We start from the raw sequence: 56340 nt of genomic DNA on the forward strand, positions 1-56340 counted from the left end.
GCCCCCAAAGCCTTTCCCCGCCCGACGCCGCCCGCCGCCTTTACGCTTCCGTTGCATCTTATCGACCCGCCGGTGGCGCAGACCGTGTCGACCTTTCTACGCACGTGGCGAATATCCGGGCCCGCAATGTGTGCAGCTCTGCGCGATGCCGGTATCGAAACCAGCGATTGGGCGGCGGCGAGCTTCAACGCCGATACGTTCGAATGCTTTTTCGAACATGGCGTCAAGCGGGAAAAGGATCAGCTTCCGAGTTCCATCTTCGTCATCGTTCGCGGCGACGCCGCCGGCGTGATCAGCAATATGCGGGTGAAAATCATCAATCCCGAGACGGAGCAAAACGGCCAGCTCGATCCCGCCATCCTGCGAATCTTCGAAACCATGTTGCGGCAACCGCAATGGCTGGATTTTCACGAGACGTTGAACGCAATCAAGAATCTGAAAGACATCAAGGAAGACGGTTTCGGAGCCAGCATCAACTTCGCCCGTGAGGTGCTCAATCCCGGGCGCTATAATTTCACGCTGTCGCTGGATGCGACCTCCGGGCCCCAGAAAAGAACAAGAAGCTATTTTTCCGACAGAACATGGCTTCCATCGCCCGAACCGACGGTCGAGCCCAACGTGCCACCGGCACAGCTATCCACCCCTGCCGATGCCGAGGCACCCGCAAGAAATGCGGACCATCCGCGTTAGGATCTCCGGAGATTATGCGTCGGTTTGTCACGCCATATAACTTGCATCGTCGTGATGCGTGGCCAGTCTCCTGTAAAGCTCTTTCAAACTTTCCGCGCTCGGCCGTTCGGTGCCGTCTCCGCCCGCCAGGCGCCAGAGACGCTCGACATTGAGGTCCTGCGTGACCTGGGCAAGCTCATCGCTCAGTGAGCGAATAGCTGCCGCCGATCGACGCAACCGCGAGGATGTTCTGATCAGTGCTGCAAACAGGATGAGAATGATGCCGACGACACCCAGGACAAGGGCTGTGAACTGCCGGCCGTCGAGAAGGAATAGGTCGTTTCGGACGGTCGCCATAAAAAAAGCGGCATTTTGAAATGCCATATGAAAACAGCTCATCGGATAGCTAAACCAATATTCCATCGCGGGCGCCCTCCAGAACGGTTTATATCTTGGAGCAAGCTGGAAAGTCTAGCAGATGCCGACAATATCCCCTAGTTCGACAGTATATTTGAGGTTGCATTACTCTACTGAATTGAAACACAGACCCGCGATAGATCGTTGCCGGCGAGCCTGGCCCGTTAAATTCCGCCGCGGACATGAAAAAAGCCAACAGTGAGAGATAGAATGAATAGAAGACGTTTCCTCGCCTCGATTCCGCTTGCTCTGTTGTATGCCAATGCGGGCGACGTCCTCGCACAGGTGCCTCCGGCGAAAGGGTTGCGCGCCGTTGCCGACAGCAAGGCGTTCCGATTCGGATCGGCAATCGACCTGCAGGACATAAACGACCCAATCGCTTCCGGGATCTACACCGACAACGTCAATTCGATAACGCCCCGAAACGAGCTGAAATGGAATGCGACGGAAAAGAGACCGGGTGTATTCAGCTTCAAGAATGCCGACCTTATGGTTGCATTTGCACGCAAAAATAACATGAGGGTTTATGGCCATACGTTGATCTGGTATCGCGTCCCGGAGTGGGTGTCTGAGATCACCGACGCAAAGACGATTCAGGCGACGATGAACCGTCATATAAAACAGGTTGTCACTCGCTATAAGAACTCGATCGACGCTTGGGATGTGGTGAACGAGCCGTTGGAATATGATGCGCCGGATCTGCGAAATTGTGTTTTCCGACGCCTTCTTGGCGACGACTATATCCGTATGAGCTTCGACATGGCACATCAGGCCAATCCCGGCGCGACGCTTGTGCTCAACGAAACGCATCTGGAGAAAAAATCCGACGTGTTCGAACTGAAGCGCGCCCGCATCCTGAAAATCGTCGAGGACCTCGTCGCCCGGAAAACGCCGATCGGCGCGGTCGGGCTGCAGGCGCATTTCCGGCCCGGCCTCGACCGAATCGATCCGGAAGGAATGGGGCGCTTCTGCGCCGCGCTGAAGGACATGGGGGTCGGCGTTTTCATCACCGAACTCGATGCGTCCTGCCACTTCCTCAACCGCGACAAAGGCTTCACGCCGGCGTCATACGGCGGTATTTTCAGTGACGTGATCACCGTGGCGGCCGAGCGTGGCGACTTGAAAGGCGTGACGGTATGGGGCATGTCGGAAAAATACGCCGAGCCCGACGAGAAGGCGGCCGGTCCCGACGCGGCTTGCACCAAGCGCGTTAATCTTTACGACGAAAACAACACGCCGAGAAGTGCAGTTGATGGCATCCGACGGGCAATAGAGGCGATGTGATGCGCAAGACAACGGAGACATCGACAGATTCATGAGAAAAGCCGTTATTTACGTGGAAAAATTTTTGCCTGCCAGCCAGGCATTTGTTCTCAATCAGGCGGTGGCATTTCGTTCCTTCGAAGCTGAAATTCTTGCCGGGTCCCGAATTTCTTCCGCCCATACCAAAAAATCCACTGTTCCGGTTCATGACATCCGTCGGTCTCCCGTTGCGAGGGCTGGTGAACTGCTTCTGAAAATCCCCCAGATCGGCCTCCCCTTTCTCTTTCCCGCGATCGGCAATGCCGATGTTATCCACGCCCATTTCGGCAAGAACGGTTATGTCATCGGGCCCCTGGCGCGCGCCGCCGGCAAGCCGCTGGTCACGACATTCCACGGCTTCGACGCCACCTACGGCGGCGATCCGAAAAAGCCGGGCGGCTTCAACCAAGTGCGCTTCTTCGCCAAGGGACGCCGGGAGATGGCCGGCTGGAACAGCTGGAATATCGCCGTCTCCGATTTCATCCGCGACCGGCTGCTGGCGCTCGGCTTTCGCGCCGACCGGGTCTTCCGCCACCACATTGGCATCGATCTCGACCTCTTCAAAATGGAACCGCGTCCCCGAAAAAAAGGACTGGTGGTTTCCATTGCCCGTTTCGTCGACTATAAGGGCCACCGCTTCATGATCGACGCGCTGTCGCGCGTGGCGGCGACCGGCACCCCGGTCGAATTCGTCATGGTGGGTCAGGGACCGCTGAAAGAGGAAATCGAGGCGCTGGCGCGTCGTTCCTTGCCAAGCGTCACGATCCATGAAAATCTGTCGCAGACGGAGATAAGGGATCTGCTCGCCAGTGCGGAGCTCTATCTTCATGGCAGCGTGACCCTCGACAATGGTCACGCTGAAGCGTTCGGCCTCGCCAATCTAGAGGCGGAAGCCGTCGGAACTCCGGTCGTCGCATTTCGCTCGGGAGGCGTGGGCGAAGCGATCGAAGAGGGGAAAACTGGTTATCTCGTGGAGGAGCGGGATGTCGCAGGAATGGCCGAAGCCGTCGGAAGGCTGCTCAACGACCAGTCCCTGTGGACAGCCTTCAGCGCGCGGGCACCGCTTCTGGTGGCCGAGCGCTTCGACTTACGTCGTCAGACGGGGATGCTCGAGGACTATTACAGTTCCGTGCTAGACGAATTTTCCAGCCGGGGTCGGACTTGATGGTGCAGACAGGAAAGAAGCCGAAGTGGGGACTGAACGTATTTCGTCCGCTGCGGAACAGCATAGTGACGGCCAAGTGGCTCTATTATACGAAATTCTGGGGTATGGACATCGATCCGACGGCGAGCTTTTCCCTAAGCGTCCGGTTCGACAAGACCAATCCGAAAGGCCTTCATATCGGCGCGGAAACCTATGTCGCCTTTGAGGCAGCGATCCTGACGCATGACCTCACGCGCGGGCTCTACCTTCACACGCGAATCGGCAAACGCTGCTTCATCGGCGCCCGCAGCATCATTCTGCCCGGTGTTGAAATCGGCGACGAATGCGTTATCGGCTCCGGCTCGGTGGTGACCAGGAGCGTGCCGCCGCGTTCGCTCGTGGCGGGCAATCCGGCAAAGATCATCCGCAGCGACATCAAGATCATTTCGCGTTACGGCCGCATGGCACGCGAAGACGAAGCGGTCTCGCAGATCGTCACGCATTTGCCGACTGGAGAAGCACGATGAAGATGTTTGCCTATCGCGGGAAACACGAGAATTTTGGCGACGAGCTCAACCATTGGCTCTGGGAGCGGCTGCTGCCCGACTTCTTCGATGATGACGAAGGTCAGCTCTTTCTCGGCATCGGTTCGATCCTCTACGACAATTTCGATCCGAACATGCAGAAGATCGTCTTCGGCTCAGGTTATGGCGGTTACACCAACCCGCCGAAAGTCGACGGCAACTGGACCTTCTATTTCGTGCGTGGAAAGAAGACCGCCGAAGTCCTCGGCATCGATCCGAGCTACGCCATCGGCGATTCGGGCATCCTGACCCGCAGTTGCTGGGATGCAAAAAGCATCGAGAAGCGCTACCCGGTCTCCTTCATGCCGCACTACGAAAGCGCCATGTACGGCAGCTGGGACAAGGTCTGCGATCTCGCCGGTATTCACTATATCGATCCGCGCTGGTCGGTGGAAAAGGTTCTGACCGAAATCAGCGCATCACATAAGGTTGTGTCGGAAGCGATGCATGGCTGCATTATTTCGGATGCGCTGCGCGTTCCGTGGCGGGCGATCCGCCCGATCGCGCCGGGGAACAGAGCCAAGTGGTATGACTGGGCGAGTGCGCTCGATCTGGAGATCGATTTCGACCCGATCGGCCCGTCGAACCTCGTCGAGGTCGGAGCGTCGCTGGTGCGGAAAAATACCACCCTGTTGAAGAACATTACATTCCGTCACCGCCGCATTCGCCAACTGACCGGAAATTACGTCTTCGGATCGACGGTCAAGACGTTGCAGCGGGTGGCGGAGAAGCCGGGCCAGCTCAGCACAGACGAGTCGATCGTAAGAGCACACGATAGAATGCTGGTCGAACTGAACCGGCTGAAGCAAGATTTTTCCAAGAAAACGGCAAGCGCCCTCTAAGATCGCAACCGGTTTCGTGACGAGGCAATAAGGCATGATGCTTTTCGACTCCCTCAATACCCTCTGCGCCCGCAAGGGCCAGAAGCACCTTGAATGTGCATGTGGTCCGCTCAAATGGTCGATATCCTCGATCTCGGGAGCCGTTCGCCCATGAGCAGTGTGACCGACCGACTGATTCAAGGCAGCATGTGGCTGAGCCTGTCCCGCGCCATCGTCAACGGGCTTTCGGCACTCAGCACCTTTGTCCTCGCCTGGTATCTCGTACCGGCGGATTTTGGTCTCGTCGCCATTGCAACGACGATCCAGGTCATCTTGAGTTCGGTCACCGAGCTTTCGCTCAATCAGGCGCTCATCCGCCACGAGTCTCCGAGCGAAACGCACTTCAGCGCGGTTTGGACATTGAGCGTGACGAGAAGCGCCATATTGGCGCTGCTGTTTGCCGCCGCGTCCTATCCGATTGCCGAGTTTTACAACGAACCTCGTTTGACGAGTGTGATGCTTGCTCTGAGTTTCAGCCTGCTGCTGAGCGGTCTCGCCAATCCGCGCCGCGTCATGCTCCAGCGCGATCTGATCTTCTGGCAGGAATTCGTCCTCAACGTCTCGCAAAAGCTCGTCGGCTTCATCGTGACGGTGGCAATTGCTGCGATCTACCAGAGCTATTGGGCGCTCGTGATCGGCACGCTTGCCTATCAGGTGACCAATATCATCGTCTCCTACACCGTTTTGCCGTTCTGGCCGCGCATCACCTTCCGCCATGCCCGGGAGCTGTTTTCGTTCTCGGTGTGGCTGACGGCCGGACAGATCGTCAATACGCTGAACTGGCGGATCGAGTATCTGCTGATCGGCAAGATGCTCGGCGCCACGCAGCTTGGTCACTATACCGTCGGCAACACGCTTTCGACGCTGCCGACGCGCGAGGCGACAGCGCCGTTGAACCAGACGATTTATCCGGGCTTTTCCAAGGTCCGCAACGATCCGGTCCGGCTTATCGCAGCCTATCAGCGCGCGCAGGCGCTTCTGGCTGCGGTGGCGCTTCCGGCAGGTATTGGCATGGCGGTTGTGGCTGATCCGATGATGCGGTTGGCCTTGGGAGAGAAGTGGGCTCCCGCCATCTTCATCGTCCAGGCACTCGCATCGGTCTTCGCCCTGCAGACGCTCGGTTCGCTCGTCCAGCCGCTGGGCATGGCGAAGGGCCATACCAAGATGCTGTTCATCCGCGACACGCAGATGCTGGTGGTTCGCATTCCCATCATCATCGCCGGCCTGATGATGGCCGGGCTTCCGGGCGTCGTGTATGCGCGTGTGTTCACGGGTCTGATTTCCACCGTGGTCAACATGCTTCTCGTCAAGCGGCTGATCAATCTGCCGTTCTTCCAGCAGCTGGCGGCTAATTTCCGCGCGCTTGCGAGCGTCGCCCTGATGGCCGCAGGCGTCTGGGGATTGTCGCATATCCTGAACACCCCCACCGACAAGCCGGCGCTGGCCCTGCACCTCGCCATCCTCGTCGTCACTGGCGGTATTCTCTATATCGGTTCCAGCTTTGTCCTTTGGCTCGCAATGAAGAAGCCAAATGGCCCGGAAACCGAAGTTCAGCGTATCGTCGTCAAGTTTCTGTCAAAAGCCAAACGTATTGCCGTTCCCAAGTCGGCTTAAAGCTAAAACGAACATTAACAAGTGAGGCAGAATGACCAGCCTATCCAGATCTGAGCTGATCGCAAAACTCAATGGCATGATCCATGATTGCCTGAAGGACTATGTCTCGCGCGACGAGCCGCTCGCGATCCTAGACTTCCCCGACATCCGCAATTGCGGCGACTCGGCGATCTGGCTGGGTGAGATGGCCTATCTCAACGATCGTTTCGGCAAGCGCCCGGACTATGTTTCCAGACTATACGACTTCTCAGCGGAAGAGCTGAAACGCCGCGTTCCCACAGGCCCGATCTTCATTCACGGTGGCGGCAACTTCGGCGACATCTGGGTTGCCCATCAGGATTTCCGTGAAGCGATCATGGAACGTTTCCCCGATCGGCAGATCATCCAGTTCCCGCAGTCGATCCACTACAGTTCGGCTGAGCGCATCGAGCAGTCCAAACGCGCAATCGGGCGCCACAAGAATTTCGTGCTGCTCGTGCGCGACGAAGAATCGAAGGAATTTTCCGAGAAACATTTCGACTGCACGGTGCGCCTATGCCCCGATATGGCTTTCGCCATCGGCGCGCTTCCGGAACGGGCGACGCAAATTCCCGTGCTCGCCATGCTGCGGGAGGATGCGGAACGGGTTGGCGGCACCGATCGCAATATCCCTTCCGACATTCCTGTGGAAGACTGGATCACGGAATCAAAACGGAAGGTGAATATCGCCAAGAAGCTTGGAGTAGCTTCGGCCTATCTCGCATTGAAGCCAAGCGAAGTTGCCTTGCGCAGGCTGGACGCGGCCGCGCACAACCGCTTCGAACGCGGCATCAGCCAGATCTCGCGTGCCCGCGCAATCATCACCGACCGCCTGCACGTCCATATCTGCTCGGTGCTGCTCGGCCGTCCGCATGCCGTACTCGACAACAGCTACGGAAAGATCCGCCGTTTCATGAACGCGTTCTCCGGCGGAACGGATCTTTCCTACAAGGCAACTTCGCTCGAAGACGGGATCGAGTGGGCGCGTCACCAGGCAGCCAATCGGCGTATCGATAACAGAGAAGCTGTGAGCTTGCGGGCTTAAGGGGGTTATTCGATGCCACTTGTCACCTTCATTATCCCGGTCCGACATCAGGACAATGCCCGCGACTGGAGCAAGCTGAAGGCGAATCTCAGCCAGACCGTGGCCTCCATTTCCAACCAGACCAATGGAGATTGGCGCGGAATCATCGTGGCCAACGAAGGCGCCGATCTGCCTGATCTGCCGGAGAAATTTTCCGCCGTGCGCGTGACTTTTCCGCCGAACGACCTGCATGAACTCGGAAAGGGCAGCAAGGAGGACTTCCTTGACGCCTTCCGGGCAGACAAGGGCCGGCGCGTCCTGAGCGGCATGTTGACCGCCGCCGATAGTCGTTTTTTCATGATCGTCGACGATGATGATTTCGTCAGCTCCCGGATCGTGCAGCACGCATCCGAAAATCGGGACGCCAATGGGTGGACGATCGACCATGGTTATATCTGGGACGATGGCGGCAACTTCCTGTTCGGCCATGATGATTTCAGCCATCTCTGCGGCACATCACTGATCATTCGGGCCGATCTTTACGAACTCCCCAGCCGCTTCGAGGATGCTTCGCTCGACTGGATCAAATCGATGCTGGGCAGCCATGTCCGCATTGCGAATATACTGTCCCAGCGTGGAGCGCCGCTGACGAAACTTCCCTTTCGCGGGGCGGTCTATCGGGTTGCCCATGGCGGATCGCATAGCCAGGCACCGAGCCTGCTGCGGCAGTATTTCCTGAACCGCGGCGTGCTCACCAAGCCGCGGCGCTGGTTGCGCAATCTTCGCAAGCTGAGGGTACTCGGTGAAAGTCACAGGCGCGAGTTTTTCGGCAAAATACGGTCGAACCCCGCTTAGGCGCCGATCCCGTTCAAACATCGCACAGGCAGTCAAAATATGAGACTTTTCGCTTTCGACTTCACCAAGAGGGTTGGTCACTGATGTCGGATCTATTCGTCAGCGTAATCTTTTCCTCCTACAATGGCGCCAGCCGCCGGCTGCGCCATACTTTGGATTCCTTGGTGCGCCAGGAGCTTCCGCATGATCGATGGGAACTGATTGCTGTCGACAACAACAGCAATGACGACACGTTTGATCTTTTGACCTCGTATAGCGACAAGCTCCCCATCACGATCCTGCAGCAGCGCAAGCCGGGAAAGTCCGGGGCGCTGAATTTCGCTCTGGATCGGGTGAAGGGCGATCTCGTCGTCTTTACCGATGACGATGTTCGCGCCGAACCCAACTGGCTGAAAGCCATCGTCGACTGCGCTGCCGCCCACCCGGGTTATGGCGTCTTCGGCGGCAGAATCGTCCCCGATTGGGAAAGAGAACCAAAAGACCCTTTCATCGAGTGGATCCCTATGGGCTCCACCTTTGCGATCGTCGATGAAACGCAGAGCGGGCCGTGTGACCCGACAAAAGTCTGGGGTCCGAATACGATCATTCGGCGGGAACTGCTGGGATCCAGCGTGCGCTACCGCGAAGATATCGGTCCTCTTCCCGGAAAGTTATTTGCCATGGGTGAAGATGCGGAAATCATCATTCGCCTGGCGGCAAATGGCGCCAAATCCTACCGATGCGCCGAAGCCGTGGTTCATCACTGGATTCCTGCATCGAGCGTCACCGAAGATTGGGTGCAGAAACGCGGCGAGCGTCTTGGCTATGGCATGCCGGCGCTGTTTCCCGACGAGGTGCCTGGAGGAGTGAGGTTAAGCGGCGTTCCGCTTCCGACCTGGATCGAAAGCGCGCAATGGGCATTCCGGGCAGGCACGCTTTATCTCTTGCCGCAATCCAAGAAGCGTTTCTGGGCTATCTGGAAGTATTACTACATGCGGGGGTATCGTGCGGGAATTCGCCGATATGCGCCTCAGACGCTGGCGCGGTGATCGATTGATCCAGGAGGCGGTAATTTGAAGCTCTCGGTGCTCATCAATAATTACAATTATGGTCGCTTTCTCGGCCCATGCATCGATAGCGTGCTGTCGCAGACCTACCCTGACTTCGAAGTGGTGGTGGTCGACGACGGATCGACGGATGATTCCCGCGAGATTCTTGCCTCCTACGGGGATCGGATTCTGGCTGTATTAAAGGAGAACGGCGGTCAGGCCTCGAGCTTCAATGCAGGTTTTGCTGCCGCAAGCGGCGATATCCTTTTTCTCCTCGACGCCGACGATACGTTTTTGCCCGGGAAACTTGCGCGGACCGCCGAGATCTACGATCGCAACGAGATCGACTGGTGTTTCGACCGGGTGACGACCGAGGAAGGCGACCAGCCTTCTGCAGAACTGCAAGTGACGCTCTTCGACAAGCGGGACACGCTTCGCAAGGGCGGCTTTCCCTCGCTTCCGGTGCCGACATCGGGCCTGAGCTTCCGCCGCAGCCTGCTCGCCCAGATATTGCCAATGACCGTCGCGGCAGACGTCGTCCTCAGCGACAATTATATCAAGTTTGCCGCAGCCTATCTCGGCCGCGGCGCCATCGTCGAAACACCGCTGACCTTCCAGCGCATTCATGCGTCGAACCGCTATACGGGCACAAGCCGGGCAAAAACGCTGCGCCCGCGGATCATGATCGCGACAGGCCTGGAACTGGCGCGCCGATATGATGGGCTGCAGGCACTCGGCAAGAGCCTGGTGGCTGGCGGCATTGCCGAGACGACATCGCTGCTGAAGCTCAGGAGCGAAGCGCGCAACACGGTGACCGGCGGTCCGTTCGGCGATGCTGCCGCAACCGAGGTGGCCCTGATGGCGGCGCGCAAGCGTTTGGCAAATATGCTGCGGAAAGGACAGGCATGAACCAGCAGGAAACCTTCCCGCACTCGTCCGTCGGCACCGATCAGGCAGGTGCTGCGCCGTTAAAGATCGCCGTCGGGGTGCTGACCTATCGGCGTCTGGACGGAATTGCCAAGCTGCTTGACGTCATGACGCGCCAGATCAGGCACCCGGCCCGCCCCTATCATCTCACCATGGTGATCGTCGACAATGATGCGGCCGGCAGCGCCAAGGCAACGGTGGAAGGCTTTGGACAGACAGGCGCCTACGACCTGATCTACGTCGTCGAGCAAAACCAGGGCATCCCTTTTGCGCGCAACCGCGCGCTGGATTCGGCACCGCCCGGCACCGACCTCTTCTGCTTTCTCGACGATGACGAATGGCCGGACGACGGCTGGCTGGACGCCATGCTGGAGACCCGCGAGAAAAACCGCGCCGATTGCGTCTACGGCCCCGTCCAGCCGGTCTATCCCGAAAACCCGCCGGAATATTTCATCAAGGCCAGGGTATTCGAACGCAGGAAGAACACCGACGGCCAGCGCATCGGTTATGCGGCCTCGAACAACGTCATGTTCGACTATCCGCTGATCCGCTCATGGAATCTTCGTTTTGAGGAAAAGATGCGCTTCACCGGCGGCACGGATTATCTGTTCTTCAATCAGGCCATCCGCCGCGGCATGCAGATTTTCTGGGCTGACAAGGCCCTTGTCTATGACATCGTTCCCGCGAACCGGATGACCTGGAAATGGGTCTTGCAAAGACAGTACCGACTAGGCAACACCTTCGCCGTCAGCGAAGTTCTGCATGGCAACCTCAAGCGCCGGATCTATCGCGCCGCCTATGGCGCCACGAGGGTCGTGCTCGGACTGGTCATGCTGCCGGCGATCTTGATTTCACCTTACTGGGGCATGCGCGCCCTCACCCATGTTCTGCGCGGCGCCGGCATGGTTAATGGGATCCTCGGACATGCCTATCAGGAATACAAGCCCAATGCCGCCCACTGATATTATTTGCGGAAGCGCTCTTGGAGACGTCCTGGCTGTTACTATGTTTCAGCCAAAAGCATCATGCCTAATAACATCGATGAACTTGATGGCTTCAACCAGCCGGGCGAAGAATGGTACACTCCTGCTGAACCATCGTGACACAACCGCTGTTCGGACAGAACGGTTTTTCTCTCTTACCGCCGGTCAATCATAGGAGATGCCTGTCTATGACTGAGAAAAGATTAAAGGTTCTCGCTGCCTCGTCAGGCGGCGGCCATTGGGAGCAGCTGATGGCCATGCGCGGCGCGTTCGAGGGCTGCGATATCGTCTTTGCAACGACCATTCCCGGATTGCTTGCCAAATATGATATTCGCGACGGGCTGGTCCTTCCCGATTGCAACCGCGACTCGATTACCATGTCGATCCGGTGCTTTTTCAGCGCCTTCGCCATCGTTATCAAGCAGAGGCCCGATGTCGTCATTTCCACAGGTGCCGCGCCCGGGCTTTTTTGCCTGCTTGCCGGCAAATTGACGGGCAAGCGAACGATCTGGATCGACAGCGTCGCCAATGTCGAGAAGCTGTCGTTGTCGGGGAAATTGGCTGGCCGTATCGCGACGCTGTGGCTGACGCAATGGCAACATTTGTCGCGGCCTGATGGCCCCCACTACGCAGGAGCTGTGCTTTGATCCTTGTCACCGTCGGAACGCAGCTGCCGTTCGATCGCCTCGTCAAGGCTGTCGACACTTTCGCAAAGGAACTGTCCAGACCGGTTCTGGCGCAGATCGGCAAGGGCACCTACACGCCACAGAATATGAAATGGATCAAGAATATCGAGCCGGCGGACTTCGACCGGGTCTTTTTCGATGCAAGCGTCATCGTCTCTCATGCGGGAATCGGCACTGTGCTGACCGCGAAACGTTTTGGAAAACCGATCATTCTCGTGCCCCGGCAGGCATCCCTCGGCGAGCATCGCAACGATCACCAGCTTGCCACGGTAGGCCAGCTCGCGGGCCGGCCAGGCATCTATGTCGCGCATAGCGACGATGATCTCAGGAACTATCTTCTCGACGATCTGGACAGCCCCTCTCACGAGGATCCGTCCGAGCTTGGACGGGCTTCGCTGGTCAACTACCTTAAAGGCTATCTCGCGACAGTCTGAACCGGCAACGCGCTAAAGAGCGTCGCATCAAATTTGATTCATGCAACGAGCTTCGCCGCCTTGCGGACGGCGCTATCGGCAAGCAGGGAGCTTTCATTCGTTGCAATTGCCGCCGGCAATATGTTTGACAAGTTCCGGCACGATGATTTCGGCTGCAATGTCAGGCAGGGGATGGGCGCCATCAGGAATTGCCGCGGCCAGATCCCCCGGCGTCAGACGCTGCCAGTTCGGCCGGTGGTCGACAAACTCGAGACCGCGTTTTTCTGCTTCCGCCCGATGGGCCGAGATGTAGCTGCCAACAAACGGACGGATCAGTCCACGCAGTCCCGAAAATGGATTCATCGCCATGACGATGATCCGCGCTTGCGGCAGGCGCTGCCGAAGCTGGTCGAGGATGTCGCCGATATCCTGTCGGCTTTGCGCAAGCGACACGAACCGCTGCAATGCTGCGTCGTTAGCGTAAAGCTCGATCAGAACGACATCCGGCTGTTCGGCAACGACGCGATCAATCTGGGTCAGAGCCCAGAGCGACGTCTCCCCACTCTTTGCAACGCTCTCGATTTTCACCGGCCTCTGCAAGCAGGCTGCAAGCCTTGTCTTGAGAGCGGGCTGCCACCCTCCTCGGGCCGTCAACGATGTTCCGAAAGCTACTATTTTCAACGGCGAGGAATTTTCGGCATAACCGCTTTTCGGGGCCGAGAGCATCACCAGACACGCCAAAAGCAGAAGCCATCCATAGGTCGGTCGTCTCTCGATTGGCAGCATTCGCCAAAGCCGCAAACTTGTCATGGAGGAATCATATCTCAGCGGGACCGGTAGGTCACGCGTCAGAACTCCGGCTGGACGGGCAGCCATGCCCTTCTTCAACCAAGCTGCAGCCGCCTTGAGACAATGTCATGACGATGACCGCTCACGCCGCTTGTGACGCGGCACGGCCGCGCCATCACTCCTCACGAAATACATGCTGCATCTGATCGGTCAGCGGCTTCGTCAGATAGGAAATAACTGTTCTGTCGGCGATCTTGATGAAGACTTCGGCCGGCATGCCAGGATAGAGCTTTATCGACTTCAGCTTGGCGATGCTTGCAGCCTCCGGCTTGACGCGAAGGGGATAATAGCTGATGCCCGTCCGCTCATCCTTGACGACATCGGGCGCAATCGACGTGATCTCGCCGCGTACATCAGGCGTCGTGCGCTGATCAAAGGCGCTGAACCGCACGTCGACGGGCTGGCCGACGTGAAGCTGGTCGATATCGCGCGTAGCGACTCTCGCCTCAACGGTAAGATCTTCATTTTCGGGAACGACGAGCATCAGGGTCTCACCCGGATTGACGACGCCGTTGACCGTGTGAATGGAAAGCTCGTGGACACGCCCGCTGAGCGGCGCGACAATGTCGAGACGGCGGAGTTGATCGAGCGCGGTTCCGCGGCGCTCTTCATTTTCGGCGATCTTCGCCTCGACGTCGGTCAGTTCCTTGGCGATCTCCGAACGGCGATCCTCGTCCAGCTGGAGCGACTGGCGATCGATCTCGATTGCCTTGCCTTCGGCCTCGGCCTTTGCAGCGATTTCCTGGCCGCTATTGCCCTGAAGGTCGGCGCGGGCGCGCTTGAGTGCATTCAAACGCTGCAGCGTGACCAGCCCCTTCTTGTAGAGCGTATCGACGCCTTCGAGCTCTTGTTCGATCAGGCTGAGGGAATCATTGGTGGCGTTGATCTGAACGACCAACCCCTTGATCTGCTCGGCCAGCTGGTCTTTGCGCGACGCCAACTGGCTCTTCATTCCCACAAGCGCCGACCTGCGGCTGTCGAACAATTTCGTCTCGCCGTCGAGCAGATCCCGCGCCGCGGTGCTGGATGTCAGATCGCTGATGTTTTCCTCGACATCGAATGACTCGGCGTCGATCCGTTCGGCCTTCAGACGGGCACGGCGCGCATAAAGCTGAGCGAGTGTGCTTTCGACGATCGAAAGCTGTGCTTTTGTCGTCGTGCCATCGAGCTGTATCAGGATCTGTCCAGCCGTCACATGGTCATTTTCGGAGACCAGCAGTTTCGACACGATACCGCCGGTCAGGTGCTGGATCTTCTTGACGTCGCCGTTGACGACGACCACGCCTTCGCCGATGACGGCGCTCGACAGCTCCGTCGTCGCCGCCCAACCACCGATGCCGCAAACGAGAGCTATCGACAACACGCCGACAAGGGCGACATGGCGATTGAGGGAGCGCTTGGATTCACTGATGACTTTTCTCACAATCTTCCTTCCGGCCTATTCAGCCGCATTCATGCCGTCGACCACGACCTTGAGCTGAGCCACGCGATCGGCAATCGGCGTACGCGCCGCCGGTTCCGGCCGGCTGACCCGTGCCAGAACTTCCTCCTTCGGACCGAATGCGATCATTCGGCCGTCCTGCATCATCAGCACGAAATCGCAGACCGCCAGAACCCCGGACCGATGCGCGATAACGACGACGATGCCGCCGCGTGCGCGCACGCTCATGATCGCGGCGCTCAGCGCCCGCTCGCCTTCCTCATCGAGGTTGGAGTTCGGTTCATCGAGCACGACGAGGAAGGGCTCGCCGTAAAGCGCTCTTGCAAGCGCGATACGCTGTCTCTGGCCGGCCGAAAGTGCCGCACCCCCTTCACCGATTTCGGTTTCGTAACCGTTCGGCAGACGAAGGATGAGATCGTGAACACGCGCCGCCCGCGCCGCGGCGACCACTGCCTCCGGCGACATCTCCTTGGCGAAACGGCAGATATTCTGTGCGACGGTTCCTGAGAACAGTTCCACGTCCTGCGGGAGATAACCGATATGCCGGCCAAGTGCGTCGCCATCCCACTGGTCGAGTGCTGCGCCATCGAGGCGAATGGATCCCCTGACGGTCGGCCAGATGCCCATCATCGCCCGCGCCAGCGACGACTTGCCGGAGGCGCTGTAGCCGATAACCCCGAGGGCGCTTCCTGCTCTCAGCCCGAAGCTGACATCGGAAATAACCAGGCGCTGGCCTGCCGGCGGCCCGCTTGCCAGCCCCTCGACTGTGACCTGCTTGGAAGGCGCTGCGAGCGCCAGCGGTGCCGGGATTTCCGGAATGGTTTTCAGCAGGTTCGCAAGCCGCGCCCAGCTTTGCTGGGCGGAAACGAAACCGCGCCAATTCCCGATCGCCGCCTCCACAGGCGCCAGAGCGCGCGATGTCAGAATAGAGCCCGCGATGATAATGCCTGAAGAGGCCTGCCCTTGAATGACCAGGATCGCGCCGGTCGCAAGTGTTCCCGATTGCAGAGCAATCCGGAAAATCTTCGACAGGGTCGCATATCCGTTGCCGACATCCGACGCCTGCCGGGTGATGAGCCGATATTCTTCGTTCTTGCGGTCCCAGATTTCAGCCATGGTGCCCGCCATGCCCATGGCGTGAATGACCTCGGAGTTGCGGATCGAGGTCTGCGCGAAGGCATTGCGCATATTGGCGGCGTCGGACTGCTGTTTTGACAGCGTCCGCGTTCCCTGGTTGGTCAAGAACGTCAGGATGGCGAGAACCAGCGATCCACCGATCGCAATATATCCGATCGCCGGATGAAACAGAAAGCAGATCACGAGGTAGAAGGGAAGCCACGGCAGATCGAACATCGCCGTCGGGCCCATGCCGGACAGGAAGGTTCTTATCTGGTCGAAGTCGCGCAACGGCTGAAGCCCGTCCCCGCCGATTTTGACCTTCAGCGGCGCCTTGATGAGCGCCCGGAACACCCGTCCGTTCACCATCTCGTCGAGCGCACCGGCAACGCGCACGAGCATCCTGCTCCGGAGAACCTCGAACGCGCCCTGGAACGCATAAAGAGCCAATGCAAGTATCGCGAGGGCAGCCAGCGTCGGTATGCTTTTGCTCGGAATGACGCGGTCATACACCTCAAGCATGAAAAACGAGCTGGTAAGATAGAGAATATTGATAAGCGCGCTTGCTATGCCGATGAAGACAAGTCCCCCCTTGCACTTCCGCAAGGCTTTGGACGGCTCACTGGCATCGGTCGCTGAACTCTGAAACACGAATTAAATCCCTCTCTACCGCATCGCATACAGACAAATAAGCCTGCGTATATCGCAGCTACAGGCCTATCAAGGCCAGACAATGACATAGCTACTTCGAACGTTCGACACTGGTGCCGAAACCCGCTGACAAGTCCAAAGCTTATTACATGAACCCCACTGAAAAATTACCGAAAATCCCCATTTATAGCGAATGATTTCAGAGGCCCTAGCTTAACGCTACGCTAAATATATCGGCCTAAGCAAGGGAAAACCGCAAATCGCCCAATAACGGTTCAAAGAGATGAACATGACGCGCCCATAGACGCGAGATTTACTGGGTGATTAACTATAAATTCAGTCTATAGTTTGTTCTGATTATGACCCGCAGACATATTTTGCCATCTGCCATCTCGCGCTTTCGACAGCCTGGCAGCAAGCATCGGCATTGAAGCCGGGAAACGTCAACCGGGCGAACACGATCGATTGACGCTGTCTCAGCGTTGGCGGGCTTCAGACCAACAAGTGCGATGCTTGGCTGGAATGAAACGCATCGACATTGATGTAGATACCCAGCGCGTCCGTGTCGATGTGCGAAGCACCGTCGGAAATTTTGTACTGGAAGGATTCGCTGACGTTCCCGTGAAGGCCGACGAGTTTTGCCGCGTCCACGGTGTAGGTGTAATCGCCATCACTCTCAATATGGATGACACCGTATTTCCCCGTAACCGTCAGCCCATGTTTATCCACGGCATTGTCGCCAAAGCGACGCAACAGCACACTGCCATTGGCAGCACTGTCGTTTTCAAGAAGGTTTCCATGATATGCGCTGCCGGTGTCGGCCGAAATCTTCAAGTTGTCGTGGACAGCGACAATTTTTGGGGCGGCGACCGACGGCGTGGTCGCGACCGGCGTTTCGGTCGCAGGCACTGGAGTGGTAGTCTGCGGCGCCGGCATTTCCGCAGGGTGTTCGACGACCGGTGCAACAGGCGGCTGCTCATGGCTCGTTGACGTATCGCTATTCGTGCCGCCGGCGCTGTCGAGTTCGGCCTGCGCTTGCTCGAATGTTTTGTTGTCGCCGACAAAGAACGTGTTTTGCGCAGCGATTGTGGCGGGCATCGTCAGCGTCGATACATCGCTGTCGATGATATTGTCATAGAAGGAGCCCGATGCTGGCCGGTCGACCTTAAGCGCCGAGGAGGACAGATCGTCAAAGACATTGTCATGAACATCGATATTCTCGCGAATATAGACGGGATTGCCGGCGGCGCTGACCAGAACCCCATACACCCCGTCATGGACATAATTCCCGCTAATATCGTAGTTCTTCGCATCGCCCTGATCGCCAAGGCCGATGCCGTAGGACCAGCTGTAGCCGCCATATCCCGAGATGTCGTTGTCGTGGATGGCGATGTTGGTGCCAGCCTGTGCGCTCAATCCGAAGCCGCCGCCAACGAGCGTATTGCCCTCGACCAAAGCATCTTGAGCTCGGACCAGTACCAAAACACCTTTGGCGCTGTTGGTTTGCGTTTGCTCCAGATGATTGTCCTTGACGAGAATATTGCTGCTGTCGTTGAGCTGAATGGCGTCTGCGGCACTTCCCTGGCTGTTGGTGACGGTGTTGTTGATCAGGGTGACGCCCTTGACCTTTTCCATCCAGATCCCGTCGGAATGGACACCGGTCAGCGTGCTGTTTTCGATGGTGATGTTCTGGCTGCTTTGGAAGCTGACGGATCCGGGCTTTCCGGCAAGGCCGGTATTGGTCACCTCGACATTCCGTACGACCCAGTTCGACACGTTTCCTGCATATATCGCGTTCGCTCCAGTGTCGGCGATCTTGATATTCTCGATAACGATATTCGAGGCCTTGGAACCATGGATGCCGTCATTGCTGCTGTGAATGACCGGGGCGTCGCCAAGACCGTAGCTGCCAATGGTGATCGGAGCCGCAACGCTGCCGGAGTATTTCAAATCGAATTGCTCATTGAACACGCTTCCGGCAGCGAGCAGGACACTGTCGCCGGGGTTCAGCCTCAGGGATTCGACAGCGGACAATGTCGCGAAAGCTGAGTTCTCCGTGGTTCCGCTGTTATGATCGGATCCTGTCGCTGAGTTCACGTAGTAGACGGTCATGCTTTGATCTCCCCAAGGTAATGGGAATCTTCTAAGCGTGGACCTCTCTCTGGCGGCTAAAATGAAACACTAAAATTCTTTCTATCTGCCGTTATTCTTCATCGTCAGACGCATTTTCTTCGTCGCCGATGTATTTCTATGGCGTTAAAGTTGCAACGCATGACAAGAATGTATTTTTACTAGAAAGCAATTCGATGGAAGCCCATTTTCCGTAACCGACGGATTGCCGTGATCATGTTGCTACAACCAGGCAGGTTGTTCCTCAGCCTACCCCAACTATGAGAATGACAGTGATGACCTTAATAGGATGTGAGAGAGGCTATCGAGAAAACATGACAAAATCACCAAAAGAGATTGCTAGCCCGATGTGATTATTTGACAATTTCATCTGCGGGGAAGTGACGTCCTGTATTCCTATTGATTGCTTCCGAATAAAACTTCTTACCTTGTGAAGAAATATGTTCAATTTTCCAATATGCCGCGTATTCACTTATTATTAATGCGCCGATCAGCCGGCGTTTCGCCCAATTACTCCGATTGTATGTGTGCCATTATTGCACACCGGGCACTCCAATGTTAATCTCAGGTTAATCTCAGCCTTGACTCTCTGTATTAATATATCCTTAATCGCACCCGTCGCTAAGGTTAAAATTGGCCAGCGAAGATCAATTCAAGGAGAGACAACAATGGCTATTCACGCAACCGACGATACTGCCACATTTCTAGAAACCGATGTCATCTCTGGAAATCTGCTCAGCAACGATTCATCCGACAACGGTCACCTATTCCTCCGCGCATTCGACCAGCAGAGCGTTGGCGCCAAGCAGGGCAACAGCCAGGTCACCGAGATCCAGGGCGATTACGGCACCTTCTTCGTCAAACCGGACGGCAGCTACACCTATGTCCTGAGCGATGCTGCCAAGGTCAACTTCACCAATGGTGAATTGCTCCAGGAAAAGGTCTCATACAAGATCTCCGACGGCAGCGGTCATACCGATGTCGGCCTGTTCACCCTGAACATTCAGGGCGTAACCCAGGTCAAGCCGATCGCTGTCGACGACCACTACAGCTTCACCGAAGGCAGCCCCATCGCCGGCAATGCTCTCGACAACGACATTCCCGGCGACAATGGACATCTCTTCCTCCGTCAGTTCGCCGGCACGAACGTCAACGGCAATCCGAGCGCAACGACCGACGTCGCCGGGACCTATGGCACGTTCCATGTCAAGGCGGACGGTTCATTCACCTACGATTTGGCAGCGGATATCGCTCCGGGCGATCACGTCACGGAAACCATCCAATATTACAAGATCTCCGACGGCGAAGGTCATACGGATGCCGGCGTTCTGACGCTCAATATCACGGGCACGGACTTTGTCTCGGGCGCCAGCGTCTAATCGTTCACCAGATAATCAATAGACGACGCCCGCCGCGCAAGCGGCGGGCGCTATTGCCCTTAAAGCCCTGGTTGACGGCGGTTCTGACTCTGCAGCTGTTCTCCTTAGAATGGCCGACGATTACTTGCTGCAGCGCTGCCGGAATCGGGCTGTCGCTCCATCCCCAAGCCCTGCCCAGGTTCGATCGAAGATAGGGCGGAGTTGTGGGCTGATCTCTCTAATAGCGGCGTTGACCCTGCAACGATCGCCAAGTTTCAGCATCGTCACGAGATCGCTATTAAGCGCAGCCTTTGCCGTTGATAGCGTTGCATTCGTAAAATCGTTCCAGAAGTAAAACCGCGTCAGAATCATCGACTCGTCGTGGGGCGCCAGAGCGACGGACCGCTTCATCATTTCCGCAACCGAAAGCGGATCTTCAGCAATCACGGATTGGACGGCGGCGAGACGAAGCCAAAAATTGCTGTTCGTCGGCATGCACGAGAGCGAATGTTGCAGGTAGTGTCGGGCGCTCGATGCCGCGGCAGCCCAAGCGTCGTAATTGACGTTGACGTTCTGCCGATCGAGTTGCGCCAGGACAAGTGTTACACCGGCGGCGACAATGTCGGACCGACAATAATGTCCATCGACAATATCGATGGTCCGCGCCGCATATTTGGCTTCAACATCATCGGTGACAGTCTCGCCGTGCTCGAGCCTTTCAGCGACGATAGAGATACTGGCGGTTTTTATCGAAGCGTACAGCTCTCTACCGGCCAGCACCGCAAAGACTGCGGTGACGACAAGGAAAACAATCCGTGTGACCGAAACGAACGGGCCGCGAGGCATCAGCTTTCAGTGTAGTATCGCGAGTAACGCTTATAATAATACTCACTGGAGCCGAATGTCCTGTAAAGCTTCATCTGCGACGGATCGACCTTGGTCAATATAGCGCCGACGCATTTCGCATAGAGCTCCGGCTCCGACAGCAGCGTCGACTGCACGACCTTGCGCGATGTCTTTCCCCACTCGATAACGAAAACCACTGCATCGAGCTTCGAGTTGATAGCGCGCGCATCGACGACGGGCGCCAAAGGCGGCAGGTCGACGATAATGTAATCGAAGCTTTGACGCGCAATTTCAAGAAGCTGGTCCATGCCGCGTGACGCGAGCAGCTCCGACGAATGCGGGACACGATACCTTGCAACCGTTGGAAGAAATGCAAGCTTTGTCTTGGGATCAAGAAGGATCAGATCCTTGAGCGGACGGCCATCGACGATCGCCTCGAGCAAGCCGGCCTCGGCATGACGACCAATTGCTCGGGTCGCACCGGGATTGCGCATATCGCCGTCGATCAGCAGGCAGCGGGCACCTTGCATTGCCAGAAGCTTGGCAAAATTGATTGATGTCGTCGACTTCCCCTCGCCGGGCAAGCTCGACACCACACCGATGACCTTGCAGCGCTGATCGGCCGCACTGAGGTCGATCGCAATCTTGGCGCTTCGAAGCGTCTCGGCAAACGCCGAGAGCGGGTGCTCCTCGACGTAGGTCGTGGTCTTGCTACCCCTGGCGATGCTTCGCGGGTTGCTCGGATCGACGAGCGTAGGATCATCGATGTTATCGTCAACCAGCGGCATGACGCCAAGCGATTCAACATCGAGCACTTCCTTGACGTCATCACCGGTGCGGAAGAACCGATCGCGGAACTCTCGGAAAGCGCCTATGCCGCTTCCGACCGCACATCCGAGGAACATCGCAAAAGCGACGACAAGGGCTCTCTTCGGAGCACTCGGCTTCGTCGGAGTCTCTGCCATGGTGATGATGCGCGCAGCGGTAATCGGGAAGCTCTGCTGCTGAATGGCTTCCTGGTAGCGCGTCAGGAAACTCTGATAAAGATTCTTGTAGGTGTCGCGCGTGCGCTCGAGTTCGCGAACCTGCACCTGCGTTTCACCGGCCGTCGCGGCAACGCCAGTCGCCTTCGTGACACTGTCACGCAAAGAGTTTTCCCGTGACTGCGCGACCTGCAGCTCGCTTTGATAGCTCTCGGCGATGCGGTTCAACTCATCGAACATGAGTCTCTTATATTCTTCCATCTCCGCACGAAGCCGAACGGCCTGGACGTGATCGGGACCAAGTCGCGCCTCGATTTCGGTCTCGAGCTTGGACGCCTCGAGATATTTCTTGCGCAGGTCGTTGGAAATGGAGCTGTCGAGCACGTCGGTGACGATCGCGTCGGTTTGCTTGGCGTCGATGATCGATTTGACGCGCGCATACTTTGCCTCGGCCTTCGCCGTCTCGGCCTGGGCATTGATCAACTGCGTGTTGATCTCGGAAAGCTGCTGCTCGCTGATCAGGGTACCGGATCCGGCCTCGACAAGCCCATGCTCGCTGCGGAATTTCTGAACCGCAAGGTCGGCATCAAGCGCCTGCTGCCGCAGCTCTTCGATACGCTCCTGAAGCCATTCGCCGGCCCGGCGTGTCGCCTCGTATTTCGAATTGAGTTTGTCGACTAGGTAGACGTCGGCAATGGCCGCGGCGATCTGACGCGCCATATCGGGCGACTGCGAGGTATAACTGACATCGAGAACGTAGGATTTGCCGACACGTTCGACATCGATATTACCGGCTACAGTTTCCGCAGCGTACCGCCGCAGCATTTCCCGATCGGGCGCGACTGCTGCGGCGTCGGCAAACCATGATTTGAAATTCACCATCGACTTCAGCGTCGCGACTGAAAACAGCGAATTCCGCTGGGCGTTGAACACCGGATCGTCGACCAGTTTCAACTTATCGACCACGGCATAGGCGATCGTGTCCGACTTCAACAGCTCGACCTGGCTGAGTACGGTCCCTTCGTCATCGTCCATCTGGCCGAAAGCCGCCAGTTGGTTGATCACCTGGTTATCGCTGCGGTCGATCAGCACGCTTGTATCGGCGGTGTAGACCGGCACCGACGTCAGCACATACACAACGCCGAGAATGGCGAAGGCGAACGCGCAAGCCGCAACCATCCGCCACTGTCGGCGGGCAATCGCGATGAGCTTGTCGAAATCGATGAAATCAGCGTCGTTTCCTGCATCGCGGGAGGGGTCGATACGCGGGGTAAGTTTATCTGGCGATAGCAATTTCGATCTCCAACAAATCAAGCGCTAAGATCTAAGGGCAATTCCAGCTATTGTATGACCGCGACGCTCGGACTCGTCGACTGCGTCGTGTCGGAGGAGGATTGGCCTCCCCCATTTGTGCTGACAATCGTAATAGTGCTCGAAGACGAGTCGTCGCCGGCATTCGAAACTTTCAGCGTACCCGCAGTCGTCGCGGCGCCGTCAAAAGGCGTGCCATCGTCAGCGCCGGGGCCAGTTTGGCCAACCTGCCCGTCATTGCCGATGCCAGATGCGGCAGCGGCGGAGCTTGCACCTGGACCGAGCGCCGCGGTCCCGCCTTCGGCAAGGACCTTTGCAAAGGCGGCGAGTAGCGGGGCAAGATTGGGATCGGCGCTCGCAGCCTCGGCGACCGCCTTTTCGATCGCCAGCTTGGATAGCGGGTCCGTCACCTGACAGCTGTTTGCAGCCCGACCAAGACCCGAGCCGATGGCCGCCATCTGTGCGGCATTGGCTGTCTTGGCCTGCTCGATTACCGGTAATAGAGCCTCGCCGCTACTGCCGACCAGCGCACGAACGAGTGACGATAGAACCAGCGGATCAGACATGTCGAGCAGAATGGCCGGATTAGCCGTAAACGCGTTGACATCGACGGTAGTGAGATTTGCGAGGCGCACGCAAGCGGCCGCCAAGGCGCTTGAATTCATGCCGGCAAACATCGCAACGGCAAGTCCACTATATGCAAGCTTACGATAAACACCAAACCTTGCCATATCGGTGGTTCCTTCATCAAATCCGCTATGGAAAATACCACGCGGCGTTGGTCATCTGCGAGCAACGCCGCCTATATTTCAATCAATTTCCGAGATCCTGGACCGCGTTGCGAGTATCGTTCGCATCGTCGGTCACGCCTGCCACAGTGGACGATACCGAGTTTACGATGTCAAGGAACTTGACCAGTTCAACCGAGTCCGAATTGGAAATATAGATAATATCCTTGTCTTCCATCTTGAATTGCTGAACCGCAAACAAGGTCGCCGGATCGCGCAGATTCGCGCGGACGATCACTGGAACCGTCTCACCCGCAAATCGCGTCGTGTCGACGTTCATCGACTGAACCGTTTTCTTCGGGACCAAGCGATAGAGCAAGACCTGAGCCGGATCGGCGCGGTCGTCGCGCAAACCGCCCGCCTTGGCGATCGCTTCTCCGAGGGTCAGGTCGGATTCTTCGAAATCGAAGCGGCCGCTGACGCCTGCGGCGCCGAGCGTGAGATAGGTGCGGCGCTCATGATCGATCGAGACCGTATCATTCGGCGCGACATAGATATTCTCCGCCGGATTCTTCAACAGCGTATTGTAGGCGACGGTTGCCGTCTTGCCGCGACGCTGCAGCGTAACATTCGTTTCGATATTGTTGGTCGTCAAACCGCCGGCGGCGGAAATGACATCGAGAACACGCTCTCCGGCCGGGCTGATCGTGATGCGCTGAGGATTGTTGACGTCACCGAGCACCGCCACCTGACTGGAGCGGTTGGTCGTCGTCGTGATGACCACCTGAGGCTCGATCGCGCGGCTCGCCAGCCGGTCCTCGACATCCTGCTCCACGGTCTCCTTCAGGCGACCGGCGGCCGGAACGCGACCGGCATAGGGAATCGTAATCGTCCCATTTCTATCGATGGTCTGCTCTGGCAAGGAAATGTAATTGCCGGGTCGACTGCCGGCATCGGACGGAATGAAGAGACCGCCGGACTGAGCTTCGAAGATGGCAACCTGGACGACGTCGCCATAACCAAGCGGAATTTCAGGCGCCCCGCCGCGACCACCGCCAAATCCTTTGAAGGACGTCGGCTGGGCAGAGGTAAAATAGGGCAGAACGTTCTTGCTGAGATCGATCAGGGCGTAGTCGATGCCGACACGACGCTCCTTCGTTGTCACTTTCACTGCCGCATCTCGATCAACATCTTTGTGATCGGGACCGGATCTTGGCAACGATGTGCAGCTTGCCAATATAGTGGTTAGCGCTACAACAATGGCGACGCGTGTACTACCGATACGAGAACAACCCATAGAATAACCTGTGTTGACGCCCCTGAAGCTACTGCCCCGCAATCTGACAAAATACAAGACAAACCCCGATCAATAACACTGAAAGCCGATTAACATTCCCCTAACTGTGGCAGGCTGGCAACGCCGAGCCTCTGAGGAAGCGAATAACGACCCAGTTTAACTTTTCTGGCGCCGTAAGAACCCGAGGGCTAGACCCGCTATAAAATTTCTTGCGTTTCAGAGTCAACAGTTCGCACCTGCACAATCGCTATTTTTCAAAAACCTTCATAAACCATCTGTTTAAATTTTAGCGGCTGAGCGGCCGCTCATATGCCACATCCGCGTCTCCGTTGCTCCGCCCAAGGCTTATGGCGACGACCGCACTGAGGAAGGCGGAATAAAACACGGCAAAACCCGGTATTTGCAGCGAGAAATCGACGGCCGCATGAAGCGCGACCAGTACCGTTGCCGCCAGGCCAAGCAGCACAAAATGCCTGAGACGCCGCCTTTGGGCGAACCCCTGCCGAAACACCTTGGCAAGGACCGCGAAGGCAAGGATTGCCGTGACCGGGAACAAAACCCCGAGGCCCAGGAATCCTTCGAGATAGAAATTATGCGCTCGGTCGAAGATCCCGAAAATTCCGCAGGCCGAGTCGCGGTAGGCAGGAAATACGGTCCGGAAGGTTCCGAGGCCGGTCCCGGTCAACCAATGATCCAAAATAGCACGCCATATGCCCGGCAGAATGCAGAACCGATCATCATCCTCGAGCCGACGCTCTTGCGCGCGCAAAATCGCCTGCCCTGCAAACACCGACAGCAGCACGACGATGAAAACGATCGCCGAGAGGAGTTTCAGCATCGAACGCCATTGCGGCGCCGGTTTCAGATAACGCCGCGAGCCGTTCCAATTCATGGCCAGCCATGGAAAATAAATGAGGGCGGCAATAAAGGTCGCGAATATGCCGGCGCGCGAGCGGCTCAGCATCAGTGCGGTGAAGCATGCGCAAAAGAGCAGCATGTAGATCCACGATTTTAACAGAAGCGTGTTTCGGCCCGGCTCACCGGGCGGGTGGTTTGAACAGGAACGGGCGATGTCTCTGACCAGGGTCAGCATCAGCAGCGTTCCAAGCCCGAGGAAAGTCGCCGCGGTATTGCGGTTGACGAACACCGCGGTCAGGCTGTCGAGGTAGGCCTGTTTCTCCACGACGATCAGGATGTTTGGGAACAGTGTAAACTGGATCAGGCCGAACACAGCGATGATGCCCGCTGAAAGCCCGAGGACGGTCAGCACTTTCCTTGCGCGCCGATCAGTATCGCATAAGAGAAGCCCCGTCAGGAAGGTGACGAAAGGCAGCGCCACCGAGAGGATCGAAGCCAGCGTGTCGGCCGGCGCGACCGAGATTGCCGCGTACTCGACACCTGCCAGGTCACGAGCAGGCCCCCAGGCCGGATTTGCCAGCCAGTTGGAAGGCAGTTCGATGGTCTGGATGAACGTCCAGCCTGTCACCGCGACGAGCACCAACAAAGCGCTGCTGAAGACCCATCTGCTCTGTCTCGGCTCTCCGAACAGCAGTGCAGAAATGGCGCCAAGGGCAAACATGCCGATCGCGGCAAAGGCGAAGGGAAAGGGCGTAACGCTCCCGAACGGAATGAGCGTCAGTATAACGAGGCCGATAAAGGCGAGCAGAAGAGCTTCTCGCAAGACCTGCCGATTGATGAGGTTGGATAACATTCGATTTCCTCACCAGCGGGCAGCAATAACGGAATTGCAACCAACGCGCTTAATATGCACGTACTAACATAAGTTGCATATCAATGGCTTGCGTGTTAAAGTGCAACAGAATTTCACATCGTTTAAAATTGTCGCGAAAGACTTAAGCCAATCGAGACAAGGCCCGGCTATGCTCCGTCAAGCAGCAGGAACGGGACAGACGTTCTGCGGTCAATACTTGGCAGATCACTAAATCGCCATGCCATTGACTGGGACAAAAGGCAAGCCTGATCTCAATCGGTTGCCCTGAACGGGGATTTAACAGATGAAGAAAACATTCGTTACACTTCTGGCACTGGCCTTTACAGCAGGAAATGCCTGCTCGGCATTTGCCGCCGGTCCCGCAGGTTTTGCCCGCGGCCTTAATGGTAATTCTGCGGTCAATTATATCTCTGAAAAGGGCAAGATCATTCCGCCCTTCGCCCAGGTATTGTTCTGCGCCCAGAACCCGGCCGAATGCCGTGACAACAACGGTGTCTCGGTCATCGCGCTCACCGATGAGCAGATGCTGCAGCTGAAAACCGTGAACGGCGCCGTCAATCGTACGATGATCGGCAGGAACGATTCCCGCAGCGAATTGAACGGCGACGTCTGGAAGGTGAACGTCCGCAGCGGCGACTGCGAAGATTTCGCCCTCACCAAGCGCAGCCGGCTGATTGCGATGGGCTGGTCGTCGCGCGCTTTGCGGATTGCGACCGCCTATACGCCCTCCGGCGAAGGGCATGCCGTCCTGGTGGTCAGGACTGATAAGGGCGACCTCGTACTCGACAACAGGCAAAGCAGCATCAAGAATTGGCGGGACACCGATCTGCGCTGGGACAAGATTCAATCGGGAACAGACCCCTATGTCTGGTACCGGCTGTAATAGCGGACGCAGCAAAATAAACCGAACGTACCTCCTCGAAATCGAAGTCGAGCCGCTCTGATGGACGGCTCGACTTGTCATATCGCCCACATAAACCTATGCTTTTTGCTATCGGCAGGGCCACCGACACAAAGCTGCGGCGCCCCAAGTTCGATTTCCGATGTGGGTATCAAGCGATCTTCGATATTGTCTTTTCGCCCAGATTAAGTATGACGGACGCCATGCTGCGACGCAGCATGATGTCCTACTCTAATGATTTGAGGGAATTATGCGCATCACGATGATTGGATCAGGCTATGTCGGCCTCGTTTCAGGCGTTTGCTTTGCGGATTTCGGCCACGACGTCATCTGCGTAGACAAGGATCTGAGTAAGATCGAAGCCCTTCGCGAAGGCCGCATTCCGATCTACGAGCCGGGTCTGGAACAATTGGTCGCCGAAAATACCAGCACCGGCCGGCTGTCGTTTTCGACGGATGTCGGGGAAAGCGTCCGTAGCGCCGATGTCGTCTTCATCGCGGTCGGCACGCCATCCCGGCGCGGCGATGGCCACGCGGATCTTTCCTATGTCTACGCCGCTGCGCGCGAGATTGCCACTTATGTGGAAGGCTTCACCGTTATCGTCACCAAGTCGACGGTGCCGGTCGGCACCGGCGACGAAGTCGAGCGCATCATGCGCGAAACCAATCCTGCGGCGGATGTCGCCGTCGTTTCCAATCCGGAATTCCTGCGCGAAGGTGCGGCGATCGAAGATTTCAAGCGTCCTGACCGTATCGTCGTCGGGCTGAATGACGACCGGGCGCGCGAAACCATGACCGAGGTCTATCGTCCGCTTTACCTCAACCAGGCGCCGCTGGTCTTCACTACCCGCCGCACCTCGGAACTGATCAAATATGCGGCCAATGCCTTCCTCGCGATGAAGATCACCTTCATCAACGAGATCGCCGATCTCTGCGAGCGGGTCGACGCAAACGTCCAGGACGTCTCGCGCGGCATCGGTCTCGACGGCCGTATCGGCGCCAAGTTCCTGCATGCCGGCCCGGGTTACGGCGGCTCGTGCTTCCCCAAGGATACGCTTGCCCTTGCCAAGACGGCGCAGGATTATGACGCGCCGATCCGTCTCATCGAGACGACGATCTCGATCAACGACAATCGCAAGCGGGCGATGGGACGCAAAGTCATTTCTGCCGTCGGCGGAGATATTCGCGGCAAGAAGATCGCGATCCTCGGCCTGACCTTCAAGCCGAACACCGACGACATGCGCGACAGCCCGGCGATTGCCGTCATCCAGACCCTGCAGGACGCCGGCGCCAAGGTGGTCGGCTACGATCCCGAGGGCATGGAGAACGCCCGCAAGGTTATCGAGAACATCGAATATGCGAGCGGTCCCTATGAAGCGGCCGCTGACGCGGATGCGCTTGTTATCGTCACCGAATGGAACCAGTTCCGCGCGCTCGATTTCAATCGTCTGAAGCAGTCGATGCGCGCCCCGGTCCTGGTCGACCTGCGCAATATCTACCGCAGCGACGAGGTCCGCAAATACGGCTTTACCTATACCGGCATCGGCACCAATCTCTATCAGGAATCAAACGCCTGACAGGGTCTGGTGAACCGCTAATCGTCGTGACGCCGCGGAGCAAATGCCGCGGCGTTTTGGTTTTTGGCGCGCTGCACCAAAAGGCCTGAATGCGCTTTAGTTGAGGAGCCCGACCCGCGTTCCTTTTATCGTCAGCACGGTCAGCCGGCCCGTCGCCGAGACCGCGGTGTCGATGCCGATCCGTTGCGGACCGAATGTCGGGGTTCGCGCCGGGGTATGCCCATGGATTACCAGGACGGGAAGCTGCGGCCCGTTATCCAGGAAGGGTTGGCGAATCCACATCAGGTCGCTGTCCTTCTGTTTCTTAAGGTCGATGCCCGGTTTGACACCAGCATGGACAAAGACCACCCTACCCATCCGCAGCATGATTGGCAGGGATTCCAGGAATTGGATATGCCGCTCGGGGATCATGTTGCGAATGACCCGGGCAATCATTTCGCTTCCGGCCGCCGACTGCAGCAAGTGCTCGATATCGATACCGTATGAGTGCAGTGTCTCGGTCCCTGCAAAACCGAGCCATTCAAGAATGTGCGCCGGTTTGCGATAGAGCTTTACCAGTTCCGCGTCGTGATTGCCGCAAAGCGCGAAACGCTGAAACCCCGGCGGCGGGCTCTTACTCAGGAACTCCAGCACCGCACTCGAATCAGGACCGCGGTCGACATAATCGCCGAGCATGACGATAAGTTTCGGCCCCGGAATGCGCGCTGCGTCCTCCTCGATGCGGCGATGCGCCTCGACGAGCTCCTTATAACATCCGTGAATATCGCTCATCGCATAGACCGCAGCGAACTCGCCCTCGGCAAACGTCAGCCGAGCGCGTCCTTTGCGGTTGCCGGCCAGTATCCGTATCTGTTGTCGCCACGGCCCGAGATAGTTAAACATGTAACCCATATATGAGGTCCGACAGCCCTCGAGGGTGTCGGAAAAGCTCCAGTTCCTGCCCATCCTTGCATGGGTATCAGGCTCAGTGTTCAAAAATATTGGCCCGATCACGGCCTCAGCGAAATTGTAAACCCCGCGTGAAGAGGCTATCGGGCCGTCGCTCGTGAACCGACAGCACTTTTCCCGCGTCGTCGATCGCTGCCGGAACGGTCTCCTCCCCACCGAACACTGAGCCTCGCGTCGAATCACCCAATCCTCACTTGATCCCTTCCGGCTTTCATGCGGAGCGGCTTTCGCAGGCACATCGTGCTGCCCCTGACGCAACGTCCCCGCGACAGCGAAATTATGATTGCGAGAAACGCAATTTGTATTCGGCCGTTTTAGAAGGACATCACGGTCAATATCGCGCTGTATTTTGGTAGATGAGGGTTAATTGAGCGTTAAGCCGTATTATTCGTTCCAGCAGCGGCTGTGTCGGCCGCTAGTTCTCCAAACCACAGAACTTCCGGCGATCGGATTTCCACAGGCGACACCTCCGAAAAAGCTGCATAAATCAACTATAGCGAGAGCCTGTAGAAAAAAATGAACGCTTAAGCTTATCACGCTTGACGCTACTGCACCGGCGCATGATGATGGCGCATTGCGAGCGTGAATGACATTCTTTACCGGGATTCTCAGATCCAAAACTGCGGGGTGCAAAGTGGAAACTGCGGTTGATTCGAAACTTATCGAGGCGATCAGCTACGACGAAGACAGCCGGCATCTACGGGTCTATCTGACAAACGGTCAGAGGCGGGAATATGAAGGCGTCCCCAAGGGCGTTGTCGTCGGCTTGACGATGGCGGAATCCCCGGGAAATTTTTATATGACGGCAATCAGGGGCAAATATCCTCCCCGCCCCTAATGTGATCTTCATTTCAGCTAAAATGCGAGACCGGCATCACCGGCCCCGCAAATCAGCGTCACCGACCGCGGCACATTCCATCAGTAGCCGCTGAAGAAATCGCGAACTGCATTGATCTCGAGCGGCGCAATCTCATGGCCGCCGGGATGCCAGACCGTTCTGACATCAGCGCCGCGATCCTTCAGATGCTCCGACAGCGCCTCGGTCATCGGGGCGGGAGCAATCGGATCGCGCTGCCCGGCCGTGACCAGCACCTTTCTCCCCGCAAGAGTTGCCTGAGCTTCGGGCTGAAATGGAATGAGCGGGTGCATCAGAACTGCGGCGTCGAATATGCCTTTTTCGATCAGCACATTGGCGAGAATGTTTGCGCCATTCGAAAAACCCAGACCGAGAATTTGGGAAGCCTGGTGCTTCTCAGCCAATGCCTTGACATAGGCGGCCATCTTCTCCGTCGCCCGTGAGAGGTCGGCCATGTCGTAGACCCCCTCCCCGGTGCGCCGGAAGAACCGCGCCGCACCATGTTCGGAAACGTCGCCGCGTGGCGAGAGAACCGTCGCTTCGGGCAGCAGGCGCCGGCCGAAATCGAAGAACTGGTTCTCGTCGCCACCGGTGCCATGCAGCACCAGCAGGATGGGTCTATAAGGTGCACCGGCATGCAGCCGGTGCACATATCCAGTTTCGGTCATAGCGCCTCTCCTTACGCTTCGAGCGGCTGCAGGTGCTGCTCGAGCAACGCGCGAAGATGGGCGTGCTGCTGGGGCAGCTTCAGGGCTTCGCCGAGATGGGCCGTATCCTCGTCGCGGTTGAACCCCGGCTCATTGGTCGCGACCTCGAACAGCACGCCGCCCGGCGTGCGGAAATAGATCGCCCAGAAATAATCGCGGTCGATCACCGGGGTCACCTGATAGCCGGTGTCCATCAGCGCCTTACGCACTTCGAGCTGCTTCTCGCGGTTTTCGACGGCGAAGGCGACGTGGTGAACGGAGCCAGCACCGGGAAGCGCGCGGGCAATGTTCGGCATAGTCTCGAGATCGATGAGATGCGCGCCGTTGCCGTCAGGCTTGATCAGCCGCTTGACCCCATCCCGTTCCTCGGCGACCTCGTAGCCCATGAACCTCAGGAGTTCGGCGGTGGCGCCTTCATCCCTGAGCCGCATCGCCACGGAATGGAAGCCGCGGATGGCGTGGTCTTCGCTGATGCCGCCATGGGTCCAGGCCATACGCGCATCGTCCTTGACCTCGACCAGCGCAAAGCCGTCACCGTCAGGACCCGAAAAGTTCAGGCGCTTCTCGCCGAAACTTTCCTCGGCCTTCAGCCCGCCAATATTCAACGCGCTGAAACGATCGCTCCAGAAGCCGAGCGAGCCTTGCGGAACGGAGAACACCGTCGTGCCGACCTCCCCGGTGCCGGGACGGCCCTGCGCCATCTGCGGGAACGGGAAATAGGTCATGACAGTGCCGGGCGCACCGGTCTCGTCGCCATAATAGAGGTGATAGACATCAGGCGCGTCGAAATTGACAGTCTTCTTGACGCGGCGCAGTCCAAGCGCATTGGTGAAGAACTGATTGTTGGTTCGGGCGTCCTCCGCCATCGACGTGACGTGGTGCAGACCCTTGATTTGATCGAGCATGTGAGACCCCTTTTCTTGTCTGCAATTTGCAGGCTTTCGATGGGGCTAAGATGCGCGCTGAAACTCCGGGGGAACAGACCCCCAGACCAAAACGCATTGTCTTCTTTTAGTGAACGAACACCGGCTTGCGTTCACACCTCGACATCTTCGGGATCGGCCGGCAACTGCCAATCGATCGGGGACCGCCCGCGCGACTGCAGGAAATCATTCGCCTTCGAAAAATGCCCGCAGCCGAAAAATCCGTTATGGGCCGAAAGCGGCGAAGGATGCGGCGCCCTGAGCACGAGATGCCGCGTCGTATCGACAAAAGCCGCCTTGCGCTGGGCATAGGAGCCCCAGAGCATGAAAACGACGGCTTCGCACTCGTCGTTGACTTTGCGGATGACGGCGTCGGTGAAGCGCTCCCACCCCTTGCCCTGATGGGCGGCCGCCTGCCCTTCCTCGACAGTCAGCACGCTGTTCAGCAGCAGCACGCCCTGCCTTGCCCAATGTTCGAGAAAACCGTGACGCGCCGGCGCTATGCCAAGATCCGTCTGCATCTCCTTATAGATATTGATGAGCGAGGGCGGGATGCGCACGCCCGGCCGCACGCTGAAACACAGCCCATGGGCCTGCCCCAGCCCGTGATAGGGATCCTGCCCGAGAATGACGACCTTGACGCTGAAGATCGGCGTCAGGTCGAGGGCGCGGAAATATTCACTGCCCCGGGGGAAAATGCGCTTACCGCCCTGCTTCTGCGCGACAAGAAAGGATTTGAGCTGCTGCATATAGGGGCTTGAGAACTCCCCAGCCAAGGCGGCTTTCCAGCTCTCTTCGAGACTGACTGATGTATCGCTCATCCAGCAAACCCTTCGCATATGCCGAAACAACGGACACACGGTTCTAACAAAATCGATCTACGCTGCAATGCCTGTCGGCTCGGCAATGGGTCCAGGCAGATAGAATCGGCGAAAGAAGGTTGCGATGGCTGTCCGAGGCACGGCCGTCCGTGTTTAACTATATGACGGCTTTGGTATTTACGCCGGCTGGCAGCCTGAGTAGAACCTTATGATAAACCGGAGACATGTCTTCAAATGAAATTCGGCACGAGCGGCCTTCGCGGACTTTCAGTGGATCTCAAGGGACGCGCCTCTGCGCTTTATGCGACGGCGTTCGGCAGATATCTGCTGCAGACCGGCAGGGCGCAACTCGGCGACGCCATTCTGATCGGCCGCGATTTTCGCGATTCGAGCCCCGATATTTCGGGAAATTGTGCCGGCGCACTCACCGCACTCGGCTTCCGGGTATTGGACTGCGGCAATGTCCCGACACCCGCCCTTGCCCTCTATGGCCTCGAGAGCAACGCTGCATGCCTGATGGTGACGGGCTCGCATATTCCGGCAGACCGCAACGGCATCAAGTTCTATCGCCCGGACGGCGAGATCGACAAATCGGACGAGGCTCATATCACCGCATCGGCGGCCGAGATCGAGCGAACAGGTGAGACCGTTGCAGAGGCCCCGGCTGAAACCGAAGATCATGAGGCGATCTGCCGTCAGCTGTTTTTCCAACGCAACGCCGACCTGCTGCCGCAAGGCGCACTGTCCGGCTTGAAGATCGGCGTCTACCAACACAGCACCGTCGCCCGTGATATGCTGGTTGACGTTCTCGCCCATTATGGCGCCGAGATCATTGCTCTTGGACGTTCGGAGAGTTTCATTCCCGTCGACACCGAAGCCGTTTCCGACGAGACGATCACGCTAATGAAACGCTGGGCGTCCGAGCACAAATTCGATGCGATCGTCTCGACCGATGGCGACGGCGACCGTCCGCTGGTGGCAGACGAAACCGGCATGCCGCTGCGCGGCGATCTTCTCGGCCTTGTCGCAGCCAATTTTCTCGGCGCCGGCACGGTCGTGACGCCCGTGACCTCCAATTCCGGCATCGAGGCCGCTGGCTCTTTCGCTGTCAAGCGCACCCGCGTCGGTTCGCCTTTCGTCATCGCAGGCATGGAAGAGGCCGTAGCCGCCAGCAAAGATCATGTCATGGGCTTCGAAGCCAATGGCGGGCTGCTGACCGCAACCCCTTTCGATATCAACGGCAGATCCGTGCGCGCCTTGCCGACGCGCGACTGTTTTCTCCCGATGCTTGCAATCCTGTCGCTCGCCGCCCTTCGCAGGCAGCCGCTTTCGGCCGTTGCCGCCTCCTACCATCTGCCCTTTGCCGCCGCCGATCGCCTAGAGAATTTTCCGTTGGAGACGAGTGCTGCGCTGATGGAGCATCTGCGCGCCTCCGGTGAAAACCTTGCCGCTTTCCTGCAGCCGATCGGCGAGGTGGCGGCGAAATCCGACATAGACGGACTTCGCGTGACGCTGAAAGACGGTAGAATCATACATTTTCGCCCCTCCGGCAATGCGCCCGAAATGCGCTGCTACGTCGAAGCCGGCAGCGAAACCGCAGCCCTGGATCTGCTGAAGGCTGGGCTCACCCGAATAATGCACTGGGCAAACGCCCGCTGAACATGCCACGAACAAGCTTTTTTCAAGGAACCCGCCTATGACGCAGAAAATCGTTCCCGTGATCATGGCCGGCGGCAAAGGCACGCGGCTCTGGCCGCTTTCCCGTGCCACCGCCCCGAAACAGTTCATCCAGTTCGTCGGCAATAAGACGTTGTTTCAGGAGACGCTCGAACGCGTTTCCAACCCGGAGCTCTATGAAGCCCCGATCATCGTCACCAATGAGGAATTTCGCTTCCTGGTCGCCGAGCAGGCCCGTACGCTGGGCATTCCGCTCGCCGCGGTGCTGCTTGAGCCGGTCGCCCGCAACACCGCCGCCGCGGTGGCCGCCGCCGCTACCCTTGCCGCCGAGCTTTTCGGCAAGAACACCATCATCCAGATGCTCGCCTCGGATCACGAGATCCTCGCCGACAAGAGCTATTTCGATTGCATCCGCATCGCCCGGAATGCTGCAGCCGACGGCAAGCTCGTTACCTTCGGCATCAGCCCCACCGAGCCGGCAACCGGCTACGGCTATATCGAAATCGGCGATGCGCTTGAAAATGGCGCCCACAAGGTCAGCCGTTTTGTGGAAAAACCGGCATTGGAAAGGGCCGAGCAGATGCTTGCCGACGGCGGCTTCTATTGGAACTCCGGCATCTTCATGTTCCCGGTGGAGGAACTCATCGCCGAGCTGCAGGAATATGCGCCCGATGTGCTGAAAGCAGCGAGCAAAGCCGTTTCCAAGGCAAGCCGCGACCTCGACTTTACCCGTCTCGACGCCGACCATTTCGCCAAGAGCCCCGATATCTCAATCGACTACGCGATTATGGAAAAGACCTCCAAGGCCGCTGTCGTCCCCTCGCCGTTCAAATGGTCGGACATGGGAAGCTGGGATGCCGTTTGGAAATCTGGCGTGCGTGATGACAACGGCAATGTCGCTGCCGCAAACACCACCGTCGTCAACACGCGCAACTCGTTGGTCATGACCCACGGCGTGCATCTTGCAGTACAGGGCATGGAGGATGTGGCCGTCATCGCCAGCGAGGACGCCGTCTATGTCGGACCGCTCAAAGACAGCCAGAATGTCGGGCAATTGGTCAAGATGCTGGCCTCCTCTTCCGCCACGGCGAAATTCACCGAAACCCATCCGACATCCTATCGTCCCTGGGGCGGCTATACCTCGATCTTCAACGGCGATCGCTTCCAGGTGAAGCGTATCTTCGTGACGCCGGGCAAGAAGCTCTCGCTGCAAAAACACCACCATCGCTCCGAACACTGGGTCGTCGTCAAGGGAACCGCCGAGGTGACGGTCGGAGAAACCGTGCGGATGCTGCGCGAAAACGAGAGCGTCTATATTCCGCTCGGCGAAGTCCATCGTCTGGCCAACCCCGGCAAGATCCTCCTCGAACTGATCGAGGTGCAGACGGGCTCCTATCTCGGCGAGGACGACATCATCCGCATCGTCGATGAATTCGGAAGAACGTGACGTCGCCGCCGGACTGGCGGCCCCAAACAATGCCGCCTTTTCCGGCGCGACCGCCATCGCTGTTGAATTCTCTATCGGACTTCTCGTAGAATGGACGCACCGAGAGACATGACCGGAGATATCCCCTGATGCGCATCCTGCCCGCCCTCGCCGGATTTCTTTTAATCATGGCCCCGGCAATGGCGTTTGCCGAAGCCGGAAAGATGCGAACCGCAAGCGAAGCTGAAATCCGCGAGCACCTGCCGGGCACGTCGGAGCTGAAAGAAAGCAGCAACGGTTACGAATATCGCCAGGGCAACAGCAATGGCTACAAGATAACCAATGGCCAAGTGTGCGTCCGGTTTGCCAATAAGTCGACCGACTGCGTCAGTGTGAAGACCGACGGCGAGAAATTTCAGATGATCGACAAGAAAGGCGGCAGGACGAAGTTTTGACTTTGACCGGCAGCTTATTTTGCCGGTGAAGTTTCACCGTCCCTGTCGAGAACGAATTCTGCGATCAGACCGGAATGGTTCGAGCCAAGATTGTCATCGAGATGTTTCAGCGATGTCAGATGAAGCGGCGCGCGCGCAAATATGTGATCGATGGCGATCCCCAATGAGCCGGCAGCAATCGGCCATGTCGCCGGTTCGGGCACGATTGTCTTCAGTCCCTGTTTGCGCAGGAAAGCCTGGATGCTCGGGGCAATCGACGAAGAGTTGAAATCGCCTGACAGCACCACAGGGCCGTCGATCGAGCCGAGCGTTTTCGCGAGATCTTCCAATTCAGCCATCTGGAAATCGTCGAAATATGGTTTGCTCAGATGCGCCGATACCAGATTGACGGTTTCGCCGCCGAAGTCGACGCTCGATATAACCAGCCTGTTTTTCCGCAGACTGCCCATGCTAACGACCTGCTGGTTGAGGAATGGGCGTTTGGACAGCACCAGCGTATCGCACGTATCCTTCCCGGTGTCGCAACCGATATGATAGGGATAGGCCTTGAACAATTGCTGCAGATGGAAGGCCAGCGGCTTTGCTTCAAGCAAATTGACGACATCGGCATTCGACGCGATCACCATGTCGGTAATGGCAGTCGAGTTTTTCCAGTTGTCGATCGCGATGTTGAACGACATCAGACGAAAAAGCGGCGGCCTGTCCGTGCCTCTACCGCCCTCCGAAAACTCGCCCAGCATGATGACGCCGTGAGCGATGAGAAGAAGCGAGACGAACAGAAGGACGAAGCCGTAAATCTGTCGCCTGACAGCCAGAATCACAAGGCTGGCGGCAACAAAGAGGACACCGAGGTGAAGCTGAAAGCTGTAGAGAAAGGACAGCAGCCAGAAGTTCGTGACATAGCGCAAGGATACGATCGCGATTGCAACGGTCAGAAACGCGCAGAGAATCCAATAAATTATCTCTCTCATCGATCCTGACCTGCTTGCAGACGACCCGCCGGCCATAACATGCAGGCCGGGATGTTGCAACGCAGCATAACGGCCGATGGCCGCGGCCGGGCTTTGGACGATACCGGCGGCCCTGCGTCATCCTGCAGGGCAGCGGGCAAAATGCCGTCAACCGCAGCAAAGGCCGCTGCCGCCTTCTCTTTCAAAGATCTATCGACTCGGCGTCTTCTTATCTTGTAAGTGGGGTCACGCGATACGGAATCGGCTTTTGCCGTCGGCAGCGAGCCGAGAGAAGGTGGGAATGCGCTACTTCATTACCGGGACGGCCGGCTTCATCGGTTTTCATCTGGCCAGGCGCCTGCTGCAGGAAGGCCACGAGGTCACCGGCTTCGACGGCCTCACTCCCTATTACAACGTCAAGCTCAAGGAGATGCGCCATGCAGCACTCTCCCAGTTCCCGGCCTTCAAACCGGTCATCGCTATGCTCGAAGATCGCGAAGCGCTTGAGGCAGCGGTTGTCGCGGCCAAGCCGGACATCCTGATCCACCTCGCCGCCCAGGCCGGCGTGCGATACAGCCTGGAAAATCCCGAGGCCTATCTTCGATCGAACGTCGAAGGCTCGTGGAACATCATGGAAATCGCCCGGCGCGTCGAAATCCGTCACCTGATGCTGGCCTCGACGTCATCGATCTACGGCGCCAATGCGACCGTTCCCTTTCACGAGACCGATCGCGCCGACGAGCCGCTGACCATCTATGCGGCGACGAAGAAATCGATGGAACTGATGGCGCACAGTTATGCCCATCTGCATAAAATCCCGACGACGGCCTTTCGCTTCTTCACCGTTTACGGGCCGTGGGGCCGTCCCGACATGGCGTTGTTCAAATTCACCAAGAACATGCTTGAGGGACAGCCGATCGAGATCTACGGCGAAGGCAATATGAGCCGTGACTTCACCTATATCGACGATCTCGTTGAGGGGATCGTCAGGCTGTCGGCAATCGCCCCTGGTGAGGATAACCGTCTGGACAACGTGGCTGTCGAAACGCTTTCGCGCCAGGCGCCCTTTCGGGTCGTCAATATTGGCGGCGGCCAGCCGGTCAGCCTGATGGATTTCGTCGAAACGGTGGAGAAGGCACTCGGCCGTCCGGCCATCCGCAAGATGCTGGCGATGCAGAAAGGCGACGTGCCGCGCACCTTCGCGGCCCCCGATCTGCTAGTTGCGCTGACGGGTTACAAGCCGGATACGACTTTGGATGTCGGCGTCAAGGCCTTCGTCGACTGGTATCTCGACGTCCGCGGCCAACTCGACGCCTAATTGGGTTACCTCAACGCCGACCCGAATTGTTCCCATAACCGGGAATATCAGGGGAGAAACGTCACCGCCGCAACCGCGTCGACCGCCTTCGAAAACACATAGTCGACGACAACGGTCAGCTTCTGCGAGCAGGTCTTGAGCTGATAACCCTCGCCTCCGATTTCAGCAGGGCTGCGCAGGACGAAAGGAACGCCCGGGCGCACGAAACCGGCGCGTGTCGTCAACGGAATTTCCGGCGAATGGCCAATGGCGGAGGTGTACATCAGGTCGCGGCCGAGGCTGGCGGGGCCGATGGCGAGCGCCGGCCCGGCAGCAGTGATGCTCAGAGTCAAAGCGATGGTGGCAACAATTTTGTGCATGTCGAAGTCCCCGTTTGCGGATCGGCGGGCTTCGCTTTGCCCGTCTCCAAACGATCGACGCGTCTGTCCACGCTTCGGTCGCTTTCATGAGACCACTCTACACATCAGTATTTGCAGGGCTTTTAAGCGGATCAGTCAAATTTTATGAAATTCGGCTTTCTGTCCCGATAGGGCACACGTGAAACGCCCCGAGGTCGCCAAGGCAAGATCGGCGGAATAACGAGGGACGCTGACCGCAATCTAGAGAACGCGATCCAGCTTCTTGTTGATATGCAGATTGGGCATCAATCCCGCACTTTGCGCGGCATGATAGGATTCGCGCGCCGCATCGAACGAGATCGACCACATGATGGCGCTCAGGAGCAGCGCAATAATATAAATTTGAATACGCATCTCATCGGCGATACGGAAAGAGCAAGGCAGTTTTGTGTCAAAAAATGACCGCGAAAATAGAAAAAATCGGCGGGCTTTTTCCCCGCGCGTTTGGCATCAGACATATTAGTATCGCGCGAATTTTGGCTACTGTTAGCAGCCAACCCCGAGGCTCGAGAGCCCTCGGAGGTCCCTCCGCCAGGGGCCTCTTTGCTTTTTTACCGACATTTACCGCAGGCGGCTGACATCCCCGATATATCGAGCTTGGCGAAGAATATATCAATCGATTGACTTATTTCGCGATCGGCGTTATAAAACTGTCATGAGTCAGGAACACGACACCCAAAACCCGCCAGCATCCGCCCGCGCCGAGGCCGCGCGCCAGAAGATGTTGGCCGCCGCTCTCGACGTCTTCGGCCGCTACGGTTTTGACGGCGCCTCGACACGGCAGCTGACCGAAGCCGCCGGCGTCAATCTGCAGGCGATCCCCTATTATTTCGGCAGCAAGGAAGGCCTCTATATCGCCACCGCCGAATATCTGATGGCCCGCATCGATACCCATGTCGGCGACATGAGAGCGCGCATCGGCACGCGCCTCATGGCGCTCGACGCCGCCGGCGAAAGGCTTGGCGAAACGCAAGCCCGTCTGTTCCTCACAGAAATTCTCCAGACGATGGTGACGCTTTTCGTCGGCAAGGAATCGGAATCCTGGGCGCGCTTCCTGATCCGCGAACAGATGGAGCCGACCGAAGCCTTCGCACGGATCTATCAGGGCATCATGCGGCCGATGATCGAGATGGGCCGGCGGCTGATCGGCGCCATCCTGGGTGAAGATCCCGCCTCGGAACACGTGCGCCTGCGCACCTTCAACCTTATCGGCAGCATCCTTGTGTTTCGCGTCACCCACGCGGCCGTGCTTGCCCAGATGGAATGGGACGCCGTTGGTCCGAAACAGGTGGAAACCTTGCGCGGCCTCGCCGCCGAACTGGTCGATATGCTCGGTCCATCGACGAAGGGAGGCGTAGCATGAAACGCCTCGTCTTCGTCGCCCTCCTTCTCCTCGTTGCGGCAGGCGCCGCCGCCTGGTGGTACGGCCTGCCTGAAAAGTTCGGCTGGCTGCCCGAGACCCGCCGCGAATTCGTCCTTTACGGCAATGTCGATATCCGCCAGGTCTCGCTCGGCTTCCGCGTCAGCGGCCGCCTCGCCGAACTCGGCGTCGACGAAGGCGATGTTGTCAAGAGCGGTACGGTGCTGGCGAAGCTCGATGCCGCACCCTATGAATTCGCCGTCCGTTCGGGCGAGGCCAACGCCGCGGCCCTTCGGGCGACGCTCGACAAGCTGAAGGCGGGTCCCCGCCCAACCGAGATCGCCCAGGCGCGCGCCGCCTATGACGAAAGCCTCGCCGATCTCGAAAATGCCAACCTCGCCTATGACCGAGCCCGCCAGCTTCGTCCGCAGGGCACGATTTCCGAAGCGACGCTCGACCAGGCGACCGCTGCAAAGGCAATGGCCGCCGCCCGCTCCGAGTCCGCCAACGAGGCGCTGAAACTGCTGCAGGAAGGTTCGCGCGTCGAGGATATCGCCGCCGCCGATGCACAGCTGAAGGCTGCGGAGGCAACGCTGGCCTCGGCCCGCACATCGCTTGCCGATACCGAACTGCGCGCACCGAACGACGGCGTCATCCTCTCGCGTGTGCGGGAGAATGGAGCCATCGTCTCGCCGGCCGATACCGTCTTCGTGCTCTCCCTGACCGAGCCCGTCTGGGTGCGCAGCTATGTCGCCGAGCCCGATCTCGGCCGCATCCACCCCGGCATGAAGGTTTCCGTCGCTTCCGATACGGCGCCTGACAGGCCGTATGACGGCACGATCGGCTTCATCTCGCCGGTCGCCGAATTCACCCCGAAATCGGTGGAGACACCGGAACTCAGGACTGATCTCGTCTATCGCCTGAGGATCGTCATCGACAAACCAGGCCCGGATCTGCGCCAGGGCATGCCGGTCACAGTGCGTCTTCCGACACGTGCGGCAGACGGACGATGACCGCCGCCGAAACCGCCCCCCAGACAGAGCGGGACGACAGGCCGCTCGTCCGGATCGACGGCGTCACCAAACGCTTCGGCGAAGCGCCCGCAGCCCTCGACGCCGTCTCCGGCATCATCGGTGGCGGTGCGATCACCGGCCTCGTCGGCCCTGACGGCGCCGGCAAGACGACGCTGATCCGTCTGATGACCGGGCTGATGCTGCCCGATGCGGGGACAGTGGAGGTTCTCGGCTTCGACACCAGGAAGAACGCCGCCGGCATCCAGGCGGCAATCGGCTACATGCCGCAGCGCTTCGGCCTCTATGAGGATCTCTCGGTGCAGGAAAATCTCGATCTCTATGCCGATCTGCGCGGCCTGCCGAAAAGCGAGCGCGCCGGCGCCTTCGACGAACTGCTGACCTTCACCGACCTCAAGCGCTTCACCGGCAGGCTCGCCGGCAAACTCTCCGGCGGCATGAAGCAGAAGCTCGGCCTTGCCTGTGCGCTTTTGAAGAAGCCACGCCTGCTGCTGCTCGACGAGCCCGGCGTCGGCGTTGACCCGATCTCGCGCCGCGACCTCTGGAAGATGGTCGAGAACCTGACGAAGGAAGGCATCGGCGTGCTGTGGTCGACCGCCTATCTCGACGAGGCGGAAGCCTGCGACCATGTCCTGCTGCTGAACCAGGGAAAGCTGCTCTTCTCGGGAAAACCCGCGGAGATGACCGAGCGCGTCAACGACCGGGTCTTCAGGGTGTCTGATGTCGCCGGGCGCCGCCGGCAGGTGCTTGCCGAGCTCCTGCAGGCCGATGGCGTCATCGACGGCGTGATCCAGGGCGAAGCGATCCGCCTGGTGGCCGCCAAGGACAAAAAGCCCGATATCGGCAAGGCGGGCGATGGCGCATCGCTTAGCCCCGCCCCGCCTCGTTTCGAGGATGCCTTCGTCGACATGCTTGGCGGCGGCCCCGGCGGCCGCTCCAGCCTTGCCGAGGCGCAGGAGCCGCTCACGGCTGAGGGCGACCGGCCGGTGATCGAGGCCAAGAGCTTGACGAAACGCTTCGGCGATTTCACCGCCGCCGAGGATATCAGCTTCGATATCCGCCGCGGTGAGATCTTCGGCTTGCTCGGCCCGAACGGCGCCGGCAAATCCACCACCTTCAAGATGCTCTGCGGCCTGTTGAAGCCGACCGGCGGCGAAGGCCGCGTCGCCGGCTTCGACCTTCGCCGCGATGCCGGAAAAGCCCGCAACCAGCTCGGCTACATGGCGCAGAAATTCTCGCTTTACGGCGATCTCACCGTCATGCAGAATCTCGAATTCTTCGCTGGTGTCTATGGCCTGCGTGGGCAGCGCAAGCGCGAACGAATCGCGCTGATGGCCGGCATTTTCGATTTCGGCCGCCACGCCCGCGAGCCCGCCAAGGACCTGCCGCTTGGCCTGAAGCAGCGCCTGGCGCTTGCCTGCGCCGTCATGCACGAACCGCGCGCTCTCTTCCTCGATGAACCGACATCGGGCGTCGATCCGATCACCCGCCGCGAATTCTGGACGCATATCAACGCACTGGTCGAAAAGGGCGTCACCGTGCTCGTCACCACGCATTTCATGGACGAGGCGGAATATTGCGACCGAATCTCGCTGATCTATCGCGGCCGCTCGATCGCGCTCGGCTCGCCGGATGAATTGAAGGCGCGCGTGGCAACGAGAGAGCAACCGGACCCGACGATGGAGGATGCCTTCATCGCCCTGGTGCAACAATCGGAAGCGGAGGATGCCGCATGAGCGCCTCTTCCGGTCGGCGTCGGCGTCTTTTTGCCCTCGTGCGCAAGGAGAGTTTCCAGGCGATCCGCGATCCGAGCAGCATCCTCATTGCCTTCGTGTTGCCGCTGATCCTGCTCTTTCTCTTCGGCTACGGCGTCTCGCTCGACACGACCCGCACCCGCATCGGCCTCGTGACCGAGGAACTGACGCCGCTGACACAGGACCTGTCGGCGAGCTTCCAGGCCTCGCGCTATTTCGATGTTGCAATGGGCCGCGACCGGCGACTGTTCGAGGAAGATCTCGTACTCGGCAAGGTGCGCGGCATCGTCGTCATCCCGGCCGATTTCACCACGCGTTACACTGCAGCCAACCGTCCCGCCATCCAGGTGATCGTTGATGGTTCCGACCCGAACACCGCCAATTTCGTCCAGAACTACGCCCAGGGCGCCGTCGCCAACTGGGAAGAGCAGCGGCAGGCCGACGTCGCCTCCCGTAGTCCCGCCATCGCGGTCGAGCAGCGCTTCTGGTTCAATCCGGAGCTCAAGAGCCGCAATTTTCTCGTGCCCGGCTCGATCGCCATCGTCATGACGCTCGTCGGCACGCTGCTGACCTCGCTCGTCGTCGCCCGCGAATGGGAACGCGGCACCATGGAGGCGATGATGGCGACGCCGGTGACAGCGGTCGAACTGCTCACCGGCAAGATCCTGCCCTATTTCCTGCTCGGCCTCACCTCGATGACGCTCTGCGTGCTACTCGCGGTCTTTCTCTTCGGCGTGCCGTTCCGCGGCTCCGTCGCCGCCCTTTACGCGCTTTCGGCCGCCTTCCTGATCCCGGCGCTGGGGCAAGGCCTGTTGATCTCGACCGCAACGAAGAACCAGTTCCTCGCCTCGCAGCTGGCGCTGATCTCAGCCTTCCTGCCGGCCTTCCTGCTCTCGGGCTTCCTGTTCGAGATCAATTCCATGCCGAGGATTATCCAGTGGATCACCTTCATCGTGCCGGCGCGTTACCTGATCCCCAGCCTACAGACAGTGTTTCTCGCCGGCGATATCTGGCCGATGTTCGCAAAGGCAATCGCCGTCATGCTGGCGATCGGAGCCGTCATGTTCGTGCTTGCGGCCCGCAGCACCCGGAAGAGGATCGGCTGAGATGGGATGGACAAGGCTCTACGCCCTCATCATCAAGGAGCTGCTCGCCGTGCTGCGCGACCCCAAGGGCCGCGCCATCCTGATCGGCCCACCGATCGTCCAGCTTCTGGTCTTCTCCTATGCCGCCACACTCGAAGTGCGCAATGTCGACGTGATGATCCTCAACCGCGACAGCGGTCACTGGGGCCAGGAGCTGATCGAGCGTATCGACGGCTCGCCGACCTTCCGCCGGATCGCGATGGCGGGAAGCCAGGCGGATATCAGGATGGCGATCGATAACCAGACGGCCATCGCGGCAATCGAGATCGGCCCGGACTTTTCGCGCAATATCGAGGCGGGAACGCCTGTTGATCTGCAGGTGGTGCTCGACGGTCGCCGTTCCAATGCCTCACAGATCGTCGCCGGCTACCTCTCGCAGATCGGCGGCGCCCTTGCCGCCGAAACACCGGCAGGCAGACGCGCCGGCGCCGGCATTGTCTCGTCGGTGCCGCGCAACTGGTTCAACCCGAACCTCACCTACCAATGGTTCATGGTGCCGAACCTGATCGCCAGCATCGCGCTCTTGATTGGCCTGATCGTCACGGCCTTGTCGATCGCCCGCGAGCGCGAGCTCGGCACATTCGACCAGTTGATGGTCTCGCCGCTGCGCCTGCACGAAATCCTGATCGGCAAGCTGATCCCGCCGATGATGATCGGCCTCTTCCACATCACCGTCTATATCCTGGCCGCCGTCTTCCTGTTCGAGGTGCCGCTCCGCGGTTCGCTATTCCTGCTTTACGGCAGCGCGGTTTTCTATCTCGGCTCGGTCGCCGGCCTCGGCCTCTTCATTTCGGCGCTGTCGATGACGCAGCAGCAGGCGATCCTCGGCGCCTTCCTGTTCATGGTCCCGGCCATGCTGCTCTCGGGTTTCGCGACGCCGATCGAGAACATGCCGGCATGGCTGCAGCCGGTGACGCTGATCAACCCGCTGCGTTATTTCCTGGTGATCGTCAAAGGCGTTTTCCTCAAGGATATCCCCCTGAGCGAGGTTGTGAACCAGACGATCCCGCTGGCGCTGATCGCCGGCGTCACACTCAGCGCTGCCGCCTGGCTCTTCCGCCGGCGCCTGGAATAATCCAATACCGCCACATGCTTCGGTCGCCTCACAGAATGTGAACCGGCCTGCCAAAGCGTGATTCTCCTGCCGGAACCTCGGATTGGCGTGGTCGTTACCCAAACGCAACCCCAGCAAAGGAGAAGCAAAATGTACAAGATCCTACTTGTCTCCAGCGCCCTTGCGCTGTCGTCTTTTGCCACCAATGCGTTCGCTGATGGCGCCGTGACCGGTGCAGCCGGCGGCGCCATCACCGGCGCGATCGTCGGTGGCCCCGTGGGTGCTGCCATTGGCGGCGTGGCCGGCGGTGTCGCCGGTGCCGTTGTCGATCCGCCGCCGCGCGAGGTCGTCACCTATGTCCAGCAGCAGCCTGCCCCGACCGCCTCGGTGGTGGTCCAGGAGCCCATCGTCGTCGGCAAGCCGCTTCCGGCTGATGTCGTCGTGACGCCGGTGCCCGACAATCCGAAATATGCCTACACCGTCATCAATGATCGCCATGTGATCGTCGAGCCGCGCACCCACCGTGTGGTTCAGGTGATAGAATAATCAAGCAACCGAAGCCGCCTGCTGCGGCTCGGCAACTTCCGGCCCCGCCTCGGCGGGGCCCTTTTTCGTGAGATTGCGGAAACGCATTAATGCTTGTCGCCGGTTCATGCCCTGTAAGCGACGAGCACGGCGCCGCCGGCGATCATGATAACGCCGAGCCAGTTGGGAAGCGTCAGGCGTTCACCCAGGAAGAGCACCGCGAAGACGGCCACGAAGACGACGGATAGCTTGTCGATCGGGGCGACCCGCGCAGCATCCCCGAGCTTCAGAGCCCGGAAATAGCAAATCCAGGATGCGCCGGTGGCAAGGCCGGAGAGCACCAGGAAGAGCCAGCTCCTGCTCGACACCGAAGACGGTTCCTGCCAGTTGCCAGTGATGGAGACCATCATTCCCGCCGCCAGCAGGATAACGATGGTGCGAATGAAGGTCGCGAAGTCGGAATTGACGTTCTCGACGCCGACCTTGGCGAAAATCGCCGTGAGCGCTGCAAACCCCGCGGAAAGAAGCGCCCAAAGCGGCCAGCTTGTCAGAAGGCTTTTCATCCCGCTTGTCCTTGCCCCGTTGCACCTCATCCTAAGGCAAATCAGACCTTCAGCTCGCGCCGCTCGCGCTCGGTCACCATGGCGAGATCCAGCACCTTCTGCAGGTTGGCGGCGTGGCGGAAGTTCGGGTCCGGCTGGACACCGGTTGCCACGGCCTCGGCAAAACGCTCGTAGTTGGTCGCCACCGGTTCAACCTCGATCTGCGTCCAGGTGGCGGTTTCGACACCCTCCCCAAGGCAGCCATGCAGTTCCGAACCGCTGGGGCGGTGGATGACCTCAAGGCTGCCTTTTTCGCCGTAGATGCGCAACTTCAGCTCGTTCAGATGACCTGTCGCCCAGCGGCTGGCGTGGATGACGCCGAGTGCACCATTGGCGAAATCGACCGACATGGTGAAGCTGTCATTGGCATCCAGCATATATTCGCCGATCTGTCCGCCCGGCGCCTTATTGAAGGTCTTCAATCGTGCAAAGACGTGGTCGATGTCGGTCGCTGCGCCATAGGCGGCGAAATCGAGGATATGGATGCCGACATCGCCAAGCACGCCGTTCGAGCCGTGGCCGGTGGAAAGCCGCCACAGCCAGGTCGATTCCGTGCGCCAATCGCCCCAGGCACGCGACACGAGCCAGCTCTGCAGATAGGAGGCTTCCACATGCCTGATCGTGCCGAGCTCGCCTGATAGCACCATCTCGCGGGCGCGCTGCAACGGCGCGACATTGCGATAGGTCAGGTTCACCATGTTGATGACGCCGGCCTTTTCCGCCGCCTCCGTCATCTCCAGCGCCTTCGCATAGTTCTCCGCCAGCGGCTTTTCGCAGAATACATGTTTGCCGGCAGCAATCAGCGCCATGGTCGTCGGGTGGTGGATCCGGTCGGGCGTGACATTCGTCGCCGCATCGAATTCACCCCAGGCGATCGCCTCGTCCAGTGAAAGAAACCGTTTTTCGATATTGAACTTGTCGGCGAAGGCGGAAAGCCGTTCGGGATCGGTGTCGACGGCGCCGACCACCGTCACGCCGTCGATGAGAGAGAAGCGGGCAAGCTGGTTTTTCGCCATCACTCCGGTGCCAAGAACGAGTAGTCGCATGGATGCTCCTCAGCGGTAACCGGCTTCGCCGGCCTGATGCAGTTTCGGGCCGCGTTCGACGATCGGCTCCAGGGCCCTTTCTACCGGCACATTTGGGGCGTCGGTAATTCCAGTCAACGACCCTTGCGGGTTGTACGCCCATTTGACGCCGTTGATCAGCACCTTCTGGATGGTGGCGTCGTGATAGGTCGGATAGGTCTCGTGGCCGGGCCGGAAGTAGAAGATGTTGCCGGCGCCGCGCCGCCAGGTCAGGCCGGAGCGGAACACTTCGCCGCCCTGGAACCAGGAAATGAACACCGTTTCGAGCGGCTCCGGCACCGAGAACTGCTCGCCATACATCTCCTCGTTCTCGAGCTCGAAATGCTCGCCGATGCCGGCGGCGATCGGATGGCGCGGATTGATCGTCCACAGCCGCTCACGCTCGCCCGCCTCGCGCCATTTCAGCGCGCAGGGCGTGCCCATCAGCCGTTTGAAGATTTTCGAGAAATGGCCCGAATGCAGCACAAGCAGGCCCATGCCTTCCCAGACGCGCTTGGCGACGCGCTCGACGACGACATCGGAGACAGCGCCGTGATCCTTATGGCCCCACCAGGTCAGCACGTCGGTTTCGGCAAGCCGGGCTTCACTCAACCCGTGTTCCGGCTCCTGCAGCGTCGCCGTCGTCGCCGAAATGCCGGGATCGGTGTTCAGCGCATTGGCGATCGTCGTGTGCATGCCCTCGGGATAGATCCCCCGGACGATTGCATTGGTAGTCTCGTGGATATTCTCTCCCCAGACGACGGTGCGAATGGCCATGATGTGCTCCTGCAGAAACTGGAAGTATCGATAGGCGGGAAGGCGGGATTCAAAGCGCTTTGGAAAACAGCGCTGGCTGCGCCTCGTCTCCTCCACGTCTCAGCAACACATAGACCTTTGTCAGGAATTTGACAAAGGGGAAAATTTATCGGTGGGATTCTGGTAATGCTGCACGCAATATCACAGCAATATCAATGGGAAACGGATTTGGAAAAGAGATTGACGACGACCACCCCTGAAATGATCAGTCCAAGCCCGACGATCGCCGGCAGATCAAGACGCTGCTTGAAGAATACCAGACCGACCGAGGAAATCAGCACGATTCCCAAAGCGCTCCAAATCGCATAGGCGATGCCGACGGGGATGCTTTTCAGCGTCAGCGACAGGCAATAGAAGGCGGCCGCATAACAGGCGACGACGAGCGCCGTCGGCCCGATTCGGGTAAACTGCTGCGACAGCTGCAGCGCGGTCGTGCCGATGACCTCGAGCACGATGGCAGCAAACAACAGCCCGTAGACGGCGGTTTGGCTCATGGCGAAATTCCTTCGGATTATTTCCCGGTCAGTTCGATAAGGCGATCGATGAGATCCCGTCTCAGAACGCCGTCGATATCATGGCTTTCCAGCGTATCCGCAAACCACAGCCCATCGGCGGCGAAACGCACGAGCTGTGCGTCGAGGGAAGAATCGGTGCCCACATATTCCTCCGCCCGCGCCTGCACCCATCGGCGCCAGCGAAGGCGTAGCCGGGGTTCGGCAAGAAGCGCGATCGTCACCTGCGTCCAACTCCTGGAATCCTCGGGACGATCCCTGAGACCGGATACGGCCCTCACATAGGCGCGGGTGAAGCGGCCCTGCGGCAGCGGATCGCCGCGCATCAGTTCCTCTATATCGGCGTCGAACTTTTCAAGCAGGCTCTCGAACAGGGCATCAAGCAGCGCATTCTTCGTCGGGAAGTGATGCAGCAGCCCGCCCTTGCTGACGCTGGAGGCGGCGGACACCGCATCGAGCGTGACGGCGGCCATGCCTTCGCTGGCAGCAAGGCGCGCCGCGACATCCAGCAACTGCTGGCGCACAAGGACGGGTTGCTTCTTGCGATGGTGAGCGTTCGACATGCGATTAAAAGATACCGTCCGGACGGTTTTGTCAAGGAGAATCGGTCGAAACCCCTGTGCTATAGGCATTATGTGCAAAATGCCGCGGCAGCTTGATGACAGTTGCGATCATTTTACCCCCGGTGCATGAAAGAGATTGTGTGGGGAATGACATTTGGGATGGTTTCGTGACGGAGAAGGTCACCACCCTATATGAAGCGATCGGCGGCGATCCCGTGGTGCGGGCGCTGACGCACCGTTTCTACGAACTGATGGACAAGCTGCCGGAGGCAGGCAACGTCCGCGCCGTGCACCCGCCGAGCCTTCACGGCAGCGAAGAGAAATTCTACGAATATATGAGCGGCTATCTCGGCGGCCCGCCGCTCTATACCGACAAGCGCGGCCATCCACGCCTGCGCAGTCGCCATTTCGTCGCCGAGATCGGCCCCGTCGAGCGCGACGAGTGGCTGCTTTGCTTCCGCCGCGCTCTCGACGAGACGATATCAAGCCAGGCGCTGCGCGACCTCATCTGGGCGCCGGTGGAGCGGCTCGCCTATCACATGCAGAACAAGGAATGACCATGAGCCTGAATGCGCGCCTGGAGCCAGTGCTCTATCTTTTTGCCGGCCTGTTCGGCGTCGCCGGCGTGGCTCTTGCTGCACTTGCCGCCCATGGCGGCGGCGAAGCCAACCTGGCGGCATCCGCATCCGCCATGTGCCTCGCGCATGCTCCTGCGCTGCTGGCATTGGCTCTTGGCACCGCCAAGCTCAAAACCGCCTGGCTGGCCGGTTTGCTCATGATTGTCGGAACGCTGCTCTTTGCCGGCGACCTCATGACCCTGCGTTTCACCGGCGCCGGCCTCTTCTCCTATGCCGCCCCGACCGGTGGCTGGGCGATGATGCTGGGGTGGCTGGCCGTTGCCGCCGGCGCCGTCTTGCGCGAACGGCGTTGAGGAAGTTGGGAAGCTTGACTTCCCGGTTCTGAGGATGGGCCACATCAGAGTAGCCATCCGCAAATTTGGCGGCTGTCGGGAAGCCCTACCTCTCCTCCCTGATTCCTGTGCTTGTCACAGGAATCCAGTGCGCCCAAGTCTTTGGGCGCGGGAGACCCAATTCAGGTCCTATATCATTCACGGCGCGGACGCGTCGTGGCTGGATTCCTGTGACAAGCACAGGAATGAGGGAGGGTGAGGAATGCCTCGCCTTCCCCCTGCAAAATCGCTCGAACCCCGTTATATGCCCTCGACGACGTTGAAACCTTCGAAAACAGGCGGGCCCTTGTACATGGCCTTGCGGTCGCCGGCATTGCGGTGCGCCGCGCGAAAATTCTCGGACTTCGTCCAGTTCTGGAAATCCGCTTCGCTCGTCCAGACCGTGTGCGAGGAATAGAGCGTATAGCCCTCCTCTTCGCTGGCCTTGCCGCGCAGCAGGCGGAATTCGACGAAACCGGGTACCTTGGCCAGGCTGGAATCGCGATTGCGCCAGACTGTCTCGAAATCACCTTCGTTCCCGGCTGTGACCTTGAAGCGGTTCATTGCGATATACATGCGATCTCCTTACGCCTTCCTCTTGCCGGCCCTTGCCGCATACGAGGGAAAGGCGACAACATTATCGCCGTGTGCCGCCGCCGGGCCAAGCGGCCTCGTCGCCGCTTCTCCGGGCATGCGCGCTTCCCAGGTCGGGAACAGCGCCACATTCTGGTAGATCTCCTGGCGTTCGGCATGCTGCCGGAAAAGTTCGTGGAGCTCGGGCACGAGGCCCTCGCCCGTCTGCGCGGCAAGCTTGTGCAGGCCGATCATGGTGAAGCCGTCGGGACGCTGATCGCTCATCGGGAATTGTCTCGCTCGTTCATCGTCTGCAGCGCACGCTCAAGGCTGGACTTGCTGCCGTTGCGCAGCGGGATAAAGGCCTTGCCGAACTTTTTGCAGCCGGTCTTCACGCGCAGGCAGGCATCGTGGCTGATACAGTCGATCGGGCAGAAGACGCAGTCGACCGAAGGCAGCACGGTATCGATTCGGGACACCGCTTCGCGCAGGCCGCCGTCATGATGAAGGAGTTCGGCGCCAAAATTGCTGGCGATCTGGCGAAGATGCGCCACCTGGCAATCACGCCCGCCGACATAGAGGAAACTGCGGCCATCCAGTTTGGAACGCCCGGCGGACGCCTGAGCAACGCCCTCGCCCGCGACGTCGCGGACCTCCCGGTTCGATCCCTTCTTGCCCTTGCGAGCCATATACCCCCCAGTTCACTCGTTGATCGTCACACGATTCCTGCGTGTGCGGGTGGACCTTATTAAACTTGATTTTTGGAGTAAAGTATAAAGTTGATTATTTTTATCATATTTATCGCGAGGTGACCTGAACCTCCTGGATAAAGCTCCAACTGGCCTTACCCCACTCAGGCGGCAACGGCGGAAACGGCGCGGCGCGGCGCACACCATCGAGAGCAGCCTTGTCCAAATCTGGAATACCCGAGCTGCCGGCGACGGAGACTGACGACAACCTGCCGGTTCCATCGATCGTCAATCTGAGACGCACCGAAATCGCCTCGCCCATCCTCTTGTATTCGTCAGGCACTCGAACTGCGCGGCGAATACGCTTCTGCACTTTGCCAGGATAATTGGCTACAGCGGCGCTTCCAACGCCATCACCTCTGCCTGATGTCGTTGACATGCCATTAAATTCAGGCGCGTCCTGACCAGTCGTTACGCCTCTATCCGAATCCCGCCGGTCCGTGCCGTTTTTTCCACCTGTAGGCTCCACCTTTTTCCGAGACGGCTTTTTTTCATCCGGCTTCGGCTTTTCGACCTTCTTGGGTTTCGGCTCCGGCTTTTCTTCGGGTTCGGGAGAAACTTCGGCAGTCTTGACGGGCTTCACTTCCTCTGGTCGAACTTCAGTTGGCGGCACCGCAACCGCCGTCTGTTCTGGTGCCGCAGTCGGCAAGATATCGGGCACCGGCTGTTCCGGCACCACCGTTGCCATGGGCTGAGCGACGAAAGTGTCGGCGGGATTCTGAGAAACAAGAATCTCCGGCTCCGCAGCCACAGCTGACTCAGGCGAAACACGCGTTACTTCTTGAGCAGGCTGAATCGCTTCTGCAGACTCGATCTTAACTGGTTGTGCCTGCTCGGGCTGCATCTCTGTCGGCTGAAGTTCGTCAGTCTCAGTCGTCGATTGAACCGTCTCCGGCTTGACTTCCTCCGCGGCAATTTCATCTGGCTTCAATTCCAGCTCTGGATCACCTGCCGAAGTCTGATCGACATCGGAGTCGCCATACACGATGACGCTGACGGCCTCCCCGGCGTCTTCAATCACTTCGGTCGGTGGCTGCGGCATGACCAAGGCAAGAGCGACCACCAAACTTACATGGAAGATCAGGGAGCAGATGCAGGTCAGCGTCAGCCGCCGTCGCACCGGCTTCTTCTCGTCATCCTGCTTTTCCACCGCCGCATCCATCGGCGGCGCGGAGAGCGGAGCGACCGGTGCGGTTTCCGGATGGTCGGGAAAGGAGGATATCTGCGCAAAACGCGTGTAGTGGATCACCGTTTCGCCGGCTGGCTGCAGCTGCGCATTGCGCAGTTCGGAAAGCTCATGGCCAGGATGCATGCCGGGCATATTGTCGTTCAGGCTACTATCGGCGTCCGCCTCCCCGATGAGCACCTGTCTCGATCTGGACTTCGCTGAAATCGCCATTGTGTACGCCTTAGACAGCCTGAAACATGTCCGCCGGAGATCATCCCCGGCGTTATCTTAGCCCTCGAAGGGAACCGAAATCTGCGAGCGGGTGACGAGACCCTTCATGCATTCGCCCGCAGCCGGCCCGTCGCAGACTGGCGTGTCGTTGATCAGGATGCGGGTCACGCTCTCGCATTTGACATTCGGCATATCGAACTGGCGCACGCGCTTCTTGCCCTGCGGCAGATCGCGGAAATCGAGCACGGTGATGCGGTCGACGGCATTCTTGTCGTTGAAGAAGGCTAGCTCGAAGGAGACCTTGTTGATGGCGGCGGGCAACTGATTCAGCGCCACGAAGGTCATCATGCAGCCCTTTTGCGAGGGCGCGAGCGCATTGAGTTCGACATCGAGGGAAGATGCCGGTGCCGCCTCCTGCGCCTGACATACGCTTGAAATCGCCATCGCCATGCCGGCTGCAACAGCCGCAAACCTACCTGTCATAAAACCTTCTCCGTCATCGGCCCGAGCCGCCCGCAGGCAGCTCCTATCAGCAATTTCGAAAACTTGACCGTAATAGTATCCTATTGCGTCTTTAAAAAACTATGAGTAAGAAAGTCAAGATAAATGTCATCGCAACCGGGCCTCAGATCCCCGGCCTCACGGAATTGCCAACCGAAATGATGGTTGAAAAGCCAGATAACTTTAAGCACGTGCCGCTGCCGAGCGAGCCCGCGGCGCAGCACCGGATCCTCGAAAGCGCAGATCTTTTCCGCGGCACGAACGAGATCATGATCAGACACGAGGGCGTGACCTATCGCCTGAAGATCACCCGTCAGGGCAAGCTCATTCTCAATAAGTAAGGCCAATAGTAGGTAAGACATGACCGAACAGACAAGACCGGCGCCAGCCGAAATCCGGGCGTTTCGCGCCAAAAATCCGAAGATGCGCGAGCGCGATATCGCCGCCCAGCTGAAGATTTCCGAGGCGGCCCTCGTCGCCGCCGAAACCGGCATCAGCGTCACCCGCATCGATGGCAGTGCGCTGAAATTTCTCGAACGCGTCGCGAGCCTCGGCGAAGTGATGGCGCTGTCGCGCAACGAAAGTGCCGTGCACGAAAAGATCGGCGTCTTCGAAAACATCAAAAGCGGCATACAGGCCGCAATCGTTCTCGGCGAGAATATCGACCTGCGCATCTTCCCGAGCCGCTGGGAACATGGCTTCGCCGTATCGAAGAAGGATGGCGATCAGCTGCGCCTTAGCCTGCAATATTTCGACAAGGCGGGCAACGCCGTGCACAAGGTGCACCTGCGCCCCAATTCGAATGTCGAGGCCTATCACGCGCTGGTCGCCGCGTTGAAGCTGGAAGACCAGTCGCAGGACTTCGTCGAGGCCGAGACCTCAGAGACCGTCGATGAAACCGCCGACGTCAGCCGCGACGAGCTGCGCGACAACTGGAGCAGGCTCACTGACACGCACGAGTTCTTCGGCATGTTGAAGCGCCTGAAGATCGGCCGCCAGGCGGCCGTGCGCAGCGTCGGCGACGACTATGCCTGGAAGCTCGATAACAGCGCGACCGCGGAGATGATGCATGCCTCGGTGAAATCCGGCCTGCCGATCATGTGCTTCGTCGCCAATGACGGCATCGTCCAGATCCATTCCGGCCCGATCTTCAACGTTCAGGCCATGGGCCCATGGATCAATATCATGGACCCGACCTTCCATCTGCATCTGCGCCAGGATCACATCGCCGAGACTTGGGCGGTGCGCAAGCCGACCAAGGACGGCCACGTCACCTCGCTTGAGGCTTACAATATGCAAGGCGAGATGATCATCCAGTTCTTCGGCAAACGGAAGGAAGGATCCGACGAACGCGCCGAGTGGCGCGAGATCATGGAAAACCTGCCGCGGGCAGCAAGTGTCGCCGCATAAAGGATTGCAACGATGACGATGCGTAACAATCTGCGCCGGATCCGCCCTTGGCAATTGGCCCTGACGGCGGCCGTCATGGCACTGCCGCTGATCCCGTCGGCACCGGCGCTCAAAGGCCTCGCCTTCGTCCGCCCCGCCCACGCCGAGGAAAAGAAGCTCGACACCTCGCGCCTGGTTTCCGTCGGCGGCGATATCACCGAGATCGTCTATGCGCTCGGCGAGGAAAGCCGGTTGATCGCCCGCGACACGACGAGCACCTATCCGGAGGCGGCGCTGAAGCTGCCCAACGTCGGTTACATGCGGGCGCTCTCGCCTGAAGGCATCCTTGCCATGAACCCGACGGCGATCATCGCCGTCGAGGGGTCAGGCCCGAAGGAGGCGCTGGCCGTC

Annotated in this window: 59 protein-coding genes (1 of these 59 only partly in view); 32 read left to right on the forward strand and 27 right to left on the reverse strand. The window is 58.8% G+C overall.

Features of this window, described 5'->3' with window-relative positions; all coding sequences use genetic code 11:
* A partial coding sequence (locus tag K6N12_RS23795; RefSeq protein ID WP_222148983.1) for a DUF6030 family protein occupies positions 1-690 on the forward strand: 690 nt, incomplete at its 5' end.
* A 27-nt stretch (positions 691-717) separates the two neighbouring features.
* On the opposite strand, the gene K6N12_RS23800 is transcribed toward K6N12_RS23795, so the two are convergent.
* Positions 718-1026: a hypothetical protein gene (locus K6N12_RS23800; protein WP_239620119.1), complete on the reverse strand. Its 309-nt coding sequence runs from the start codon at positions 1024-1026 to the stop codon at positions 718-720.
* Positions 1027-1296: 270 nt separating this feature from the next.
* Here K6N12_RS23800 and K6N12_RS23805 point away from each other — a divergent pair, with 270 nt between their 5' ends.
* The 12 genes from K6N12_RS23805 (at position 1297) to K6N12_RS23860 (ending at position 12566) form a co-directional block, all read left to right on the forward strand.
* Positions 1297-2370: an endo-1,4-beta-xylanase gene (locus K6N12_RS23805; RefSeq protein WP_097626410.1), complete on the forward strand. Its 1074-nt coding sequence runs from the start codon at positions 1297-1299 to the stop codon at positions 2368-2370.
* Between the two features lie 31 nt (positions 2371-2401).
* Entirely contained in the window at positions 2402-3553 is a 1152-nt protein-coding gene (locus K6N12_RS23810; RefSeq protein ID WP_003590733.1) for a glycosyltransferase, read from the forward strand.
* A complete protein-coding gene (locus K6N12_RS23815; protein WP_003590730.1) occupies positions 3553-4059 on the forward strand; it encodes an acyltransferase in 507 nt (168 codons plus the stop codon). The genes K6N12_RS23810 and K6N12_RS23815 overlap by 1 nt, the downstream gene beginning before the upstream one ends.
* Positions 4056-4958 (forward strand): exopolysaccharide glucosyl ketal-pyruvate-transferase, encoded by a 903-nt coding sequence (pssM, locus tag K6N12_RS23820; protein ID WP_097626408.1) that lies wholly within the window; start codon positions 4056-4058, stop codon positions 4956-4958. The genes K6N12_RS23815 and pssM overlap by 4 nt, the downstream gene beginning before the upstream one ends.
* A gap of 150 nt (positions 4959-5108) precedes the next feature.
* Positions 5109-6611 carry a lipopolysaccharide biosynthesis protein gene (locus K6N12_RS23825; RefSeq protein ID WP_003590726.1) on the forward strand — a complete coding sequence of 501 codons (1503 nt, stop codon included), beginning with the start codon at positions 5109-5111 and terminating at the stop codon, positions 6609-6611.
* 31 nt (positions 6612-6642) lie between these two features.
* Positions 6643-7674 (forward strand): polysaccharide pyruvyl transferase family protein, encoded by a 1032-nt coding sequence (locus K6N12_RS23830; protein WP_097626406.1) that lies wholly within the window; start codon positions 6643-6645, stop codon positions 7672-7674.
* A gap of 12 nt (positions 7675-7686) precedes the next feature.
* Positions 7687-8508 carry a galactosyl transferase gene (locus tag K6N12_RS23835; RefSeq protein WP_097626404.1) on the forward strand — a complete coding sequence of 274 codons (822 nt, stop codon included), beginning with the start codon at positions 7687-7689 and terminating at the stop codon, positions 8506-8508.
* 83 nt (positions 8509-8591) lie between these two features.
* On the forward strand, positions 8592-9536 hold the full coding sequence (locus tag K6N12_RS23840) for a glycosyltransferase family 2 protein (RefSeq protein WP_097626402.1): 945 nt from the start codon (positions 8592-8594) through the stop codon (positions 9534-9536).
* 24 nt (positions 9537-9560) lie between these two features.
* Complete coding sequence (locus K6N12_RS23845; protein ID WP_097626400.1) at positions 9561-10445, forward strand: glycosyltransferase family 2 protein; 885 nt, start codon at positions 9561-9563, stop codon at positions 10443-10445.
* Positions 10442-11425 carry a glycosyltransferase family 2 protein gene (locus K6N12_RS23850; RefSeq protein WP_097626398.1) on the forward strand — a complete coding sequence of 328 codons (984 nt, stop codon included), beginning with the start codon at positions 10442-10444 and terminating at the stop codon, positions 11423-11425. The genes K6N12_RS23845 and K6N12_RS23850 overlap by 4 nt, the downstream gene beginning before the upstream one ends.
* A 209-nt stretch (positions 11426-11634) precedes the next feature.
* Positions 11635-12093 (forward strand): glycosyltransferase family protein, encoded by a 459-nt coding sequence (locus tag K6N12_RS23855; RefSeq protein ID WP_097626396.1) that lies wholly within the window; start codon positions 11635-11637, stop codon positions 12091-12093.
* A complete protein-coding gene (locus K6N12_RS23860; protein WP_097626394.1) occupies positions 12090-12566 on the forward strand; it encodes a glycosyltransferase in 477 nt (158 codons plus the stop codon). Before K6N12_RS23855 ends, K6N12_RS23860 begins: the two co-directional genes overlap by 4 nt.
* 93 nt (positions 12567-12659) lie before the next feature.
* Here K6N12_RS23860 and K6N12_RS23865 read toward each other — a convergent pair whose 3' ends face one another.
* From K6N12_RS23865 to K6N12_RS23880, 4 genes are all read right to left on the reverse strand, one after another.
* On the reverse strand, positions 12660-13355 hold the full coding sequence (locus K6N12_RS23865; protein ID WP_097626392.1) for an SGNH/GDSL hydrolase family protein: 696 nt from the start codon (positions 13353-13355) through the stop codon (positions 12660-12662).
* A gap of 154 nt (positions 13356-13509) precedes the next feature.
* Positions 13510-14817 carry an HlyD family type I secretion periplasmic adaptor subunit gene (locus K6N12_RS23870; RefSeq protein ID WP_097626390.1) on the reverse strand — a complete coding sequence of 436 codons (1308 nt, stop codon included), beginning with the start codon at positions 14815-14817 and terminating at the stop codon, positions 13510-13512.
* A gap of 15 nt (positions 14818-14832) precedes the next feature.
* A complete protein-coding gene (locus tag K6N12_RS23875; protein WP_097626388.1) occupies positions 14833-16602 on the reverse strand; it encodes a type I secretion system permease/ATPase in 1770 nt (589 codons plus the stop codon).
* Positions 16603-17094: 492 nt separating this feature from the next.
* The gene (locus tag K6N12_RS23880) at positions 17095-18714 is read right to left on the reverse strand and encodes a right-handed parallel beta-helix repeat-containing protein (protein WP_131711328.1); all 1620 of its coding nucleotides are present in this window, start codon (positions 18712-18714) and stop codon (positions 17095-17097) included.
* A gap of 686 nt (positions 18715-19400) precedes the next feature.
* On the opposite strand from K6N12_RS23880, the gene rapA2 reads away from it, so the two are divergent.
* Positions 19401-20111 (forward strand): calcium-binding lectin RapA2, encoded by a 711-nt coding sequence (gene rapA2, locus K6N12_RS23885; RefSeq protein WP_097626384.1) that lies wholly within the window; start codon positions 19401-19403, stop codon positions 20109-20111.
* 120 nt (positions 20112-20231) lie between these two features.
* Here the strand turns inward: rapA2 and K6N12_RS23890 are convergent, their stop codons facing one another.
* From K6N12_RS23890 to K6N12_RS23910, 5 genes are all read right to left on the reverse strand, one after another.
* Positions 20232-20936 (reverse strand): hypothetical protein, encoded by a 705-nt coding sequence (locus K6N12_RS23890; protein ID WP_097626382.1) that lies wholly within the window; start codon positions 20934-20936, stop codon positions 20232-20234.
* Positions 20936-23212, reverse strand: coding sequence for a polysaccharide biosynthesis tyrosine autokinase (locus K6N12_RS23895; protein ID WP_097626380.1), 2277 nt, complete (start codon positions 23210-23212; stop codon positions 20936-20938). Before K6N12_RS23895 ends, K6N12_RS23890 begins: the two co-directional genes overlap by 1 nt.
* Before the next feature lie 47 nt (positions 23213-23259).
* A complete protein-coding gene (locus tag K6N12_RS23900; protein WP_097626378.1) occupies positions 23260-23961 on the reverse strand; it encodes a sugar transporter in 702 nt (233 codons plus the stop codon).
* Positions 23962-24043: 82 nt separating this feature from the next.
* A complete protein-coding gene (locus K6N12_RS23905; protein ID WP_097626376.1) occupies positions 24044-25255 on the reverse strand; it encodes a polysaccharide biosynthesis/export family protein in 1212 nt (403 codons plus the stop codon).
* A gap of 286 nt (positions 25256-25541) precedes the next feature.
* Entirely contained in the window at positions 25542-26966 is a 1425-nt protein-coding gene (locus K6N12_RS23910) for an O-antigen ligase family protein (RefSeq protein ID WP_097626374.1), read from the reverse strand.
* Between the two features lie 304 nt (positions 26967-27270).
* Here K6N12_RS23910 and K6N12_RS23915 point away from each other — a divergent pair, with 304 nt between their 5' ends.
* Both K6N12_RS23915 and K6N12_RS23920 read left to right on the forward strand, forming a co-directional pair.
* The gene (locus K6N12_RS23915; RefSeq protein WP_097626372.1) at positions 27271-27870 is read left to right on the forward strand and encodes a transglutaminase-like cysteine peptidase; all 600 of its coding nucleotides are present in this window, start codon (positions 27271-27273) and stop codon (positions 27868-27870) included.
* 268 nt (positions 27871-28138) lie between these two features.
* Positions 28139-29464 (forward strand): UDP-glucose dehydrogenase family protein, encoded by a 1326-nt coding sequence (locus tag K6N12_RS23920; RefSeq protein ID WP_003590689.1) that lies wholly within the window; start codon positions 28139-28141, stop codon positions 29462-29464.
* A 96-nt stretch (positions 29465-29560) separates the two neighbouring features.
* Here K6N12_RS23920 and K6N12_RS23925 read toward each other — a convergent pair whose 3' ends face one another.
* Complete coding sequence (locus tag K6N12_RS23925; RefSeq protein ID WP_097626370.1) at positions 29561-30355, reverse strand: metallophosphoesterase; 795 nt, start codon at positions 30353-30355, stop codon at positions 29561-29563.
* Between the two features lie 643 nt (positions 30356-30998).
* Between K6N12_RS23925 and K6N12_RS23930 the strand changes: the two genes are divergently transcribed.
* The gene (locus tag K6N12_RS23930; RefSeq protein WP_003590684.1) at positions 30999-31250 is read left to right on the forward strand and encodes a KTSC domain-containing protein; all 252 of its coding nucleotides are present in this window, start codon (positions 30999-31001) and stop codon (positions 31248-31250) included.
* Between the two features lie 80 nt (positions 31251-31330).
* On the opposite strand, the gene K6N12_RS23935 is transcribed toward K6N12_RS23930, so the two are convergent.
* From K6N12_RS23935 to ung, 3 genes are all read right to left on the reverse strand, one after another.
* Positions 31331-31936, reverse strand: coding sequence for an alpha/beta hydrolase (locus tag K6N12_RS23935; RefSeq protein WP_097626368.1), 606 nt, complete (start codon positions 31934-31936; stop codon positions 31331-31333).
* 11 nt (positions 31937-31947) lie between these two features.
* Positions 31948-32880 (reverse strand): VOC family protein, encoded by a 933-nt coding sequence (locus K6N12_RS23940; protein WP_097626366.1) that lies wholly within the window; start codon positions 32878-32880, stop codon positions 31948-31950.
* A gap of 131 nt (positions 32881-33011) precedes the next feature.
* Positions 33012-33719, reverse strand: a complete 708-nt coding sequence (ung, locus tag K6N12_RS23945; protein ID WP_097626364.1) for a uracil-DNA glycosylase — start codon at positions 33717-33719, stop codon at positions 33012-33014.
* Positions 33720-33953: 234 nt separating this feature from the next.
* On the opposite strand from ung, the gene K6N12_RS23950 reads away from it, so the two are divergent.
* The 3 genes from K6N12_RS23950 to K6N12_RS23960 all read left to right on the forward strand — a co-directional run bounded on the left by K6N12_RS23950 (position 33954) and on the right by K6N12_RS23960 (position 37277).
* Positions 33954-35378, forward strand: coding sequence for a phosphomannomutase (locus tag K6N12_RS23950; RefSeq protein WP_097626362.1), 1425 nt, complete (start codon positions 33954-33956; stop codon positions 35376-35378).
* A 37-nt stretch (positions 35379-35415) separates the two neighbouring features.
* Entirely contained in the window at positions 35416-36843 is a 1428-nt protein-coding gene (locus K6N12_RS23955; protein ID WP_097626360.1) for a mannose-1-phosphate guanylyltransferase/mannose-6-phosphate isomerase, read from the forward strand.
* 128 nt (positions 36844-36971) lie between these two features.
* Positions 36972-37277 carry a hypothetical protein gene (locus K6N12_RS23960; RefSeq protein ID WP_003590675.1) on the forward strand — a complete coding sequence of 102 codons (306 nt, stop codon included), beginning with the start codon at positions 36972-36974 and terminating at the stop codon, positions 37275-37277.
* A gap of 14 nt (positions 37278-37291) precedes the next feature.
* Here K6N12_RS23960 and K6N12_RS23965 read toward each other — a convergent pair whose 3' ends face one another.
* Complete coding sequence (locus tag K6N12_RS23965; RefSeq protein WP_097626358.1) at positions 37292-38248, reverse strand: endonuclease/exonuclease/phosphatase family protein; 957 nt, start codon at positions 38246-38248, stop codon at positions 37292-37294.
* 280 nt (positions 38249-38528) lie between these two features.
* Here K6N12_RS23965 and K6N12_RS23970 point away from each other — a divergent pair, with 280 nt between their 5' ends.
* Positions 38529-39545, forward strand: coding sequence for an NAD-dependent epimerase/dehydratase family protein (locus K6N12_RS23970; RefSeq protein ID WP_097626356.1), 1017 nt, complete (start codon positions 38529-38531; stop codon positions 39543-39545).
* Positions 39546-39592: 47 nt separating this feature from the next.
* Here K6N12_RS23970 and K6N12_RS23975 read toward each other — a convergent pair whose 3' ends face one another.
* A complete protein-coding gene (locus K6N12_RS23975; RefSeq protein ID WP_097626354.1) occupies positions 39593-39904 on the reverse strand; it encodes a hypothetical protein in 312 nt (103 codons plus the stop codon).
* Between the two features lie 240 nt (positions 39905-40144).
* Positions 40145-40297: a hypothetical protein gene (locus tag K6N12_RS23980; RefSeq protein ID WP_003581757.1), complete on the reverse strand. Its 153-nt coding sequence runs from the start codon at positions 40295-40297 to the stop codon at positions 40145-40147.
* 301 nt (positions 40298-40598) lie between these two features.
* Here K6N12_RS23980 and K6N12_RS23985 point away from each other — a divergent pair, with 301 nt between their 5' ends.
* The 6 genes from K6N12_RS23985 to K6N12_RS24010 all read left to right on the forward strand — a co-directional run bounded on the left by K6N12_RS23985 (position 40599) and on the right by K6N12_RS24010 (position 46833).
* Positions 40599-41306 (forward strand): CerR family C-terminal domain-containing protein, encoded by a 708-nt coding sequence (locus K6N12_RS23985; RefSeq protein ID WP_097626352.1) that lies wholly within the window; start codon positions 40599-40601, stop codon positions 41304-41306.
* The gene (gene hlyD, locus K6N12_RS23990) at positions 41303-42316 is read left to right on the forward strand and encodes a secretion protein HlyD (RefSeq protein WP_097626350.1); all 1014 of its coding nucleotides are present in this window, start codon (positions 41303-41305) and stop codon (positions 42314-42316) included. Before K6N12_RS23985 ends, hlyD begins: the two co-directional genes overlap by 4 nt.
* Entirely contained in the window at positions 42313-44070 is a 1758-nt protein-coding gene (locus K6N12_RS23995) for an ATP-binding cassette domain-containing protein (protein WP_097626348.1), read from the forward strand. Before hlyD ends, K6N12_RS23995 begins: the two co-directional genes overlap by 4 nt.
* A complete protein-coding gene (locus K6N12_RS24000) occupies positions 44067-45194 on the forward strand; it encodes an ABC transporter permease (RefSeq protein ID WP_097626346.1) in 1128 nt (375 codons plus the stop codon). The genes K6N12_RS23995 and K6N12_RS24000 overlap by 4 nt, the downstream gene beginning before the upstream one ends.
* Before the next feature lies 1 nt (position 45195).
* Positions 45196-46308: an ABC transporter permease gene (locus K6N12_RS24005; protein WP_097626344.1), complete on the forward strand. Its 1113-nt coding sequence runs from the start codon at positions 45196-45198 to the stop codon at positions 46306-46308.
* Between the two features lie 129 nt (positions 46309-46437).
* On the forward strand, positions 46438-46833 hold the full coding sequence (locus tag K6N12_RS24010; protein ID WP_097626342.1) for a DUF1236 domain-containing protein: 396 nt from the start codon (positions 46438-46440) through the stop codon (positions 46831-46833).
* 104 nt (positions 46834-46937) lie between these two features.
* Here K6N12_RS24010 and K6N12_RS24015 read toward each other — a convergent pair whose 3' ends face one another.
* From K6N12_RS24015 to K6N12_RS24035, 5 genes are all read right to left on the reverse strand, one after another.
* On the reverse strand, positions 46938-47375 hold the full coding sequence (locus K6N12_RS24015; RefSeq protein ID WP_097626340.1) for an EamA family transporter: 438 nt from the start codon (positions 47373-47375) through the stop codon (positions 46938-46940).
* A gap of 41 nt (positions 47376-47416) precedes the next feature.
* A complete protein-coding gene (locus K6N12_RS24020) occupies positions 47417-48460 on the reverse strand; it encodes a Gfo/Idh/MocA family protein (protein ID WP_097626338.1) in 1044 nt (347 codons plus the stop codon).
* 9 nt (positions 48461-48469) lie between these two features.
* Entirely contained in the window at positions 48470-49255 is a 786-nt protein-coding gene (locus tag K6N12_RS24025; protein ID WP_131711329.1) for a ThuA domain-containing protein, read from the reverse strand.
* Between the two features lie 191 nt (positions 49256-49446).
* Complete coding sequence (locus K6N12_RS24030; protein WP_097629078.1) at positions 49447-49788, reverse strand: DMT family transporter; 342 nt, start codon at positions 49786-49788, stop codon at positions 49447-49449.
* Positions 49789-49805: 17 nt separating this feature from the next.
* The gene (locus K6N12_RS24035; protein WP_097629079.1) at positions 49806-50369 is read right to left on the reverse strand and encodes a TetR/AcrR family transcriptional regulator; all 564 of its coding nucleotides are present in this window, start codon (positions 50367-50369) and stop codon (positions 49806-49808) included.
* 167 nt (positions 50370-50536) lie between these two features.
* Between K6N12_RS24035 and K6N12_RS24040 the strand changes: the two genes are divergently transcribed.
* Complete coding sequence (locus tag K6N12_RS24040; protein ID WP_097629190.1) at positions 50537-50926, forward strand: group II truncated hemoglobin; 390 nt, start codon at positions 50537-50539, stop codon at positions 50924-50926.
* 2 nt (positions 50927-50928) lie between these two features.
* Positions 50929-51300, forward strand: coding sequence for a DUF423 domain-containing protein (locus K6N12_RS24045; protein ID WP_097629191.1), 372 nt, complete (start codon positions 50929-50931; stop codon positions 51298-51300).
* 279 nt (positions 51301-51579) lie between these two features.
* Here the strand turns inward: K6N12_RS24045 and hmuQ are convergent, their stop codons facing one another.
* From hmuQ to K6N12_RS24070, 5 genes are all read right to left on the reverse strand, one after another.
* Complete coding sequence (hmuQ, locus tag K6N12_RS24050; RefSeq protein ID WP_097629080.1) at positions 51580-51894, reverse strand: heme-degrading protein HmuQ; 315 nt, start codon at positions 51892-51894, stop codon at positions 51580-51582.
* Between the two features lie 9 nt (positions 51895-51903).
* Positions 51904-52176 (reverse strand): hypothetical protein, encoded by a 273-nt coding sequence (locus K6N12_RS24055; protein WP_097629081.1) that lies wholly within the window; start codon positions 52174-52176, stop codon positions 51904-51906.
* Entirely contained in the window at positions 52173-52580 is a 408-nt protein-coding gene (locus K6N12_RS24060) for a DUF2325 domain-containing protein (RefSeq protein ID WP_003590644.1), read from the reverse strand. Before K6N12_RS24060 ends, K6N12_RS24055 begins: the two co-directional genes overlap by 4 nt.
* A gap of 109 nt (positions 52581-52689) precedes the next feature.
* A complete protein-coding gene (tolA, locus tag K6N12_RS24065; RefSeq protein ID WP_222148984.1) occupies positions 52690-54039 on the reverse strand; it encodes a cell envelope integrity protein TolA in 1350 nt (449 codons plus the stop codon).
* 57 nt (positions 54040-54096) lie between these two features.
* On the reverse strand, positions 54097-54522 hold the full coding sequence (locus K6N12_RS24070) for a hypothetical protein (RefSeq protein WP_097629083.1): 426 nt from the start codon (positions 54520-54522) through the stop codon (positions 54097-54099).
* 176 nt (positions 54523-54698) lie between these two features.
* On the opposite strand from K6N12_RS24070, the gene hemP reads away from it, so the two are divergent.
* The 3 genes in view from hemP to K6N12_RS24085 are tightly spaced (at most 19 nt apart) and all read left to right on the forward strand, a layout consistent with a single transcriptional unit that may run on beyond the window.
* Positions 54699-54881, forward strand: coding sequence for a hemin uptake protein HemP (gene hemP / locus K6N12_RS24075; protein WP_097629192.1), 183 nt, complete (start codon positions 54699-54701; stop codon positions 54879-54881).
* Positions 54882-54900: 19 nt separating this feature from the next.
* Positions 54901-55950 (forward strand): hemin-degrading factor, encoded by a 1050-nt coding sequence (locus tag K6N12_RS24080; RefSeq protein ID WP_097629084.1) that lies wholly within the window; start codon positions 54901-54903, stop codon positions 55948-55950.
* 12 nt (positions 55951-55962) lie between these two features.
* Positions 55963-56340: the 5' portion of a heme/hemin ABC transporter substrate-binding protein gene (locus K6N12_RS24085; protein ID WP_097629085.1), read on the forward strand. Its footprint extends 552 nt past the window's final position; only the first 378 of its 930 coding nucleotides appear in the window; it begins with the start codon at positions 55963-55965; its stop codon lies beyond the right edge, outside the window.

This window comes from Rhizobium redzepovicii (assembly GCF_019793435.1).
Lineage (GTDB): Bacteria > Pseudomonadota > Alphaproteobacteria > Rhizobiales > Rhizobiaceae > Rhizobium > Rhizobium redzepovicii.

Coding starts and splice junctions, on each gene's coding strand:
- K6N12_RS23800 (WP_239620119.1), bottom strand. CDS start 1,026: ATGGCGACCGTCCGAAACGACCTATTCCTTCTCGACGGCCGGCAGTTC.
- K6N12_RS23805 (WP_097626410.1), top strand. CDS start 1,297: ATGAATAGAAGACGTTTCCTCGCCTCGATTCCGCTTGCTCTGTTGTAT.
- K6N12_RS23810 (WP_003590733.1), top strand. CDS start 2,402: ATGAGAAAAGCCGTTATTTACGTGGAAAAATTTTTGCCTGCCAGCCAG.
- K6N12_RS23815 (WP_003590730.1), top strand. CDS start 3,553: ATGGTGCAGACAGGAAAGAAGCCGAAGTGGGGACTGAACGTATTTCGT.
- pssM (WP_097626408.1), top strand. CDS start 4,056: ATGAAGATGTTTGCCTATCGCGGGAAACACGAGAATTTTGGCGACGAG.
- K6N12_RS23825 (WP_003590726.1), top strand. CDS start 5,109: ATGAGCAGTGTGACCGACCGACTGATTCAAGGCAGCATGTGGCTGAGC.
- K6N12_RS23830 (WP_097626406.1), top strand. CDS start 6,643: ATGACCAGCCTATCCAGATCTGAGCTGATCGCAAAACTCAATGGCATG.
- K6N12_RS23835 (WP_097626404.1), top strand. CDS start 7,687: ATGCCACTTGTCACCTTCATTATCCCGGTCCGACATCAGGACAATGCC.
- K6N12_RS23840 (WP_097626402.1), top strand. CDS start 8,592: ATGTCGGATCTATTCGTCAGCGTAATCTTTTCCTCCTACAATGGCGCC.
- K6N12_RS23850 (WP_097626398.1), top strand. CDS start 10,442: ATGAACCAGCAGGAAACCTTCCCGCACTCGTCCGTCGGCACCGATCAG.
- K6N12_RS23855 (WP_097626396.1), top strand. CDS start 11,635: ATGACTGAGAAAAGATTAAAGGTTCTCGCTGCCTCGTCAGGCGGCGGC.
- K6N12_RS23865 (WP_097626392.1), bottom strand. CDS start 13,355: ATGACAAGTTTGCGGCTTTGGCGAATGCTGCCAATCGAGAGACGACCG.
- K6N12_RS23880 (WP_131711328.1), bottom strand. CDS start 18,714: ATGACCGTCTACTACGTGAACTCAGCGACAGGATCCGATCATAACAGC.
- rapA2 (WP_097626384.1), top strand. CDS start 19,401: ATGGCTATTCACGCAACCGACGATACTGCCACATTTCTAGAAACCGAT.
- K6N12_RS23890 (WP_097626382.1), bottom strand. CDS start 20,936: ATGCCTCGCGGCCCGTTCGTTTCGGTCACACGGATTGTTTTCCTTGTC.
- K6N12_RS23900 (WP_097626378.1), bottom strand. CDS start 23,961: ATGGCAAGGTTTGGTGTTTATCGTAAGCTTGCATATAGTGGACTTGCC.
- K6N12_RS23905 (WP_097626376.1), bottom strand. CDS start 25,255: ATGGGTTGTTCTCGTATCGGTAGTACACGCGTCGCCATTGTTGTAGCG.
- K6N12_RS23910 (WP_097626374.1), bottom strand. CDS start 26,966: ATGTTATCCAACCTCATCAATCGGCAGGTCTTGCGAGAAGCTCTTCTG.
- K6N12_RS23915 (WP_097626372.1), top strand. CDS start 27,271: ATGAAGAAAACATTCGTTACACTTCTGGCACTGGCCTTTACAGCAGGA.
- K6N12_RS23920 (WP_003590689.1), top strand. CDS start 28,139: ATGCGCATCACGATGATTGGATCAGGCTATGTCGGCCTCGTTTCAGGC.
- K6N12_RS23925 (WP_097626370.1), bottom strand. CDS start 30,355: ATGGGTTACATGTTTAACTATCTCGGGCCGTGGCGACAACAGATACGG.
- K6N12_RS23930 (WP_003590684.1), top strand. CDS start 30,999: ATGACATTCTTTACCGGGATTCTCAGATCCAAAACTGCGGGGTGCAAA.
- K6N12_RS23935 (WP_097626368.1), bottom strand. CDS start 31,936: ATGACCGAAACTGGATATGTGCACCGGCTGCATGCCGGTGCACCTTAT.
- K6N12_RS23940 (WP_097626366.1), bottom strand. CDS start 32,880: ATGCTCGATCAAATCAAGGGTCTGCACCACGTCACGTCGATGGCGGAG.
- ung (WP_097626364.1), bottom strand. CDS start 33,719: ATGAGCGATACATCAGTCAGTCTCGAAGAGAGCTGGAAAGCCGCCTTG.
- K6N12_RS23950 (WP_097626362.1), top strand. CDS start 33,954: ATGAAATTCGGCACGAGCGGCCTTCGCGGACTTTCAGTGGATCTCAAG.
- K6N12_RS23955 (WP_097626360.1), top strand. CDS start 35,416: ATGACGCAGAAAATCGTTCCCGTGATCATGGCCGGCGGCAAAGGCACG.
- K6N12_RS23960 (WP_003590675.1), top strand. CDS start 36,972: ATGCGCATCCTGCCCGCCCTCGCCGGATTTCTTTTAATCATGGCCCCG.
- K6N12_RS23965 (WP_097626358.1), bottom strand. CDS start 38,248: ATGAGAGAGATAATTTATTGGATTCTCTGCGCGTTTCTGACCGTTGCA.
- K6N12_RS23970 (WP_097626356.1), top strand. CDS start 38,529: ATGCGCTACTTCATTACCGGGACGGCCGGCTTCATCGGTTTTCATCTG.
- K6N12_RS23975 (WP_097626354.1), bottom strand. CDS start 39,904: ATGCACAAAATTGTTGCCACCATCGCTTTGACTCTGAGCATCACTGCT.
- K6N12_RS23980 (WP_003581757.1), bottom strand. CDS start 40,297: ATGCGTATTCAAATTTATATTATTGCGCTGCTCCTGAGCGCCATCATG.
- K6N12_RS23985 (WP_097626352.1), top strand. CDS start 40,599: ATGAGTCAGGAACACGACACCCAAAACCCGCCAGCATCCGCCCGCGCC.
- hlyD (WP_097626350.1), top strand. CDS start 41,303: ATGAAACGCCTCGTCTTCGTCGCCCTCCTTCTCCTCGTTGCGGCAGGC.
- K6N12_RS23995 (WP_097626348.1), top strand. CDS start 42,313: ATGACCGCCGCCGAAACCGCCCCCCAGACAGAGCGGGACGACAGGCCG.
- K6N12_RS24000 (WP_097626346.1), top strand. CDS start 44,067: ATGAGCGCCTCTTCCGGTCGGCGTCGGCGTCTTTTTGCCCTCGTGCGC.
- K6N12_RS24005 (WP_097626344.1), top strand. CDS start 45,196: ATGGGATGGACAAGGCTCTACGCCCTCATCATCAAGGAGCTGCTCGCC.
- K6N12_RS24010 (WP_097626342.1), top strand. CDS start 46,438: ATGTACAAGATCCTACTTGTCTCCAGCGCCCTTGCGCTGTCGTCTTTT.
- K6N12_RS24015 (WP_097626340.1), bottom strand. CDS start 47,375: ATGAAAAGCCTTCTGACAAGCTGGCCGCTTTGGGCGCTTCTTTCCGCG.
- K6N12_RS24020 (WP_097626338.1), bottom strand. CDS start 48,460: ATGCGACTACTCGTTCTTGGCACCGGAGTGATGGCGAAAAACCAGCTT.
- K6N12_RS24025 (WP_131711329.1), bottom strand. CDS start 49,255: ATGGCCATTCGCACCGTCGTCTGGGGAGAGAATATCCACGAGACTACC.
- K6N12_RS24030 (WP_097629078.1), bottom strand. CDS start 49,788: ATGAGCCAAACCGCCGTCTACGGGCTGTTGTTTGCTGCCATCGTGCTC.
- K6N12_RS24035 (WP_097629079.1), bottom strand. CDS start 50,369: ATGTCGAACGCTCACCATCGCAAGAAGCAACCCGTCCTTGTGCGCCAG.
- K6N12_RS24045 (WP_097629191.1), top strand. CDS start 50,929: ATGAGCCTGAATGCGCGCCTGGAGCCAGTGCTCTATCTTTTTGCCGGC.
- hmuQ (WP_097629080.1), bottom strand. CDS start 51,894: ATGTATATCGCAATGAACCGCTTCAAGGTCACAGCCGGGAACGAAGGT.
- K6N12_RS24055 (WP_097629081.1), bottom strand. CDS start 52,176: ATGAGCGATCAGCGTCCCGACGGCTTCACCATGATCGGCCTGCACAAG.
- K6N12_RS24060 (WP_003590644.1), bottom strand. CDS start 52,580: ATGGCTCGCAAGGGCAAGAAGGGATCGAACCGGGAGGTCCGCGACGTC.
- tolA (WP_222148984.1), bottom strand. CDS start 54,039: ATGGCGATTTCAGCGAAGTCCAGATCGAGACAGGTGCTCATCGGGGAG.
- K6N12_RS24070 (WP_097629083.1), bottom strand. CDS start 54,522: ATGACAGGTAGGTTTGCGGCTGTTGCAGCCGGCATGGCGATGGCGATT.
- hemP (WP_097629192.1), top strand. CDS start 54,699: ATGATGGTTGAAAAGCCAGATAACTTTAAGCACGTGCCGCTGCCGAGC.
- K6N12_RS24080 (WP_097629084.1), top strand. CDS start 54,901: ATGACCGAACAGACAAGACCGGCGCCAGCCGAAATCCGGGCGTTTCGC.